The 56,199-nt window shown below is 70.3% G+C and carries 54 protein-coding genes and 1 pseudogene (2 of these 55 cut by a window edge); 37 read left to right on the forward strand and 18 right to left on the reverse strand.

Annotation, left to right across the window (positions count from 1 at the left end):
- The 8 genes in view from C8E96_RS26850 to C8E96_RS26885 are tightly spaced (at most 42 nt apart) and all read left to right on the forward strand, a layout consistent with a single transcriptional unit that may run on beyond the window.
- Nucleotides 1-793 carry the 3' portion of an MCE family protein gene (locus tag C8E96_RS26850; protein WP_228769663.1) on the forward strand. The gene continues 203 nt to the left of window position 1, outside the view, so only the last 793 of its 996 coding nucleotides appear in the window; its start codon lies off the left edge, out of view; its stop codon occupies nt 791-793.
- Complete coding sequence (locus C8E96_RS26855) at nt 790-1,773, forward strand: MCE family protein (protein ID WP_228769642.1); 984 nt, start codon at nt 790-792, stop codon at nt 1,771-1,773. Before C8E96_RS26850 ends, C8E96_RS26855 begins: the two co-directional genes overlap by 4 nt.
- Nucleotides 1,770-2,837 carry an MCE family protein gene (locus tag C8E96_RS26860; protein WP_133794811.1) on the forward strand — a complete coding sequence of 356 codons (1,068 nt, stop codon included), beginning with the start codon at nt 1,770-1,772 and terminating at the stop codon, nt 2,835-2,837. The genes C8E96_RS26855 and C8E96_RS26860 overlap by 4 nt, the downstream gene beginning before the upstream one ends.
- Nucleotides 2,837-3,850, forward strand: coding sequence for an MCE family protein (locus tag C8E96_RS26865; RefSeq protein ID WP_091369823.1), 1,014 nt, complete (start codon nt 2,837-2,839; stop codon nt 3,848-3,850). Before C8E96_RS26860 ends, C8E96_RS26865 begins: the two co-directional genes overlap by 1 nt.
- A complete protein-coding gene (locus C8E96_RS26870; protein ID WP_091369825.1) occupies nt 3,847-5,046 on the forward strand; it encodes an MlaD family protein in 1,200 nt (399 codons plus the stop codon). The genes C8E96_RS26865 and C8E96_RS26870 overlap by 4 nt, the downstream gene beginning before the upstream one ends.
- Nucleotides 5,046-5,597, forward strand: a complete 552-nt coding sequence (locus C8E96_RS26875) for a VirB8/TrbF family protein (RefSeq protein ID WP_091369827.1) — start codon at nt 5,046-5,048, stop codon at nt 5,595-5,597. Before C8E96_RS26870 ends, C8E96_RS26875 begins: the two co-directional genes overlap by 1 nt.
- A gap of 42 nt (nt 5,598-5,639) precedes the next feature.
- A complete protein-coding gene (locus C8E96_RS26880; RefSeq protein WP_091369829.1) occupies nt 5,640-6,614 on the forward strand; it encodes a TIGR03885 family FMN-dependent LLM class oxidoreductase in 975 nt (324 codons plus the stop codon).
- Complete coding sequence (locus tag C8E96_RS26885; protein ID WP_091369830.1) at nt 6,605-8,263, forward strand: alpha-amylase family protein; 1,659 nt, start codon at nt 6,605-6,607, stop codon at nt 8,261-8,263. The genes C8E96_RS26880 and C8E96_RS26885 overlap by 10 nt, the downstream gene beginning before the upstream one ends.
- 3 nt (nt 8,264-8,266) lie before the next feature.
- On the opposite strand, the gene C8E96_RS26890 is transcribed toward C8E96_RS26885, so the two are convergent.
- Nucleotides 8,267-8,785: a MarR family winged helix-turn-helix transcriptional regulator gene (locus C8E96_RS26890; protein WP_176926711.1), complete on the reverse strand. Its 519-nt coding sequence runs from the start codon at nt 8,783-8,785 to the stop codon at nt 8,267-8,269.
- Between the two features lie 84 nt (nt 8,786-8,869).
- Here C8E96_RS26890 and C8E96_RS26895 point away from each other — a divergent pair, with 84 nt between their 5' ends.
- Nucleotides 8,870-11,005, forward strand: coding sequence for an MMPL family transporter (locus tag C8E96_RS26895; protein WP_091370200.1), 2,136 nt, complete (start codon nt 8,870-8,872; stop codon nt 11,003-11,005).
- On the opposite strand, the gene C8E96_RS26900 is transcribed toward C8E96_RS26895, so the two are convergent.
- On the reverse strand, nt 10,953-11,435 hold the full coding sequence (locus tag C8E96_RS26900) for a hypothetical protein (RefSeq protein ID WP_091369833.1): 483 nt from the start codon (nt 11,433-11,435) through the stop codon (nt 10,953-10,955). The two genes, C8E96_RS26895 and C8E96_RS26900, sit on opposite strands and share 53 nt — an antisense overlap.
- Nucleotides 11,436-11,561: 126 nt before the next feature.
- Between C8E96_RS26900 and C8E96_RS26905 the strand changes: the two genes are divergently transcribed.
- The 8 genes and pseudogenes from C8E96_RS26905 to C8E96_RS34240 all read left to right on the forward strand — a co-directional run bounded on the left by C8E96_RS26905 (nt 11,562) and on the right by C8E96_RS34240 (nt 18,133).
- A complete protein-coding gene (locus C8E96_RS26905; protein WP_133794813.1) occupies nt 11,562-11,792 on the forward strand; it encodes a hypothetical protein in 231 nt (76 codons plus the stop codon).
- A gap of 58 nt (nt 11,793-11,850) precedes the next feature.
- Nucleotides 11,851-12,312 carry a hypothetical protein gene (locus C8E96_RS26910; RefSeq protein ID WP_091369837.1) on the forward strand — a complete coding sequence of 154 codons (462 nt, stop codon included), beginning with the start codon at nt 11,851-11,853 and terminating at the stop codon, nt 12,310-12,312.
- 13 nt (nt 12,313-12,325) lie between these two features.
- Nucleotides 12,326-12,781, forward strand: a complete 456-nt coding sequence (locus C8E96_RS26915; RefSeq protein WP_091369839.1) for a DUF4383 domain-containing protein — start codon at nt 12,326-12,328, stop codon at nt 12,779-12,781.
- A 100-nt stretch (nt 12,782-12,881) separates the two neighbouring features.
- Nucleotides 12,882-14,276 (forward strand): S8 family serine peptidase, encoded by a 1,395-nt coding sequence (locus tag C8E96_RS26920; RefSeq protein ID WP_091369841.1) that lies wholly within the window; start codon nt 12,882-12,884, stop codon nt 14,274-14,276.
- A gap of 125 nt (nt 14,277-14,401) precedes the next feature.
- The gene (locus C8E96_RS26925) at nt 14,402-15,334 is read left to right on the forward strand and encodes a DUF2157 domain-containing protein (RefSeq protein ID WP_091369843.1); all 933 of its coding nucleotides are present in this window, start codon (nt 14,402-14,404) and stop codon (nt 15,332-15,334) included.
- Nucleotides 15,335-15,469: 135 nt separating this feature from the next.
- Nucleotides 15,470-16,252 carry a S1 family peptidase gene (locus tag C8E96_RS26930; protein ID WP_091369845.1) on the forward strand — a complete coding sequence of 261 codons (783 nt, stop codon included), beginning with the start codon at nt 15,470-15,472 and terminating at the stop codon, nt 16,250-16,252.
- 283 nt (nt 16,253-16,535) lie between these two features.
- Nucleotides 16,536-17,521 (forward strand): annotated as a pseudogene (locus C8E96_RS34235) (SulP family inorganic anion transporter); the annotation flags it as partial.
- 264 nt (nt 17,522-17,785) lie between these two features.
- A complete protein-coding gene (locus C8E96_RS34240) occupies nt 17,786-18,133 on the forward strand; it encodes a sodium-independent anion transporter (RefSeq protein ID WP_228769664.1) in 348 nt (115 codons plus the stop codon).
- On the opposite strand, the gene C8E96_RS26940 is transcribed toward C8E96_RS34240, so the two are convergent.
- Complete coding sequence (locus C8E96_RS26940) at nt 18,130-19,620, reverse strand: flavin-containing monooxygenase (protein WP_091369846.1); 1,491 nt, start codon at nt 19,618-19,620, stop codon at nt 18,130-18,132. The genes C8E96_RS34240 and C8E96_RS26940 overlap by 4 nt on opposite strands.
- Before the next feature lie 101 nt (nt 19,621-19,721).
- Here C8E96_RS26940 and C8E96_RS26945 point away from each other — a divergent pair, with 101 nt between their 5' ends.
- On the forward strand, nt 19,722-20,942 hold the full coding sequence (locus C8E96_RS26945; RefSeq protein ID WP_091370202.1) for a PucR family transcriptional regulator: 1,221 nt from the start codon (nt 19,722-19,724) through the stop codon (nt 20,940-20,942).
- Here the strand turns inward: C8E96_RS26945 and C8E96_RS34430 are convergent.
- A complete protein-coding gene (locus tag C8E96_RS34430) occupies nt 20,939-21,070 on the reverse strand; it encodes a hypothetical protein (protein ID WP_267463817.1) in 132 nt (43 codons plus the stop codon). The two genes, C8E96_RS26945 and C8E96_RS34430, sit on opposite strands and share 4 nt — an antisense overlap.
- A 140-nt stretch (nt 21,071-21,210) precedes the next feature.
- Nucleotides 21,211-21,951 carry a DUF2382 domain-containing protein gene (locus C8E96_RS26950; protein WP_091369848.1) on the reverse strand — a complete coding sequence of 247 codons (741 nt, stop codon included), beginning with the start codon at nt 21,949-21,951 and terminating at the stop codon, nt 21,211-21,213.
- A gap of 313 nt (nt 21,952-22,264) precedes the next feature.
- Between C8E96_RS26950 and C8E96_RS26955 the strand changes: the two genes are divergently transcribed.
- From C8E96_RS26955 to C8E96_RS26965, 3 genes are all read left to right on the forward strand, one after another.
- Nucleotides 22,265-23,152, forward strand: coding sequence for a pentapeptide repeat-containing protein (locus C8E96_RS26955; RefSeq protein ID WP_091369850.1), 888 nt, complete (start codon nt 22,265-22,267; stop codon nt 23,150-23,152).
- A gap of 112 nt (nt 23,153-23,264) precedes the next feature.
- Nucleotides 23,265-24,398, forward strand: coding sequence for an oxygenase MpaB family protein (locus C8E96_RS26960; RefSeq protein ID WP_091369852.1), 1,134 nt, complete (start codon nt 23,265-23,267; stop codon nt 24,396-24,398).
- A 40-nt stretch (nt 24,399-24,438) separates the two neighbouring features.
- Nucleotides 24,439-24,999: a GNAT family N-acetyltransferase gene (locus C8E96_RS26965; protein WP_091369854.1), complete on the forward strand. Its 561-nt coding sequence runs from the start codon at nt 24,439-24,441 to the stop codon at nt 24,997-24,999.
- Here C8E96_RS26965 and C8E96_RS26970 read toward each other — a convergent pair.
- Complete coding sequence (locus C8E96_RS26970) at nt 24,988-25,344, reverse strand: hypothetical protein (RefSeq protein ID WP_091370204.1); 357 nt, start codon at nt 25,342-25,344, stop codon at nt 24,988-24,990. The genes C8E96_RS26965 and C8E96_RS26970 overlap by 12 nt on opposite strands.
- A gap of 126 nt (nt 25,345-25,470) precedes the next feature.
- On the opposite strand from C8E96_RS26970, the gene C8E96_RS26975 reads away from it, so the two are divergent.
- From C8E96_RS26975 to C8E96_RS27000, 6 genes are all read left to right on the forward strand, one after another.
- Nucleotides 25,471-26,175, forward strand: a complete 705-nt coding sequence (locus C8E96_RS26975; protein ID WP_091369855.1) for a DUF1989 domain-containing protein — start codon at nt 25,471-25,473, stop codon at nt 26,173-26,175.
- Nucleotides 26,172-26,777, forward strand: a complete 606-nt coding sequence (locus tag C8E96_RS26980) for an urea amidolyase associated protein UAAP2 (RefSeq protein WP_091369857.1) — start codon at nt 26,172-26,174, stop codon at nt 26,775-26,777. The genes C8E96_RS26975 and C8E96_RS26980 overlap by 4 nt, the downstream gene beginning before the upstream one ends.
- Nucleotides 26,777-28,636 (forward strand): 5-oxoprolinase/urea amidolyase family protein, encoded by a 1,860-nt coding sequence (locus tag C8E96_RS26985; protein ID WP_091370206.1) that lies wholly within the window; start codon nt 26,777-26,779, stop codon nt 28,634-28,636. Before C8E96_RS26980 ends, C8E96_RS26985 begins: the two co-directional genes overlap by 1 nt.
- 66 nt (nt 28,637-28,702) lie before the next feature.
- Nucleotides 28,703-30,925: a GH92 family glycosyl hydrolase gene (locus tag C8E96_RS26990; RefSeq protein ID WP_228769643.1), complete on the forward strand. Its 2,223-nt coding sequence runs from the start codon at nt 28,703-28,705 to the stop codon at nt 30,923-30,925.
- A complete protein-coding gene (locus C8E96_RS34245; protein ID WP_091369860.1) occupies nt 30,922-31,212 on the forward strand; it encodes a hypothetical protein in 291 nt (96 codons plus the stop codon). The genes C8E96_RS26990 and C8E96_RS34245 overlap by 4 nt, the downstream gene beginning before the upstream one ends.
- Nucleotides 31,209-32,486 carry a glycosyltransferase gene (locus C8E96_RS27000; protein ID WP_091369862.1) on the forward strand — a complete coding sequence of 426 codons (1,278 nt, stop codon included), beginning with the start codon at nt 31,209-31,211 and terminating at the stop codon, nt 32,484-32,486. Before C8E96_RS34245 ends, C8E96_RS27000 begins: the two co-directional genes overlap by 4 nt.
- A gap of 78 nt (nt 32,487-32,564) precedes the next feature.
- Here the strand turns inward: C8E96_RS27000 and C8E96_RS27005 are convergent, their stop codons facing one another.
- Nucleotides 32,565-33,209 carry an NAD(P)-dependent oxidoreductase gene (locus C8E96_RS27005; protein WP_091370208.1) on the reverse strand — a complete coding sequence of 215 codons (645 nt, stop codon included), beginning with the start codon at nt 33,207-33,209 and terminating at the stop codon, nt 32,565-32,567.
- Between the two features lie 75 nt (nt 33,210-33,284).
- On the opposite strand from C8E96_RS27005, the gene C8E96_RS27010 reads away from it, so the two are divergent.
- Both C8E96_RS27010 and C8E96_RS34250 read left to right on the forward strand, forming a co-directional pair.
- The gene (locus C8E96_RS27010; protein ID WP_091369863.1) at nt 33,285-34,148 is read left to right on the forward strand and encodes a helix-turn-helix domain-containing protein; all 864 of its coding nucleotides are present in this window, start codon (nt 33,285-33,287) and stop codon (nt 34,146-34,148) included.
- Nucleotides 34,149-34,257: 109 nt separating this feature from the next.
- Nucleotides 34,258-36,438 (forward strand): proprotein convertase P-domain-containing protein, encoded by a 2,181-nt coding sequence (locus C8E96_RS34250; protein WP_228769644.1) that lies wholly within the window; start codon nt 34,258-34,260, stop codon nt 36,436-36,438.
- A 62-nt stretch (nt 36,439-36,500) separates the two neighbouring features.
- Here the strand turns inward: C8E96_RS34250 and C8E96_RS27020 are convergent, their stop codons facing one another.
- A complete protein-coding gene (locus tag C8E96_RS27020) occupies nt 36,501-39,344 on the reverse strand; it encodes a glycosyl hydrolase family 95 catalytic domain-containing protein (protein WP_176926712.1) in 2,844 nt (947 codons plus the stop codon).
- Nucleotides 39,345-39,444: 100 nt separating this feature from the next.
- A complete protein-coding gene (locus tag C8E96_RS27025) occupies nt 39,445-40,209 on the reverse strand; it encodes a putative protein N(5)-glutamine methyltransferase (protein ID WP_091369865.1) in 765 nt (254 codons plus the stop codon).
- 226 nt (nt 40,210-40,435) lie between these two features.
- Here C8E96_RS27025 and C8E96_RS27030 point away from each other — a divergent pair, with 226 nt between their 5' ends.
- Both C8E96_RS27030 and C8E96_RS27035 read left to right on the forward strand, forming a co-directional pair.
- Entirely contained in the window at nt 40,436-41,254 is an 819-nt protein-coding gene (locus tag C8E96_RS27030) for a class I SAM-dependent methyltransferase (protein ID WP_091369866.1), read from the forward strand.
- Nucleotides 41,254-41,865, forward strand: coding sequence for a TetR/AcrR family transcriptional regulator (locus C8E96_RS27035; RefSeq protein WP_091369868.1), 612 nt, complete (start codon nt 41,254-41,256; stop codon nt 41,863-41,865). The genes C8E96_RS27030 and C8E96_RS27035 overlap by 1 nt, the downstream gene beginning before the upstream one ends.
- Before the next feature lie 196 nt (nt 41,866-42,061).
- Here C8E96_RS27035 and C8E96_RS27040 read toward each other — a convergent pair whose 3' ends face one another.
- The 3 genes from C8E96_RS27040 to C8E96_RS27050 form a co-directional block, all read right to left on the reverse strand.
- Entirely contained in the window at nt 42,062-42,622 is a 561-nt protein-coding gene (locus C8E96_RS27040; protein WP_091369870.1) for an NIPSNAP family protein, read from the reverse strand.
- A gap of 9 nt (nt 42,623-42,631) precedes the next feature.
- On the reverse strand, nt 42,632-44,374 hold the full coding sequence (locus C8E96_RS27045) for a putative bifunctional diguanylate cyclase/phosphodiesterase (RefSeq protein WP_228769645.1): 1,743 nt from the start codon (nt 44,372-44,374) through the stop codon (nt 42,632-42,634).
- A gap of 61 nt (nt 44,375-44,435) precedes the next feature.
- Entirely contained in the window at nt 44,436-44,798 is a 363-nt protein-coding gene (locus C8E96_RS27050; RefSeq protein WP_091369874.1) for a hypothetical protein, read from the reverse strand.
- A 68-nt stretch (nt 44,799-44,866) separates the two neighbouring features.
- Here C8E96_RS27050 and C8E96_RS27055 point away from each other — a divergent pair, with 68 nt between their 5' ends.
- Nucleotides 44,867-45,649 (forward strand): glycerophosphodiester phosphodiesterase, encoded by a 783-nt coding sequence (locus C8E96_RS27055; RefSeq protein ID WP_091369876.1) that lies wholly within the window; start codon nt 44,867-44,869, stop codon nt 45,647-45,649.
- A gap of 63 nt (nt 45,650-45,712) precedes the next feature.
- Nucleotides 45,713-46,531, forward strand: coding sequence for an arylamine N-acetyltransferase family protein (locus C8E96_RS27060; protein WP_091369878.1), 819 nt, complete (start codon nt 45,713-45,715; stop codon nt 46,529-46,531).
- 57 nt (nt 46,532-46,588) lie between these two features.
- Here the strand turns inward: C8E96_RS27060 and C8E96_RS27065 are convergent, their stop codons facing one another.
- Genes C8E96_RS27065 through C8E96_RS27075 form a run of 3 tightly spaced genes read right to left on the reverse strand, consistent with a single transcriptional unit; the run spans nt 46,589 to nt 48,117 of the window.
- Complete coding sequence (locus C8E96_RS27065; RefSeq protein WP_091369880.1) at nt 46,589-47,104, reverse strand: SRPBCC domain-containing protein; 516 nt, start codon at nt 47,102-47,104, stop codon at nt 46,589-46,591.
- Nucleotides 47,101-47,421: an ArsR/SmtB family transcription factor gene (locus C8E96_RS27070; RefSeq protein ID WP_228769646.1), complete on the reverse strand. Its 321-nt coding sequence runs from the start codon at nt 47,419-47,421 to the stop codon at nt 47,101-47,103. The genes C8E96_RS27065 and C8E96_RS27070 overlap by 4 nt, the downstream gene beginning before the upstream one ends.
- 45 nt (nt 47,422-47,466) lie before the next feature.
- Complete coding sequence (locus tag C8E96_RS27075; RefSeq protein WP_091369884.1) at nt 47,467-48,117, reverse strand: transglycosylase family protein; 651 nt, start codon at nt 48,115-48,117, stop codon at nt 47,467-47,469.
- A 220-nt stretch (nt 48,118-48,337) separates the two neighbouring features.
- On the opposite strand from C8E96_RS27075, the gene C8E96_RS27080 reads away from it, so the two are divergent.
- The 3 genes from C8E96_RS27080 (at nt 48,338) to C8E96_RS27090 (ending at nt 51,111) form a co-directional block, all read left to right on the forward strand.
- Entirely contained in the window at nt 48,338-49,756 is a 1,419-nt protein-coding gene (locus C8E96_RS27080) for an MFS transporter (RefSeq protein WP_091369886.1), read from the forward strand.
- A gap of 17 nt (nt 49,757-49,773) precedes the next feature.
- Nucleotides 49,774-50,526: a thymidine kinase gene (locus C8E96_RS27085; protein WP_091370213.1), complete on the forward strand. Its 753-nt coding sequence runs from the start codon at nt 49,774-49,776 to the stop codon at nt 50,524-50,526.
- 237 nt (nt 50,527-50,763) lie between these two features.
- Nucleotides 50,764-51,111 (forward strand): RNA polymerase-binding protein RbpA, encoded by a 348-nt coding sequence (locus C8E96_RS27090; RefSeq protein WP_091369889.1) that lies wholly within the window; start codon nt 50,764-50,766, stop codon nt 51,109-51,111.
- A gap of 290 nt (nt 51,112-51,401) precedes the next feature.
- Here C8E96_RS27090 and C8E96_RS27095 read toward each other — a convergent pair whose 3' ends face one another.
- On the reverse strand, nt 51,402-52,175 hold the full coding sequence (locus C8E96_RS27095; RefSeq protein WP_091369891.1) for a polyprenol monophosphomannose synthase: 774 nt from the start codon (nt 52,173-52,175) through the stop codon (nt 51,402-51,404).
- A 45-nt stretch (nt 52,176-52,220) separates the two neighbouring features.
- The gene (lnt, locus tag C8E96_RS27100; protein ID WP_091369893.1) at nt 52,221-53,819 is read right to left on the reverse strand and encodes an apolipoprotein N-acyltransferase; all 1,599 of its coding nucleotides are present in this window, start codon (nt 53,817-53,819) and stop codon (nt 52,221-52,223) included.
- Nucleotides 53,820-54,004: 185 nt separating this feature from the next.
- Between lnt and C8E96_RS27105 the strand changes: the two genes are divergently transcribed.
- Nucleotides 54,005-54,910, forward strand: coding sequence for a cyclase family protein (locus C8E96_RS27105; protein ID WP_176926713.1), 906 nt, complete (start codon nt 54,005-54,007; stop codon nt 54,908-54,910).
- Here the strand turns inward: C8E96_RS27105 and C8E96_RS27110 are convergent.
- Nucleotides 54,907-56,199, reverse strand: the 3' portion of a protein-coding gene (locus C8E96_RS27110) for an AMP-binding protein (protein ID WP_091369897.1). It continues 804 nt past the right edge of the window; only the last 1,293 of its 2,097 coding nucleotides appear in the window; its start codon lies off the right edge, out of view; it ends in the stop codon at nt 54,907-54,909. The genes C8E96_RS27105 and C8E96_RS27110 overlap by 4 nt on opposite strands.

Consider the following 56,199-nt stretch of genomic DNA (forward strand, 5'->3'; position numbering starts at 1 on the left):
GGAGAACGGACTGGCCACAGTGGACTTCGACCTGCGTGAGGACCAGCGGATCCCCGCCGACGCGCGCGCCGTGATCCGCTACGCCGACCTGCTCGGCGCCCGAGCCGTCGCGATCGTCCCAGGTCCGGGCGGCGCGGGCGACCTGCCGCCGGGCTCGACCATCCCGGTCGAACGGACCGCGCCCGCGCTGGACATGACCTCGCTGTTCAACGGGTTCAAGCCGCTGTTCAACGCGATCGACCCGAAGGAGGTCAACCAGCTCGCGGGCGAACTCGTCGCCGTGTTCCAAGGCGAGTCGGGCACCATCGCGAGCCTGCTGCGGCACGTGGTGTCGGTGACCGCCACGATCAACAGCAAGGACCAGGTGATCGGCCAGGTGCTCGACAACCTCACCGCGGTGCTCAGCACGATCAACAGCCACCGCGACGACCTCAAAGCCCTCCTCGACGGGCTGGCCACGCTCACCGACAACGTCGCCGCGAGCCGGGAGCAGATCGCCGCGGCACTCGACTCGGGCGCCCAGCTGGCGGGCACCCTCTCGGATCTCCTCGGTGACCTCACGCCGACCCTGACCCGCGACGTGCGCTCGGTCGACGCCCTCGCGCAGACGCTGCTGCGCAACTCCGACGGCATCGACGCGGTCCTCGCGGCCACGCCCGGGTTCTTCGCCGACCTGAACCGGGCGGGCGATTACGGCTCCTGGATCAACATCTACATCTGCAACCTCAGCGTCACCCTCGCGAGCACCCCGACCGATCTCGGCGTCGGCCCGCACTCGGCGGTGTGCCGATGAGACACCGCAACCCGATGGTCACCGGCGCGCTCGCGGGCGCGGTCCTGTTCGCGTTCGTCGCCGCGGCGGTGATCGCGCCGAAGCTGGTGTTCCTGGCCCGCACCAACGACTACACCGCCGAGTTCGCCAACGCGGCCGGACTCACCGCGCACGACCAGGTCTACGTCGCCGGAGTGCCGTCCGGCCGGGTGACCGAGGTGAGCCTGGCGGGCGACCGGGTCCACGTGAAGTTCCGGCTCGACAACGACCAGCCGCTCGGCGAGAGCTCGAGCGCATCGATCAAGCTGCTCACGATCCTGGGCACCCGGTACCTCAGCGTGCAGCCCGCGGGCAGCGGCGAGCTCGACGAGGACACGGTCATCCCGCTGGCGCGCACGTCGGTGCCCTACAGCCTCGACGAACTCGCCGGAGCCGCCACCGGCACGGTCGAGCAACTCGACCTGGCCGCGCTGCAGAAGATGGTCCACACGATGCGCGAGGTCATCCCGCAGGATCCGGCGCTGGTGAACAACGCGCTGACCGGGGTCGCCGCCGCCTCGGACCTGATCGCCCGCCGCGACAAGCAGTTCGACCAGTTGCTGGAGGCGACCAAAACCGTCACCAGCGACCTCCTCGGCCAGCGCGACACCCTGATCTCCCTCGTCGGCGACGCCACGGCGGTGGCGCAGATGCTGGACTCGCGGCGGGCGGTGATCCGGCAGCTGATCGCCGACGTCGGGTCGCTGTCCGAGCAGCTGCGGAAGTTCCTCGCCGACAACGCCGAAGTCCTCGGCCCGCTGCTGAACCGCCTGCACGAGCTGGTGACCGCGATGTCGGCCAACGAGAAAGCCCTGTCGGACACGCTGACCCAGCTCGCCCCGACCAGCCGCTACCTGGCCAACGCCACCGGCAACGGGCCGTGGGCCGACGTCGTTGGACCGGCCGGACCACTGCCGGACAACCTGCTCTGCCTGTCCGGACTCATCCAGGGGTGCCGATGAAGAGCCGACTGGCCGCCGCGCTGACCGGGGTGTGCGTGTTCACGCTGCTGGCCGCGGGCGCGTGGTACACGTTCAAACCCGGTGCGGTGCTTCGGGTCTCGGCCGACTTCACCGCCGCCGACCAGGTGTACCCCGGCAACCGGGTGGCGATCCTGGGCGTGCCGGTGGGCACGGTCGAGTCGGTCACGCCAGTGGGGTCGGTGGTGCGGGTGACGATGACCCTGCCCGGTGACACGCGGATCCCCGACAGCGCACAGGCCTACATCATGAGCCCGCAGATAGTCAGCGACCGGTTCGTCGAGCTGAGCCCGCCGTACCGGACCGGCGGCGAACTGCGCGACGGCGCGGTGATCCCGGTGGAGCGCACCCACGCGCCGATCAAGTGGGACCAGCTGGTGGGGGCGATGGACACCCTCGCCACGGCCCTGGGGCCCAACGGCGCCAACAAGAACGGCGACCTGACCGCGCTGCTGCACTCCGCGGCGGTCACCGCGAAAGACAACGGACCCGCCCTGCGCGACGCGGTCGTGAAGATCAGCCAGGCGACCAGCCTGCTCGCGGGCGACACCGGCGACCTGGGCGCTGTGTTGGGCAACGTCGACAAGCTCGTGCAGGTAGTGGCCGACCACCGGACAGAGATCGCCACCCTGACCCAGGTCGTCGGCAGGCTCGGGACGGATCTCACGACCGAGCGGGACGGGATCTCGAAGACGATCGGCGACCTGTCGGCCGTCCTGTCCGAAGTGGACAAACTGGTCCGCGCGCACGGCGGCGCGTTGAGCGAGGACCTGACGAACCTGGCCAACCTCACCGGAACGCTCGCCGCGCACCAGCAGAACCTGGCCGAGACCCTCGACGTGCTGCCGCTGGCGATGGGCAACACCGCGCGGGCGGTGTCACCGGACGAACGGCTGCGCCTGCGGATGGACATGTCCACCAACCTCAGCCAGTTCCCCGCCTCGGCCGCGCTGTGCCAACGGCTGCCGGTGCCGCTGTGCTCCGGCCCGGGACTGGTCAACCCGATCCCGCTGCCGCCTTCGGGCCTACCCCTCGGCGGTGGCTGATGCGACGCCTGTTGCTCGCTGTGCTGACCGTGTCGCTGCTGAGCGGCTGCGGCCTGAGCATGCAGAACCTGCCGATCGGCCGCTCCCCCGACGGCCCGACGTACCACGTGACCGCGGTGTTCGCCGACGCCTCGAACGTGCCGATCGGCGGCATGGTCAAGATCGGCCAGGCCACAGTGGGCCGGGTGTCGAGCATCGACACCCGCGACTTCCAGGCGGTGGTCGGCTTGGAGATCACCGCCGACACCGTCCTCTCCCCCGGCACGACCGCGCAGCTGCAACTCACCTCCGCGCTCGGCGAGGAATTCGTCGACCTGCGGCCACCCGCGACGCCCGCGCCGGGCGAGCCGCTGCGCGACGGCTCCGTCATCCCGCTGTCGGCGACCTCGCGCGGCCCGGACGTGGAGAACATGCTGGCCGCGGTCGGCGGGCTGCTCAACGGCAGCGGCCTCGACCACGTCCGCACGATCGTGACCGAGCTGAACACCATGCTCGGCGGGCGTGAGGACGAGGTCCGCGACCTGCTGCACCAGCTCGACGGTGTGCTGGCCTCCCTCGACAGCCACGGCACCCAGATCGCGGGCCTGATCGACTCGATGAACACCCTGGCCGCCGACACCGCCGCCCAGCGGCCGCTGCTGGAGGCCGCGCTCACCGATATCACGCCCGCCCTGCAGGTGTTGATCTCCCAGCGCGACCAGTTCACCGGCCTGCTCACCAAGGTGACCGCGCTGAGCACGTCGGCGAACGGCATCCTCGGGGAGACCGGTCAGGCGTTCACCACCCAGCTCAAGCAGCTGCGGCCGGTGCTCGACTCGCTCAGCGCGTTCGACAAACGACTGGAGCCCACCCTCGCCCAGCTCACCAAGTTCGGCGGCCTGCTCGACCGGGCGGTCCCCGGCGACTACCTCAAGGTCGACATGACGCTCGACGTGCCGAACTCGATCCTGCAGCTGATCCAGTCGACCGGCGGGCTGCCGCTGCCCGTCCCGCTGGGAGGTGGGGTCCGGTGAACCGCACGGTCGTCGTCCAGCTCGTCCTGTTCGCCGTCATGGGGCTCGCCGCCGGGCTCTACGTCGTGGACAACGTGCTCGGGCCGCAGGCGTTCGGCACCCCGATGAAGGTGACCGTCCGCCTGCCCGACGCGGCGGGCCTGGCCCGCGAGTCCCAGGTGACCTACCGCGGTGTCGACGCGGGCACGGTCAGCTCGGTCGACATCGACCCCGACGGCAAAGGCGTCACCCTCGAACTGACGCTCGACCCTGGCCTGCGGATTCCCGTCGACACCCAGGCCGTGATCAGCATGGACACGCCGGTCGCCATCCAGCACGTCGACTTGCGGCCCACCCATGACCGACCGCCGTACCTGACCGAGGGCAGCGTGATCGAGGCCAAGGACACGGCGGTGCCGCTGCCGCTGAACACGCTGCTCGTGCACTTCATGGAACTCGCCGACAGCGTCGACCCGGAGGACCTGCGGGTGCTCACCGACGCCCTGGCCACCGGCCTCAACGGGACGGGCCCGCAGCTGCGGCAGATCATGACCAACACGCAGACCCTGATGGACGCGCTGCGCGCCAACGAGCCGGTCCTGGTCAACCTGCTCACCAACGCCGACTCGGTGCTCGGCGCCGCCGACGGGCTGCCGAAGCTGGCCGCGGACATGCGCAGGCTCACCGACCAGGTGCGGGCGCAGGACCCGGCGATCCGCTCGATCCTCGACACCGCCCCCGGCTTCACCGCGACCCTGGCGCCGCTGATGGCGAACAACCAGCAGGGCGCGGCGGCATTACTGGGGAACCTGCTGACGACCAGCCAGATCGTCAGCGTGCGGATTCCCGCGCTGAAGGAGACGATGGTCGCCCTGCCCAGGGCGCTCGACGCGCTGGCCAGCACCGCGCACGGCGACACCGTCGACATGTACCTCGTCGGCGCGCAGGGGCCGGTGTGCTTCAACGACACCGACCGCCGGACACCGACCGACACCTCGCCACGCGACCCGCAGCTGGGCTGGCACTGCCAACCTGGTCCCGGGCTGTCGCAGCGCGGGGCGATGAACGCGCCGCGGCCGGTGGCGACGTACGACCCCGCGACCGGGCAGGGCCGCACGCCGTCCGGTGAGCGGTTCTCCGTGGGCGCGGGCGGTGGCCAGGCTGAAGTGCTCGGACCCCGTTCGTGGCAATCACTCTTCTTGCAGGGAGTCAGCTGATGACGACACCGACCGACGAGGACGTCGACACCACAGAGTCCACTGTGGAACCAGAGGAGTCCATTGAGGACACCCGACGACCGCGCGCGCTGACGATCGTGCTCGCGCTGGTAATCGTCGTGCTCCTGGCGCTGTCAGGGTTCCTGGGGTGGAAGTTCCTTGAGCGGCGCCAGGCGGACTCAGCCCGGGCCGCCGCCGTCGACGCGGGCACCCGCTACGCCACCGACTTGGCCAGCTACGACTTCACCAACCTGGCGGGCAACTTCACCACCGTCACCGCCAACTCGACGGAGAAGTTCGCCCAGCAGTACAAGCAGGTCAGCGACAACCTCACGCAGCTGATCGTGCAGATGAAGGCGACGTCGAAGGGGTCGGTGACCCAGCTCGGCGTGGTCGAGTCGGACGCGGACAGCGCCGTGCTGATCCTGTTCCTGGACCAGGCCATCACGAACACAAACTCGCCGCAGCCCCGCGTCGACCGCAACCGGATGCGGCTGAGCCTGGTCCAGAGCGGCGACCGCTGGCTGATCGACGACGTGCAGTTGCTCTGAACGCCGGGCTTTAAAACCGCCCGCCTGGGTATTGCTGAGGGCATGACTGTCTTCGGCTTCCATGCTTCGCATGAACAGGTCCACCCACGGGCGCTGCTCGACGCCGCGGTGAAGGCCGAGCGGGCCGGGTTCCACGCGGCGATGTGCTCGGACCACTTCTCGCCGTGGAGCGCGCGGCAGGGCCATTCCGGTTTCGCCTGGTCGTGGCTGGGCGCGGCGCTGCAGGCCACGACCCTGCCGTTCGGCGTGGTGAACGCGCCCGGGCAGCGGTATCACCCGGCGATCGTGGCGCAGGCGGTCGGGACGCTGGGGGCGATGTTCCCCGACCGGTTCTGGGTGGCCTTGGGTTCCGGGGAGGCCAGCAACGAGCACATCACCGGCGAGAAGTGGCCGCGCAAGGACGCCCGCAACGCGCGGCTGCGCGAGTGCGTCGACGTCATCCGGGCGCTGCTGGCGGGCGACGAGGTCAGCCACGACGGGCTGGTGACGGTGGACCGGGCCCGCCTGTGGACGCTGCCGGAGACGCCGCCACCGCTGATCGGGGCCGCGGTGAGCGTGGAGACCGCCCGGTGGTGCGCGGAGTGGGCGGACGGGCTGATCACCGTCGGCGGCCCGGTGGAGCACCTGCGGCGCATGGTCGGCACCTACCGCGACGCGGGCGGGCGCGGCAAGCTGGCGCTGCAGGTCCACCTGTCCTGGGCGCGCGACGAGGAGACCGCACGGCACCTCGCGCACGACCAGTGGCGCAGCAATGTGTTCGGGCCGCCGATGGCGTGGGACCTGGAGCTGGCCGAACACTTCGACGCGGCGGCGAAGCACGTCAGCGCGGACGACGTGGCCAAGGTCGTCCACGTCTCCGCCGACCTGGGCAGGCATGCCGAGTGGCTGCGGTCCTACGTGGACCTGGGGTTCGACGAGATCTATCTGCACCACGTCGGACAGCACCAGGACGACTTCATCGCCGCGTTCGGCGAGTCGGTGCTGCCGGAGCTGGCGGAGGTGGGGTCGTGGAGCTGACCCGGACCGCCGACCTGTGGTGGAAGACCGCGATCGTGTACTGCCTGGATGTGGAGACGTTCTTCGACAGCAATGGCGACGGGCATGGCGACTTCCGCGGCCTGGCGCAGAAGATCGACTACCTGGACCGGCTGGGCGTCACGTGCGTGTGGCTGATGCCGTTCTACCCCTCCCCCGACCGCGACGACGGCTACGACATCACCGACTTCTACAACGTCGACCCGCGGCTGGGCACGCTCGGCGACTTCGTCGAGTTCCTGCGCACCGCGCGTGACCGGGGAATCCGGGTGATCGCCGACCTGGTCGTCAACCACACCTCCGACCAGCACCCGTGGTTCCAGAGCGCCCGAGAAGGCCCCGATTCGCCGTACCACGACTGGTATGTGTGGCAGGACAAGCCGCCCGCGGGCGCGGAGAAGGGCATCGTCTTCCCCGACAAGGAGACGAGCCTGTGGACCTACGACCGCAAGGCGAAGCAGTACTACCTGCACCGGTTCTACAAGCACCAGCCCGACCTCGACGTGGCCAACCCGGCGGTGCGCGACGAGATCGCCCGGGTGATGGGCTTCTGGCTGGAGCTGGGCCTGTCGGGGTTCCGGGTCGACGGGGTGCCGTTCCTGCTCGACACCGCGGGCAGCGACGCCGCGAAAGACCTGCCCGACCCGCACGAGTACCTGGCCGACCTGCGCGCGTTCCTGGGCCGCAGGCGCGGCGACGCGGTGATGCTCGGCGAGGTGAACCTGCCGTACAAGGAGACGATGAAGTTCTTCGGCGACGGTGGCGGGGTGGCCGACGAGCTGACGATGTGCTTCGACTTCATCGGCATGCAGAAGATGTACCTGTCGCTGGCCCGCGGCGACGCCGGGCCGCTGGCGTCGGCCCTGCGCAAACGCCCACTCCCCCCGCGCGACGGGCACTGGGCGACGTTCGTGCGCAACCACGACGAGCTGACGTTGGACAAGCTGACCGAGTCCGAACGACAGGAGGTGTTCGACGCGTTCGGCCCGGACAAGGACATGCAGCTCTACGGCCGCGGCCTGCGCAGGCGGCTGCCGTCGATGGTCGACGGGGACGAGCGGCGGGTGCGGATGGTCTACAGCCTGCTGTACTCGCTTCCCGGGTGCCCGGTTCTGTTCTACGGCGAGGAAATCGGCATGGCCGAGGACCTGCGCGCCGAGGGGCGGCTCGCGGTCCGCACGCCGATGCAGTGGAGTCCCGGTCGCAACGGCGGCTTCTCCACGGCGGATCCGTCGGAGTTGCCGGGCCCGATTCCCGAGGGCCGGTTCGGCCCGGAGCACGTCAGCGTCAGCGCGCAGGAGGGTGACCAGGACTCGCTGCACTCGTGGATCAGGCTCCTCATCGACCGGTACCGGGAGTCCCCGGAACTGGCGTGGGGCCGCTACGAGGTGCTCGACACCGGCGAGCCGTCCGTCCTGGCCCACCGCTGCGACATCGACGGGACCGTGGTCGTGCTGCACAACCTGGCCGACCGCGCGGTGTCCCCGGAGATCACCCTGGACGACGTGGACGACTCACACCTGCTGGTCGACCTGCTCCACAGCGGGGAGCTCCCGGTGTCGGAGAAGGGGGTGGCGACGGTCAACCTGGAACCGTACGGGTGCCGCTGGCTGCGGGTCACCGATCGGTGAGTGTCAGTCCTGCTCGGGCGTGGTCAACCGCTCCCGGACCCGAACGGTGGCCTCGATGCTCAACGCGAGGAACCGCTCGATGACCTGGCGCTCCGGCTGCCCGAACTCGGCCCACGCCCGACCCATCTCCGCTCCGAGCGGGGCGAAGAAGGCCCGGCCCACATCCAAGGCACGGTCGTTGACCCGCAGTTCGACCCGGCGGCGGTCGGCGGTGCCGCGTTCGCGGCGGATGTGGCCCGCGGCCTCGAGGCGGTCGAGCAGCGCGGTCACCGCGGACGCGCTCAGGTGCAGCGATCCGGCGAGGTCACCCGGGCTCAGGGAACGGCCCGCGTGGTCGGCGTGCATGATCACGGCAAGCGCGTTGAGGTCGGTTCGGTGGATGCCCCGGGTCTCGCCGAACATCTCCGCGAACCGGTCGGACTCCACCACGAGCTGTCGCAGCCCCGTGACCAGCGCCTGGTCGGTGACCTCGGCGTCCACCCCCGGTCCGATGTCCACTGATCCACCTTCCGGCTTGCCCATCGAGCGAACCCACCTTACTCTTTCGACCATCGAAACATTCGACGGTCGAATCATTTGTTCCGGCGACACCCGAGGGTAGTGAGTGTGAGCACCACGTCCGGCACCGCGCGACCCAAGACGGCGCGGTGGCTGCTTCCCGCCTTGCTCATCGTCGGCTGGTTGGTGGTCGGCGCCGTTGGCGGGCCCTTCGCGGGCAAGCTGAGCCAGGTCGCCGAGCAGGACAGCACCACGTTTCTGCCGCGCTCGGCCGAGGCCACCCGGGTGGACGAGCTGCAGCGCGCGTTCGCGGGCAGTCGAGCGGTGCCCGCGATCCTTGTCGCCGAGCGGCCGTCCGGGATCACCGCCGAGGACGACCGTTACCTCGCCGACCGGCTCGCGGCGGTCGGCGACGTCGACGGCGTCGACCAGGCGACCCCGAGGTGGCTGCCCGCGCCCGACTCCCCCGCCGCCCGACAGGCGGTCATCTCCGTCGACGCGGGCGTCGACCCCGGCGAGGCCATCGGCGAAGTCCGGGACCGCCTCGAGGCGAACCGGCCGGCGGGACTCACGCTGCTGGTGACCGGGCCCGCCGCGCAGGCCGCCGACCTGGGCGAGGCGTTCGCCGGGATCGACGGCCTGCTCCTGCTGGTCGCGGGTGCCGTCGTCGTCCTCATTCTCATCGTCGTCTACCGCAGCCCGATCCTGCCGCTGGTGGTGCTCATGTCGGCGGTGTTCGCCCTGGGCCTCGCCAGTCTCGCGGTGTACCTGCTCGCGAAGAACGACGTGCTCGATCTCAACGGGCAGAGCCAAGGCATCCTGTTCATCCTCGTGTTCGGCGCCGCGACCGACTACGCCCTGCTGCTGGTGTCGCGGTTCCGCGAGGAACTCCGCGACACCGACGACCGCCATCGCGCGATCCGGACGTCCCTGCGCTCCACGATCGAGCCGATCGCGGCTTCCGCGGGCACGGTGATCCTGGGCGTGCTGTGTCTGCTGTTCAGCGACCTCAACTCCAACCGCGGCCTCGGCCCGGTCGCCGCGATCGGCATCGGCGCAGCCTTCCTCACCACCACGACGTTTCTGCCCGCGGTTCTGGTGGTGTTCGGCCGGACCGCGTTCTGGCCGCGGCGGCCCACGCTCGGATCACCCCACCCGGAGACCTCGGGCTTGTGGGGCCGCGTGTCCGGTTGGGTCGGCCGGGCCCCGCGCGCCATCTGGGTCGTCACCACCTTGGTGCTCCTGGTCGGCGCCGCGTTCCTGCCGCAACTGCGGGCGAGCGGGACAGCGCAGTCGGACGTCTTCCTCACCGACGTCGACTCGGCCGCGGGGCAGCAGGTGGTCTCACGCTACTTCCCGGGCGGCACCGGCGCGCCGACCGTCGTGATCGCCAGGGCGGACCGAGCCGACGAGGTGCTGGCCGAGTCTCGGGTCGACGGTGTCTCGACCGCGACGGTGACCATGGCGGACGGCAGGCCCAAGGTCGTCGACGGCCGGGTCAAGATCGATGTCGTGCTCGCGGACCCCGCGGACTCCGACGCGGCGATCGACACCGTCACCCGCGTTCGTGCGGCCGTGCACGCGGTCCCCGGCGCCGACGCGCTCGTGGGCGGGCCGACCGCGAGCCAACTCGACACCAGGGCGACCTCCGAACGGGACCGGGCGGTGATCATCCCGATCGTCCTGATCGTGATCTTCGCGGTCCTCGCGCTGCTGCTGCGGTCGCTGCTGGCGCCCGCGCTGCTGATCGCCACCGTGGTGCTGTCCTTCGCCGCGACGATGGGCGTGTCGGCATTGGTGTTCAACGGAATCCTGGGCTTTCCCGGCGCGGACCCCGTGGTGCCGCTGTTCGGGTTCGTGTTCCTGGTCGCCCTGGGGATCGACTACAACATCTTCCTCATGACCCGGGTCCGCGAGGAGACACGCGCGCTCGGCACCCGGGAAGGCACGCTGCGCGGTCTGTCCCTGACCGGCGGGGTGATCACGTCGGCGGGTGTCGTCCTCGCCGCCACCTTCGCCGCGCTCGCGGTGATCCCGATCCTGTTCCTCGCCCAGCTCGCCTTCATCGTCGCGTTCGGGGTACTGGTGGACACCCTGATCGTGCGGTCGCTGCTCGTCCCCGCCCTGGTGGTCGACCTCGGCCGGATCGTGTGGTGGCCCTCGCGGCTCGACAAGTCCCGATCGGACTGGATCAAGCCAGGAGAAACGCCTCACGGCCCGCGCGTTCGCGGAACGGCTCGATGACGGCGACCTGCTGCCCCGCCCGGTCGATCAACGCGTCGAAGTCCACGTCCGGCAGGCGTTCGGCCAGGCCCGCGAGGTCGCGCAGGGTCGCCCAGAGCTGCTTCTTGCCCTCGATCCCCATCACCAGGAACTCGAGTTCCTCGAACCGGCTCAGCGGCGAGTACCGCCAGAGCCGCCCGTTCGGCTTTAGTCTGCCCAGTCGCTCCGCGCCGAAGACCAGAGCGGACTTGACCAGGTTGCGGCGGACGCCGAGGCGGCGCATCAGCACCTCGAAGGTCGCGACGTCCTCGGTGATCCCGGTGGCCACCGTCTCCAGCGCGGCACCCAGCGGCGTGTCGCGATTGGCGGCGCGCGACCGCTTCGCCAACTCGCGCCAGCCGACACCCAAGGCGAGCTGGTCGTTGAGGTAGATACTCAGGAAGGTCTCCATGGGCCGCCGGGTACCCACGATCGGGGCAGGCCAAGCGGGCAACGATTACTTCGCGCCACCAGGGGGAACCTCACAGGCAAGGACGGCTGTGCGCCGCCGTGACCGGTGAGCCGAAGAGGAAATACCGTGCGCCCAAAGGGAAGCGAGACCTCACGCACCCGCATGCGGGACACCGTGCGCGCGGGTCTCGTCGCCGCCTACGTGGTGCTCGGGCTGCACGGCCTGATCTTGTTGACCGGCCCCGACTTCCTGGTCGCCGGTCCGCAGCTGACCTCCGAGCAGTGCCTGACCGTGGCCGGTCTCTACCTCCTCCAGCGGCTCTTCACCCGCAAGGAGCCCGAGGACGACGAGTCATGATTCGGCCGCCCCGATCTGGGTAATCCCCGGTAAACGCCCAGACCCGGAGGTAGGAGCGATGGCCGCCACGCTGGTCGTGCTGGACCCGGCCGACACCGCCGCCCACGGCGATCTCCCGGCGACGTGGCGCCCGTTCGCCGAAACCCATCACGTCCTGTGGTGCGCGACCGCCCGCGACGGCCTCCGCAACGCCGTGACCAGGGCGTTGGCCGAGGTCGACGGCCCAGTCGACCTGCTGGCCGCGGGCATCGCCGCCGACCCGGCGCTCGAAGTGGCCGCCGAGTCACCGGAGCGTGTCGGCCGCGTCCTGCTGGTCGACCCGGGCGCCGACGCGGACGTGGCGCCCGGGTCACCCGCCGAGGAGGCGAGCGACGAGTGGATGCGGTCCCGCTCGGGCAGGCGCCAGGCGCCGGCCGCGGCCGGGGTGGACGACTACGCCGACCCCGACGACTTCGCCGAAGCGGTGGGCGTCGACCCCACCGCGGACGAGGTGGACGACTACCGGAGTCGGATCGAATGAAGGGAGCGGGTCGATGAGCACCACCGCGCGGCGCTGGGGCCGAAGTCCTCGGGTATGGGGCGCGCGAACGTTCTGCGCCCTGCTCGGGTTGGTCTACCTCGTCATCGGGATTCTCGGTCTCATCGAGACCGGCGGCGAGGCCTTCGAGGGGACGGAGTCGGTCGCCGGACTGGGCGGGACGACCCTGCTGAACATCATCCACACCGCCGCGGGCGCGCTGGCCCTGGCCGCGGCGCTCCATTCGAGGACGACCCGGCTCTTCGGGTTCATCGGCTTGGTCTTCTTCCTCGGCCTGAGCGTGTACTCGGTCGTCGCGCTGATCGGGGACGCCGAGGACGATCCCCTGGGGATCTCCGTGCCGTCGACCGTCTTGCACTTCGTGGCGGTCCTGGTGTGCGTCGCGCTGATGGTGTTCACCGTCGGTGCGCGCGAGTCGGTCGCCGAGCGGGAAAGCGCTACCAGTACATAACGACCCTTCCGAATGTGTCCGCCGTCACATACCGTGCGCGACAGGTGGGCGTGAAGGCACTAGACCGGGCTCACCCCGGTCGACCGGGAGGTCATTTCCGATGAGGAAACGCTACGTGGCGGCAGTGGCCGCGCTGGGTCTGACCGTCGGTGGGCTGGTCGCCGTCCCCGCGGTGGCTGGTGGCGCGCCGAACGGCAAGCAGCCCGCGGCCGCGGCGAACAAGCAGGTGGCGGACCAGTTCATCGTCACGTTCGCCGACACGGTGAGTGAGCGCAAGGTCAGCCACAAGGACGTCACGCACCAGCGCGAGCTGGCGACCGGCGGCGTCGTGGTCCGGGCCAACCGCGCACTCGACGCGGCGGGGTCGCAGCGGCTGATGGGCGAGCTGCGCAGGCAGGCGGGCGTGGTCGAGGTGGAAGCAGACCTTTTGGTCACCGCCCAAGCCGCGCCGAACGACGCCCTCTACGGCCAGCAGTGGGACCTGTTCGAGCCGGTCGGCGGCATGAACGTCGAAGCGGCGTGGAACACCGCCGACGGCGCGGGCGTGACCGTCGCGGTGATCGACACCGGCATCGTGTCGCACTCCGACCTCAACGGGAACGTCCTGCCCGGGTACGACTTCATCAGCTACCCCTCGGTCTCCCGCGACGGCGACGGCCGCGACGCCAACCCGAACGACGAGGGCGACTGGTACGACGCCGGTGAGTGCGGCGGCGCCCCGTCGCCCGCGGCCTCCAGCTGGCACGGCACGCACGTGGCCGGGACGATCGCGGCGCTGACCAACAACTCCGCGGGCATCGCGGGCATCGCGGGCGCGGCCAAGATCGTCCCGCTGCGCGTGCTCGGCAAGTGCGGCGGCTACACCTCCGACATCGCCGACGCCATCGCGTGGGCCGCGGGCGGCCGCGTCCCGCGGATCCCGAGCAACCCGAACCCGGCCAAGGTCATCAACATGAGCCTCGGCGGTGCCAGCCCGCGGTGCAGCGGCACGTACCAGAAGGCGATCAACACCGCGGTCAAGGCGGGCACCACCGTCGTGGTCGCGGCAGGCAACGCCAACTCCGACGTCGCCGGGTTCACCCCGGCCAACTGCAACAACGTGGTCGCCGTCGCCGCGAGCGACCGCGGCGCCGAACGCTCCTTCTACTCCAACTTCGGCGCCAAGATCGACGTCACCGCCCCCGGCGGCGAGGTCCGACTGGCGACGGACCCGCCGGGCACCCGCACCACGCCGGAGAACGGCATCCTGTCGACCCTGAACACGGGAACCACAGTCCAGGGCGCCGAGTCGTACAAGACCTACATGGGCACCAGCATGGCCGCCCCGCACGTCGCGGGCCTGGTGGCGCTGATGCTCGGGGAGGTCTCGATGACCCCGGCCCAGGTGGAGGCGGCGCTCATCGCCAACACCCGCCCACTCGTGGCCTGCCCGGGCGGCTGCGGTGCCGGGTTGGTGGACGCGGGCGCAACGATCGCGGCGATCACCGCGCCTTAGGCGGTATCGGGCCCGCGTTGGCGCACCCTCGGGCCAGTCCCGGGGGTGCGTCTTCGCGTCGATGCCCGGTTCCGCGGCTGAATGGGCGCTCATGCCCCACTCTGGTGACAACCGAGGAGGCAGCCATGGCCACATCGCTTACCCCCGAACAGGACTCCGCCTTGGCCAAGCTCGTCGCCGACGGGGTGCTCACCGCGCCGCAGGGGGACGCCGTGCGGGCCGCGTTGGCCGTGGACGCGGGAGTGCCGCGGCGGGTGGCGGAGGTGCTCGGGTATCTCGGCGGCGGGCTCGTGCTGGCCGGGGCCGCGTTGTTGATCGGGACGTCCTGGGAGGAGTTGAGTCGGGGCGCTCGGATCGCGGTGCTATTGGTGTCGGCGGCGGTCTTACTGGCCGCAGGGATCCTGATCGCGGGTGGAACGAGGGCGTTGCCGCCGCGCGTGGGGTCGGCGCGGACGCGGGTCGCCGGGGTGTTGTTCGCGTTGGCCGCCGTGGTGGGTGGGATCACCGCCGCGACGATCGCCACCAGCCATGAGGGGCTGTGGGCGACCTCGACCATGCTGGTGCTCGCCGGCTGCGGCTACCTGGCCCTGCCGTCGCTCGCGTGTCTCGCCGTCGCGGCCGCGGGCAGTGTCGCGGTCGTGTGGCAGGTCGTGGTGGAGGTGCTCGACGCCGACGCTCCCTGGCTCGCGGGGGCGCTGATCGTGGTCGGGGTCCTCTGGGGCGCGCTGACGGCGGCAAACGCGGTGCGGCCGGGTTGGGCCGGGTTCACCGTCGCCGCGGTGATCGCCCTGATCGGCGCGCAGGTGCCGCTCGCGTCCTCCGAGTGGACTGTGTGGGGATACCTGCTGACCGCCGGGGTCGCGGTCGCCGGGTTCGTGGCCTACCGGCTGACCCGGTCGCCGGTGCTGCTCGCGGCCGGGGTCGTCGGGTTCACCCTCGCGGTGCCCGAGGCGATCTGGGACTGGACCGGCGGCTCCGTGGGCGGCGCCGCGATCGTGCTCATCGCCGGGGCCGTCCTGCTGGCGCTGGGCGGGCTGAGCCTGCGACTACGCCACTAACTGACTACTTTGCGTGCCTTCCGTGCAACAAATGGCAACTGGTGACAGATCCGCGCAGGTATGCAAGACCGTTCGCAGTGCTTAGGTTTCCCTACGTCACCGAATCGAGGGCTTCGGTGACGGAAGGAGCACCAAATGAGGGCACGCACCCTGCTCGTGGGCCTGGTCGCCGCCGCGGCGACCGCGCTCGCCGCGCCGATCGCGAGCGCCGCGCCGGAAGACGGTCCGGTCTCGCCGATGATCGTCGGCGGCGGAAACGCCACCCAGACCTACAGCTTCATGGCGTCCATGCAGAGCACCACCGGCTCGCACGTCTGCGGCGCCTCCCTGATCAAGGCCGACTGGGCTGTCACCGCCGCGCACTGCGTGGTGGGCCGCACCCCGGGCAACACGCAGCTGCGCGTGGGCACCACGGACCGCACCAGCGGCGGCACCGTGGTCGGCGTCAGCCGCATCATCATCCACCCGAACTACCGCACCACCGGGGACATCGCGCTGCTGCAGCTGAGCAGCGCGGTCTCGCAGACCCCGATCCGCATCGCGGCCACCTCCGGCGCGGTGGGCACCAGCACCCGCATCATCGGCTGGGGCCAGACCTGCCCGATCCGCGGCGGCTGCGGCGCGCCGGTGATCCTGCAGGAGCTCAACACCTCCATCGTCGCGGACAACCAGTGCAAGGGCGGGCGCATCGACGGCCCGACCGAGATCTGCACCGACAACCCGAACGACAACGCGGGCGCCTGCTACGGCGACTCCGGCGGCCCGCAGATCAAGGCCGTCAACGGCACGTGGGAGCTCATCGGGGCGACCAGCCGCGCCGGTGGCCGCACCAGCACGTGCGCCGTCGACCCGTCGATCTACTCCGACGTGCCCGCCTACCGGACCTGGATCACGGGGTACACGGGCGCGCTCTCCTAGGTGACACCTGGAAACAGGCCCTTCCGGCAGCGGAAGGGCCTGTTTTCGTTGCTGGGCAAGCATGGGCAGGTCCGGGGCATCCTGACTACGCTGAACAGAACCGACGGCGGCTCCGGTGTGGACACCCGCATCGCGGCGATCGGAGGACACCGTGGGCACCTCGCGATCCTCCTTCAATCCGCTCACCCCCGGTATCAGCGCGCTGCGCGGGTACCGCCGGGGCTGGCTGCGCGGTGACATGGTCGCCGGGATCACGGTCGCGGCGTACTTGATCCCCCAGGTCATGGCCTACGCCGAGGTCGCCGGGCTGGCGCCGGTGACGGGCCTGTGGGCGATCATGGCCTCCCTGCTCGTCTACACCGTGTTCGGCACGTCACGGCAGCTCTCGGTCGGCCCGGAATCGTCGACCGCGCTGATGACCGCCGTCGCGATCGCACCGCTGGCCGCGGGCGACCCCGGCCGCTACGCCGTGCTGGCCACCGCGCTCGCCCTGCTGGTCGGCACCCTGTGCGTGCTCGGCTGGCTGGGCAGGCTGGGCTTCCTCGCCGACCTGCTCTCCCGCCCGGTGCTGGTCGGCTACATGGCGGGCATCGCGGTCCTCATGATCGTCGGCCAGCTCGGCAAACTCGGCCGGGTCTCGGTGTCAGGCGAGTCGATCCTGGCCCAGCTGTGGTCCTTCGCCGACCAGCTCGACCGGATCCACCCGCCGACGCTGCTGCTGGCCGCCGGTGTGCTGGTGTTCCTCCTGGTGGTCGGGCGAACCCTGCCACGGCTGCCGGTGCCGCTGATCGGCGTGTTGCTGGCCACCGCCGTGACCGCCGTGTTCTCCCTGCGCGACCGCGGAGTCAAGGTGATCGGCGAGGTCCCGGCGGGGTTCCCGACCCCAGGTTTCCCGACGTGTCCGGGGCCGACCTGACCGCCCTGCTGCTGCCCGCGATCGGGGTGGCGATCGTCGGCTACTCCGACAACGTGCTCACCGCGCGCTCGTTCGCCACCCGCAACGGCTACCGGGTCGACGCCAACGCCGAGCTGCTCGCGCTGGGCACGTCGAACCTCGCCGCCGGGATGGTCAGCGGGTTCCCGGTCAGCAGCAGCGCCAGCCGCACCTCCATCGGCGACGCGCTCGGCAGCCGCACCCAGCTGCACTCGCTGGTCGCGGTGGTCGCGGTGGTGCTCACCCTGGTGGCGGGCAGGCCGGTGCTCGCCATGTTCCCCGCCGCCGCGCTGGGCGCCCTCGTGGTCTACGCCGCCGTGCGGCTCGTCGAGCTCGCCGAGTTCCGCCGGATCGCCCGCTTCCGCCGCAGTGAACTGGTCCTGGCGGTTGCCACCACCGCCGCCGTATTGCTACTTGGTGTCCTCTATGGGGTGCTGGCCGCGATCGCACTGTCCATTTTGGATCTGTTGCGCCGGGTGGCCCGGCCGCACGACGGCATCCTCGGCTACGTCCCCGGTGTCGCCGGGATGCACGACATCGACGACTACCCGGACGCCACGCGGGTGCTCGGCCTGGTCGTCTACCGCTACGACGCGCCGATGTTCTTCGCCAACGCCGACGACTTCCGACACCGTGCGCTCGCCGCCGTCGACGACTCCCCCACCCCCGTGGAGTGGTTCCTGCTCAACGCCGAGGCCAACGTCGACGTCGACCTGACCGCCGTCGACGCCATCGAGGACCTGCGTGCCGAGCTGGCGCGGCGCGGCATCGTGTTCGCCATGGCCCGGGTCAAGCAGGAGCTGCGCGAGGACCTCGACCGGGCCGGGCTGATCGCCCGGATCGGGACGGATCGCGTCCCCACCCTGCCGACCGCCGTGAACGCCTACCGCGTCGCCTACACCGAGCGACACGGGACTCCCCCACCCGGCACCGGACCGGCCGGCTAGCCGACCGCGGAAACCGGCGCGCGGACGGTGGCGCTGGAGAAGTGCAGGTGCTCGTCGGCGACGGCGCCGTGGCGCACCTGCTTGCGGTCCTCGTGGTAGTCCATCGCCATCAGCCACGGGGCCGCGGGACCTTGCTTGGGCAGCCCGGCCAGGGCGCGCTGGACGTAGCCCGCGCCGAAGTCGAGGAGCGGGCGGGTCGGCAGATCGGGGTCGGCGATCGCCCACACCGCGTCGTGGCCGTTGTCGTCGAGGTGGCGCAGCAGGCGGCAGAAGTACTCGCAGAGCAGGCCGATCTTGAGCGTCCACGACGAGTTCGTGTAGCCGATGGCGATGGCGAAGTTCGGCACCCCGCTGAGCATCATGCCGCGGTAGACGACCGTGTCCGGATAGGACACCGGCCTGCCGTCGACGGTGAGGTCGATGCCGCCGAAGAGCTGGACGTTCAGCCCGGTCGCGGTGACGATGATGTCCGCCTCGACCTCCTGGCCGCTCTCCAGCCGGATCCCGGTCTCGGTGAAGGTCTCGATGCGACCGGTGACCACCGACGCCGCCCCCGTGCGGATCGCACGGAACAGGTCGCCGTTGGGGACCGCGCACAGGCGCTGGTCCCACGGGTCGTACGGCGGGTTGAAGTGCTCGTCGACCGGGAAGCCCTCGGGCAGGAGTTTGACGTTGAGGTACCGGATGGCCTTGCGGGCCACACCCGGGAAGCGTTGGCAGAAACGCCAGATGGCCCGCGACTGGGCGATGTTCTTGCGCCGGGTCAGCGCGTACCCGCGTTCGGCGCCGAACACCCTGGTGAGCAGGGAGGCGACCTTGTCCTCCTTGGGCACCGGCACGATGTAGCTCGGTGTCCGCTGCAGCATGGTCACGTGGCCCGCGGTGTCCGCCATCGCGGGCACCAGGGTCACCGCGGTGGCGCCGCTGCCGATGACCACGACCCGCTTGCCGGTGTAGTCGAGGTCCTCGGGCCAGTGCTGGGGGTGCACGATCCGCCCGGCGAAGCGATCCCGTCCGTCGAAGTGCGGCGTGAAGCCCTCGTCGTAGTTGTAGTAGCCGCCCGCGGAGAAGATCCAGCCCGCTGAGAGCCGGAGACGCTCCCCCGTGTCGGTGCGTTCGACGTCGACGAGCCAGCGAGCGTCCTCAGTGGACCAGGCGGCGGCGAGAACTTTGTGGTGGTAACGGATGCGGCCGTCGAGGTCGTTCTCGGTCGCGGTCTCCCGCAGGTAGGCCAGGATGCGGTCCGCCGAGGCGATCGATTCCTTGTCCCGCCACGGCTTGAACTCGTAACCGAAGGTGTGCAGGTCGGAGTCCGAGCGGATGCCCGGGTACCGGAACAGGTCCCAGGTGCCGCCCGAGGCGGCCCGGGCCTCCAGGATGACCACGCTCTTCGACGGGTGCTCGGTGCGCAGGTAGCGACCCGCGCCGATGCCGGAGATACCCGCGCCGACGATCAGGACGTCGACGTGCTCAAGTGCGGTGGTCATGAACGGCTCCCTTGTGCGGCTGCCTCAAGAATCCCGGCTCGTCACCCGTTCGGGCCAGAACGATCTGCCTCACGTTCGGCCGATCGTGGTGCAATATGTTCATGAGCCAGCCGTGGCCGACGCCGTCACCCCGTGTGCGTGACCTGCTCCGACAGGGCGCGGAGATCGCGCTGAACCCGCGCGCGGAGTGGATCGAAGACCTGCACGCCGCCGCGCTGAGCGGCTCGCGAATGCGGGCAGTCGCGGAGGACCCGGTCCTGCGCGAGGGTGTCCGGCGGACGAATCTCGCCAACCTCCTGCACTGGGCGTCGGCCAACGCCCAGCACCCCGGCCGCCGGGTGGCGCCGTACATCGGTCCGGAGGCACTGGAGAACTCGCGCGACCTGGTGCGGCGCGGCCTGGACGCGGGCGCGCTCGACTCCTACCGGACCGGTCAGAACGCCGCGTGGCGGCGGTGGATGGAGATCTGCTTCGACCTCACCACCGACCCGGCGGAGCTCCACGAGCTGCTCGACGTGTCATCCCGATCGATCTCCGCTTTCCTCGACGACACGGTCGCCGCCATCTCCGAGCAAATGGACGCCGAACGCCACGAACTCGTCCGGGGCACCCACGCCGAGCGCCGCGCCGCCGTGGCGCTGCTGCTCGAAGGCGCCCCCATCACCCGCGCCCGAGCCGAGGCGCAGCTGGGCTACCCGCTCACGGGGAGCCACACGGCCGCGGTCGTGTGGACCAGCGAACACGCGAGCATGGACCAGCTCGAAAGCGCGGCGGAGCAGTTCGCGCGGACGAGCGAGGCGCCACGCAGGCTCACGGTCGTGGCCGGCGCGGGCACACTCTGGGTGTGGCTGCCCATAGCCCGCGCACCGCGGTCGGCCACGTATCTGGCGGCCTACCCCGAGATCAGGGTCGCCGCCGGCAGGCCCGGTCGCGACCTCGACGGGTTCCGCCGCAGCCACCTCGACGCGCTCACCACCCAGCGCATGCTCGCCCGCCTGACCTCACCACAGCAGTACGCGCGATACGAGGACGTCCAACTGGTCGCCCTGCTGACCGCCGACCCCGCCCAGGCCGACGAGTTTGTCACCGACACCCTCGGCGACCTCGAACACGCCGACCCGGAGATCCTCGACGTCGTCCGCGCCTACGTGCGGGAGCAGTGCAACACCTCCCGCACCGCCGAACGCCTTTACAGCCACCGCAACACCGTCATCCGCAGACTGGCCCGGGCCGACGAACTGCTGCCCCGGCCGCTGGCGGAGAACCTCGTGGCCGTCGCCGCCGCGTTGGATCTCCTCAAGTGGCGACAGGCCAAGGGCTAACCCGGCACCCGCCCGGCCAGAAACAGAACGCACGCGACCTCGAGCATGATCAAGCTTGGCGCGGGCTCACTGTCGATCTCCACGCGCCAGCGGTCTAACAACGCGAGAACGTCATCATCGCTGATCACGGGCGCCTCCTTGTGGAAGCTACGTCGACATTGATCAGTGCCTTGTTACCGGTTTCGCCTCACCGAAGGTCTGAAGTGGACAGCTGACGCACGCTTCGGCCCACCGGCGGTGCCGGTAGGCCGAAGCGACTGGGCTGGGGTCAGTTCTTCGGGCGTCCCCGACCGTCGGTGTCGGTCTCGATGCGCTCCTTGCGGACCTCGCCGCTCACGCGCTCGGTGCCGGTGACCTTCTCCTTCGACAGCCGGACACGTTCCACCGGCGTCGTCTCGGTGTCGACCACGGGCCGCTCGGCGCGCAGCGTCACCTCGTGCTCGTCTTCGGAGATCTCCGGGCCGGACAGCGCCGCCTCGCGGTTGGCGTCGGTGATGGGCTCACGCTCCACCCGGACTTCCTCGCGGGTCACGGGGACGTCGACCTGCTCGGTCTCGGTCACCACGTACTTGCGCAGGCGCGCGTGGCCGGTCTCCTGCGTCTCGGTGCCCACCCGCAGGTGTTCCTCCGACCGCGTCATGGCGTCAGCGGTCTTGGGACCGAACGTGTCACCCTTCGGCTGCCCGTCGGCCAGCCCGTAGTACCGGTGCAGCCGGTCCTCCTCGCCCGGATCGATACGCCCCTCATCGGGGTCGATCTGCGGTGCGTCCTTGACCTTCGCCTTCTCGAACGGCGTCTGCACCTTGTCACCGGCGGCCCGCAGACCACGCATCGGCAGGAAAGTCTCGTGTGTGCCGAACAGGCCGGTGTTCACGGTGACCCAGCTGGGGGTGCCGTCGCGCTCGTCGGTCCACAGCTGGCCGACCTTGCCGATCTTCTCCCCCTGCTGGTCGTACACGGTCTTGCCGGTCAGCTGATTCGCCAGTTCCCGCACGTTCGCGGTAGTCATCACTTCTCCTTTCCTTTGTGGGTGCGTAAGTGGCCTACCCGCTTCCCCGCGAACCCCAAACACCCGCAAGGCCACGCGCGTACTCCGGCCCGGTTCGACACCGGAGACGGTCTCATTCCGCGGAATAACGCTAAGGCCGCTTTGGGCGACAAGGGTTACATGGACGACGATCAAAAACCGGCCAGGTCATCCCGCCGCTGGGTGGCCGCTGTCATGGTGATCGCGGGTCTCGGCGCACTGGGCTGGGCACTGGCCCGCGACGGCCTGCTGCCGTCCCTGGCCTGGCTCACCCACTGGTGGCCCGCGGTGGTGAGTGTCCTGCTGCTCGTGGGCGCGGCCACGGTGTGGCACCGGGGACGCGCCGGGGAACCCGTCGGCCGGTCGCCGCGACTGGACGCAGACGATCACCGCCGTCACCGCGCTGGGCGCGTTGCTGTTCACCGCGCTGTCGCTGCAGGCGACCCGTGAGCAGATCGAGGTCTCCGAACAGGGCCAGATCACCGATCGCTACGCCAAAGCCGTCGAGTTGCTCGGCACGTCCGGCGCGGAGAACTTCCAGACCCGCCTGGGTGGGATCTACGCGCTGGAGCGGCTGGCGGCGGACTCGCCGCGCGATCAGCAGACCGTGGTCGAGGTGCTCAGTGCCTTCATCCGCGCCACCAGCCCGCGAACCGACCCGGCCAAACCCTGTCCGGACACACCTGCCGATGTCGAGGCCGCGTTCGTCGTGATCACCCGCCGTACCGTGGCGAACGATCCGAGACGGCCCGTGGCCGGTCTCAACGTTGCGAGCTCGGTCAACCTGCGGCACACCTGTCTCGCCGAGATGCGCGCCTTCAACGCCGACCTGAGTTCGATGTCGCTGGTCGGCGCGGATCTCAGCGGCTCCGAGCTGAACCGGGCGCACGGTGGGCTCATCTCCTTGACCGACGCGAAACTCACCGGCACGAACCTGAGCTCCGCCGACCTTTCGAACTTCGTATTCCTGACGAGGACGGACTTGTCCGGCGCACGGCTCGACCACGCGAAAATCGGCCCCACCATGCTGACCGACGTCAACCTGACCAACGCCGACCTGCGTGGTGCGGACCTCCGCTACTCGACGTTCACCAACGTGATCCTGACTGGCGCCCAACATGACAAGGGCACCAACACCGAAGGCGCCACGCACGACCCTCGCACCGTCGGCGCGTGGTGGTGATACCCGAACGGGCGTTCTCGCCACTGGACACTTGCCCCAGTGCCCCCGCGTGACCAAGATCGTGCCCGAGACCAGGTGATCATGGGCCTGCTCCGACCATCGAGGGAGTGCTGTGCCCTACACCGCCGAGCAACTCGACGCATTGCGCCTCGAAGGGGATCCTCTTGCCGACGCGGTGATCGCCGACCTGGTCGCGACCGGGCAGGTCGATGAGGTCAACGCGGTGCTGGCCGAGTTCCGCGGCAACGACACCCCGATCCCGGAGAACCTTCCCGAGTCGGTGCGTTCCTATCTCACCGCCACCGACGACCCGCCGGCGTGGGCCGACCTCGACCGGGTCGCCCGGGCGTACGAGTTCTTCGCCGACGACGGGGTGCACGTCGCGTCGGTGCTGTCGTTCGGGGCGATGGTCAACTGCTACGCGCAGCCGCGGCCGTCGCGGGTGCTCGACCTCACCCACCGGCTCAACCAGCCGCACCGCAGGCTGTCGGAGACCTCGCAGTTCGTGGTGAACCTGATGGCGCCCAACCCTTTCGGCTCGGGTGGGGCGTTCGTGCCGACCATCCAGAAGACCAGGCTCATCCACGCCGCGGTCCGCCATTTCGTCTCGCAGTCACCGGAATGGGACGCCGAGCGGGACGGCGTCCCGGTCTGCCAGCAGGACCTCCTGGGCGCCCTGCTGATCTTCTCGGTCCAGGTGCTCGAAGGCATGCGCCGCATCGGGATCTCCGTGACCGAACAGGAAGCCGCCGACTACTACTACGTCTGGCGGGTGACCGGCGCCCTGCTCGGCATCAAGACCGACGCGATGCCGGAGACCCTGGCCGAGGCCGAGCACCTCAACGCGACGCTCGTGCGGGCGAGCTACGGTCCCTCCCCCGAGGGCATCAAGCTGACCAAGGGCCTGCTCGACCTCTACCGGGACCTGTTCCCCGGCAAGGCTTTCGACGCCGCCGTCCCGGCCATGGTGCGCCAGGTGGTCGACCCGGACGTCGCCGACTGGCTGCAGGTGCCGAAATCCCGCGGCTGGACGCGCGCTGTCGGGGCGGCGAGTCGGGTCATGCGCTGGCTGGAGCGCCGCGAGGACGACAACCGGGTGGCCCGCGCGGTGCTGGACAAGGCGGGCACCCTCCTGCTCACCGGCAGCGTTCGCACCCTGACTAACGGCCAGTCCACGACCTTGTCGATCCCGGAAGACCTTCGCGGGCACTGGAACGTGCCGACCTGCCCGGTCAAGCACCCGTAATCCGCTTGGTGCAAAGCCAGCCACGACCGAGTATCAACGGATGAACGAGGTTCAGTGGCCGACGACGGCTCCACGGTGCGGTCCGGTGGTGCTGCGCGCGTTCGCTGAGCGCGACGTGCAGCTCGCGTTCGAGTTCGGGGATGACCCGTACGTGCCGCTGATCGGGAGCCTCCCGGCGAAACCGTCCGACCAAGAGGCGATGGACTGGATCCACCGCCAGCAGAGCAGGCTCGCCGAGGGCGTCGGCCTGTCCTTCGCCATCGCCGACGCGCGAACCGACGAGGCGGTCGGCGCCATCGGCCTGTGGTTGCAGAACCTGGCCGCGGGCCGGGCGACGGCCGGGTACTCCGTGGCCGCCACGCACCGGGGTCGCGGTTTCGCGAGCAGCGCCTTGACGGCGTTGACCGCGTTCGCGTGGACGATCCCCGCGCTGCACCGGGTCGAACTCCACATCGAGCCGTGGAACCTGGGCTCGATCCGGGTGGCGGAGAACGCCGGCTACCGGCGGGAGGGGTTGCTGCGCAGCCACCAGGAGATCGGCGGTGTCCGGCGGGACATGCTGCTCCACGCGACGATCCGCGCGGAGCCGTCAACCGGGTAGCGCCGCCACGGCCGCCGCCCGGGACGCCAGCGCGTCGAGCACGTCGACCCGCGCGTCCGGGACCCGGACATCCAGCGTCAGCGCACCCTCGGCCGCGACCAGCGCGAAGATGAAGAACGAGCAGCACCCCGTCTCACGCATCACGAGGGCGGCCGCCCGCGCGGCGGTCTCCGGGGTGGGGTCGAGGTCCATCCACAACCCGGTCGGCGAGTACCGGCCGAGCCCCCGCAGCGACGTCGCGAACAGGTCGTCGAACTCCGCCACCCGCGGCGGCCGGTCTTGCGCGGGCAGGGTGCAGGTCCCCGGCACCCAGGCGGCCTCCGGATCGAGCGCTTCGATACTCATGGCCTCACGGTAAACCCGCACCCGCATAACGGATGCAAGACGGAAGTAGGAAATTTTCCAAGGCCGTATGCCCTAACATCACCCGCGACCTGTCAACGGCGACGGGGTGCCACCTAGGGTTCGGACATGCCATCTAGCTACCACCATGAAGTCCCCGGCGGCGCCGCGTGGTCCGCGCCGGTGCGCGCGGGCAGGCTGGTCACGCTGAGCGCCCTGGGCGCCGACGCGAACGCCGCGCTGCTGCTGTTCGGCCCGGATCGGCTGGACCGGTTGAACATCCCCGACACCGTGAAGTCGCAGATGTCGGCGTGTGTGAAGCCGCCGATGGTCCTGATGTCCGACCGCGGGCTCGCACTCGCCTCCGTCGTCGCCTCGACCCTCGACTGGCACGACTGCCTGACCGGCTTCGGCCACGACCGCCACCTGGCGCGGTTCGGCCCCAGCTCGTACGCCGAGCACCGCAACGAGTGGCGCCGGTCCGCGCGGACCGGGCTGGTCTCCGAGCTGACCAAGCACGGGCTGGGGCCTGCCGATCTGCACGGCTGCGTGAACTTCTTCAGCAAGGTGGCGATCGCCGACGACAAACGGGCCTCGCTGACGCTGGTCACCGGGCACGCCGAAGCGGGCGACACCGTCACGCTGCGCACCGAGCAGGACGTGCTGATCGTCCTGTCGACAGCGCCGCATCCGTTGTCCACGGCCGATTACGCGCCCGCCGGGGTGCGGGTCGAGGTCTCCCCCGCACCCGCGGTCGACGCCGACGACGCGAGCACCGTGTTCCGCGCGGAATCCGCCCGCGCGCTCGAGATGGCCAGGAGGGCACAGGCATGACCGTGGCACTGGATCTGGTCGTCCCGCCCGGCGATGGCGCGTTGATCACCGTTCCCGAGGGCGGCAGGCTGCGGATCGTGGACCTGCACGGCAATCAGGCCGTCGACACCCTGCTCTACGACGCGGCCGACATCGACAACCGGTATTCGGCGTTCGACACCGTGCGCGAGCAGGGCGCGGTGTACCTCACGACCGGCTCGCGGCTGCTGTCGACCGCGCTGGACGAGCTGGCCGTGATCACCGACGACACCTGCGGCAGGCACGACACCGTCGGCGGCGCGTGCTCGCAGGAGTCCAACGTGATCCGGTACGGCGAGCACACCCGCCACCAGCACGCCTGCAGGCAGACCTTCCTGCGCTACGGCGCGGAGAAGGGCATCGGGCAGCGCCAACTGGGGCACAACATCAACTTCTTCATGAACGTGCCGGTCGACGGCGCGGGCAATCTCCGGTTCGACGACGGCCTGTCCGCGCCGGGCAAGTACGTGGAGCTCACCGCGAGCCGCGAGATCCTGGTGCTGATCAGCAACTGCCCGCAGCTCAACAACCCGTGCAACGGCTGGAATCCGACGGCTGTCCAGCTGATCGGCTGGTGGGCGTGATGGCGGTGCTCGACGTCCTCGACCCGGGGACGCAGACCACCGTGCAGGACCTGGCGGGCCGCACCGGGCTGTGGGACGTGGGGGTGCCACCGTCCGGGGCGTTCGACGACCTGACGTTCGCGCTGGTCAACGCCGCGGTGGGCAACCCGAGTCACCTGGCGGGCCTGGAGTGCGTCGTGCGCGGGCCGGTGCTGCGGGTCGACGAGCCGCGCCTGGTGTGCGTCGGCGGCGCGGCGGCCCGGGCCACGGTCGACGGGCGCCCCCTGCGGCCGGGCACGGTGGTTCGGCTGCCCGCGGGGGCGACGCTGGACGTGGGACCGCTGGAGGGGCCGGGCATGCGCGGGTATGTCGCCGTCGAGGGCGGGCTGGACGTGCCGCGGGTGCTGGGCAGCCGGGCGACGTTCATCCTCGGCGAGTTCGGCGGAGTCGACGGACGGGCGCTGCGGGCTGGGGACGCGGTGCCGCTCGGCCGCCGCGAGAACCTCATCGCCCCGGTCCCGATCACGTTGCCGGAACTGACGCACGCGTGGACGCTGCGGGTGATCGCCGGTCCGCACGGCGCCCCGGAGTACCTGACCGCCGAGGGGGTCGACGAGTTCTTCGCCGCCACCTGGACCGTCGACCACCGCGCCGACCGCACCGGCATCCGACTCACCGGACCGACCCCGGGCTGGGCGCGCGCGGACGGCGGCGAGGCCGGGCTGCACCCGTCGAACCTGCATGACTCGGCGTACCCGGTCGGCGGGATCATGCTCGCGGGCGACACCCCGGTGATCGTCGGCGTGGACGGCCCGTCGCTCGGCGGGTTCGTCGTCGCGGCGGTGGTGATCGAGGCGGACCGGTGGAAACTCGGCCAGCTGCGGCCCGGCGACACGGTCCGGCTCGCACCGGTCGGCCCCGACTCCGCGAGGCCGGAACCGCTGCACGGCGGCGACGCCACGCAGACCGGGCCCGCGTTCACCATCAGGCGCTCGGGTGACCGGCACCTGCTGGTGGAAGCCGGTCACACCGAACTCGACCTGACCGTGCGGATGTGGGTGCACCTGCTCGCCGAGGCGCTGCGGTCCGACCGGCCCGACGGGGTCACCGAGATCGTCGAAGGGGTCCGGTCGCTGCTGGTGGCGGTCGACTCGGCCGCCCGCGACCTCGCTCCCCTGGCCAAACACCTGGGCGCGCTCGCCGACGACCTGGCCGACCCGTCGACGGCCGTCGTCCCCGCGCGGGAGGTCGTCCTGCCGATCGCGTTCGACCACCCCGAGGCGCACGAGGCGATGCGCCGCTACGCCGCGTCCGTGCGGCCCGACGCGCCTTGGTGCCCCGACAATGTGGAGTTCATCCGCCGGGTCAACGCTTTGCCCCACCGCGACGACGTCTTCGACATCGTGGCCGCGGCGACCTACCTCGTGGTCGGCCTCGGCGACGTCTATCTCGGTGCCCCGGTCGCGGTGCCGATGGACCCCCGACACCGGCTGGTCACCACAAAGTACAATCCGGCCCGCACCTGGACCCCGCAGAACGCCGTCGGGATCGGCGGCATCTACCTGTGCGTCTACGGCATGGAGGGCCCCGGCGGCTACCAGCTCGTCGGGCGCACGGTGCCGGTGTGGCGGCTGGGCGACGAACGGCCGTGGCTGCTGCGGCACTTCGACCGGCTCCGCTTCCGGCCGGTGACCACCGACGAACTGGCCGAGCACCGCGCCGACATCGCCGCGGGCCGCGCCGACCTCGACGTCCGCCCCACCACGTTCTCCGTCGCCGAAGTCCACCGGATCGAACACGAGGCGGCCGACGAGATCCGGGACGTCCGGGCGCGCAGGCGGGCCGCCTTCGACGAGGAGCGCACGCGCTGGAATTCCTGATTCCAGCAAGGAGTTCACGTCAGCGAAACCATCGGGGCGGCCACGCGGTCCTACAGTTTTCCCATCGTGGACGACATCGATCCCTTCATCGGAACGGCCCCGACCGCGCTGCCCCCGGCGCAGGGTCTGGCGGCCACCTGGTGGTGGCCGAAAGCGCAGATCGGCAACACCCACCCGGGGGCCGTCTCCCCGCTGGGCATGGTGTCGGCCTGCGCCTACTCGGGCGCCTACCCCACGGGTTACGGCCTCTACACGAAGAACACCGAGGGCCTGCCGGACCAGATGTTCGACCACCCGCAGGCCTCCGGGTTCACCCACTTCCAGCAGTCCGGCACCGGCGCCATCCGCAAGTACTACAACTATGTGCGGGTCACCCCGATGGTGCAGCCGCTCGACACCCTCGGCCAGTCTTGGCCGCTGCACGACGAGACCGCCGAGGCCGGGTACTACGCGGCCACCCTCGACCCCGGCATCCGGTGCGAGATCACGGTCGGCGCCAAGGTCGCCGTCCACCGGTACACCTTCCCCGAGCACCGCGGCGCCCGGGTGGTCGTCGACCTGTCCTGTGGCGGGCTGGCGATCGACCACGGCCGCACGGTGCCGCTGCGCGCGCACGTGGAGAGCCTCGGCCACGGCCGCGCGCAGGGCACGGTGGTCGTCGAGGGTGTGCCGCTGTCGGTGTACATCGAGGTCGACAGCCCGGACTGGCGGCAGATGGTCTGGCACGACCGCAGGCTGATCGAGGGCGGCACCCGGCTCGACTTCGACCGCATCCGCCAGACCACGCTGCGCCCCTTCGGTTTGCTCTTCATCGGACAGGCCGCGGCCGGGCAGAGCGTCGAGGTGCGGATCGGCTTCTCGCTGCGCGGCTGCGAGCAGGCACGGGAGAACCTGCGCCGTGAGTGCGGGGAGGCGCCGCAGGCCTTCGACACCATCAAGGCGCACACCCAGGCCAAGTGGCGTGACCACGTCGGCCGGATCGAGGTCGAGGGCGGGTCGCCCGCGCGGCGCCAGGTGTTCGCCACCGCGCTGTACCACTCGCTGGTCAAGCCGTGTTTCGGCGACGACGAGAGCCCGTTCTGGCCGACGTCGGGCCCGTTCGCGTTCGACGTCTGCACGATGTGGGACATCTACAAGACCCAGCTGCCGCTGCTGATGGCGATCTGCCCGGACCGGGCGGTCGACCTGCTGGAGTCGCTGATCCGGGTCTGCGAGGAGGAGGGCAACTTCCCCATCGGCTACAGGATGGCCCGCGGCGCGGACCGGTTCTTCCGGCAGGCCAGCGCCCTGACCCACACCGCGCTGGCCGACGCGCACGCCATCGGACTCGGTGACCTGGACTGGAACTGGGCGCTGGTGCACATGGTCGACGACCTGCGCCGGATGTACGGCGAGGACTTCTATGAGCACGGCGTCGTGCACCCGATCTCGCACACCCTCGACCTCGCCTACGCCTACCACTGCACGTCCGGCGTCGCCCGCGCGATGAACGACGTGCCGCTCGCCAAGCAGCTCGACGAACGGGCTCTCCTGTGGCCCAACGCTTTCGACCCGGCCACCGGCCTGCTGCACGACTCGTCGTTCTACGAGGGAGGCAAGTGGAACTACTCGTTCCGGCTCATGCACGACATGGCCGGGAGGATCGCGTTGGCGGGCGGTGACGAGAAGTTCGTCGCCATGCTGGACGCGTTCTTCGGCTACGGCGCGGCCCGGGTGGTGCAGCCCGGCCACCGGCCCGACGCGGCGCAGATGGCCGTCGGATACGCGCTGAACCGGTTCGAGGGGCTGAACAACGAGCCCGACATGGAGGCCCCGTGGTCCTACCACTACGCGGGTCGACCGGACCGCACCGCCGAGGTCGTGCACGCGGCGCTCACCTGGCAGTTCGGCACCGGCCCGGGCGGGCTGCCGGGCAACGACGACTCGGGCGGGCTCAGCAGCTGGTACGTGTGGGCCTCACTTGGCCTGTTCCCGGTCGCCGGGCAGAGCCTGTTCCTCGTCAACGCCCCGGCGTTCGCCCGATCCACGATCCATGTGGGAGACAAGGACTTCGTCATCGAGACCAGCGGACACCGCGAGACACCGATCAGCTCCGACGGGCTCGACCGGGTGCCACCGCCGCAGTACGTCCAATCCGCGCGGCTCAACGGGAAGCCGCTCGAGGTGACTCACCTGAGCGCGTCCGACGTCCACGCGGGCGGGACACTGCACCTGGAGCTGGGCCCGGAGCCGTCGCGCTGGGGGCGGGCGACCCGGCCGCCGTCGCTGTCCACCGGAGTGGGCCCGTGAACCGGCGCCTGGTGATCGCGGTCCGGGCAGACCCGGTGATCTGCGGGCACTCGGGCGAGGCTCGCAACCTGGCCGAAGTCGCGCTCACCCGCGGCTTCACCGACGTGCGCCTGCTGACCTGGCCGATCCCGGCGCTGCGGGCGGCGGGGTTGCCGCTCGAGGTGACGCACCTGAGCGCGTCCGAGGTCCAGGCGGGCGGGACCCTGCGGCTGGAGGTCGGCCCGGAGCCGTCACGGTGGGGGCAGACGAACCGGCCGCCGTCGCTGTCCACCGGAGTGGGCCCGTGAACCGGCGCCTGGTAATCGCGGTCCGGGCAGACCCGGTGATCTGCGGGCACTCGGGCGAGGCACGCAACCTGGCCGAGGTCGCGCTGACCCGCGGCTTCACCGACGTGCGCCTGCTGACCTGGCCGATCCCGGCGCTGCAGGCAGCGGGGCTGCCGCTCAAGCCACTCGACCGGATCATGCCCTACAGCGGGGGAATCACCGTGGAGCGGCCGGAGCCGGTCGGCGACTACCGGGTGCCCGACGGGCGGTTCATGGCGGGCCTCACCGGCAGGCTGGTCGAGTTGCTGGCCGAGCCGGTCCCGACCACCTGCCTGTCGATGTACCTCGCGCCGCACACCGCGGTCGTCCAAGACGCGGTCGCGGCGGCGCGCGCCGCCGGTTTCGCGCCCAATGTGCACACGATGGCGAAGGCGGTGGGCTCGGACGTCACCAACGTGATCCGGTCCTGCCTGCGGGAGGGGCGGTTCGGGGCGGCCGTCGTCCTGTTCACCACGTTCCTCGCCAACGACGAGGTGCTCGCCGTGTCGGAGTACACCCGGCAGGAGATCGTCGCCTCCGCCGAGGAGGTCGACTCCTACTGCGGCACCCGACTCGCCGACGAGTGCCGCGACCGGGTCTCGGTCAGCTACCCGCCGATCGACACGTCGGCGTACCTCGACCTCGACTTGATGCTGGTGGACACCGCACTCAAACGCCGAGGGCTGGAACGCGACGGCTACGTGTTGTTCCTGTCGCGGGTGACGCAGGCCAAGGGCATCTTCGACCTGGTGAACGCATTCTCCAGGTCGAAGGCGCGGTCGCGGGTGCGGCTCGTCGTGGCCGGGACCGGACCGGCGCTCCCCGAGGTCCGGGCGCTCGCCCGCGACGACGACCGGATCGTCTTCCTCGACGACGTGGACGACGAGGAGAAACCGCTGCTGATGCGCGGCTGCGCGGCGTACGCGCTGCCGACCCGGCCGGAGCCGGACTTCGTCGAGACCTTCGGCATCGCGCTGACCGAGAAGATGCTGGCGGGCGGCGGACCGGTGATCACCACCGTCACCGGCGGGACCGGCGAGGCCGTCGGTGACACGGCGGTCATCGTCGAGGCGGGCGACGTCGCGGGCATCGCCGCCGCGCTCGACCGGGTGGTGCTGGAAATGGGACCGGAGGAACGTCGGATCATGGAAGCCCGGGCCCGTGCGCACGCCATGGCCTTCGACCGGACCCGGGTCTTCGACGAGTTGTTCTGTTCCGCCTCCCCGAAATTTTGGGATCAGTCGCCTACCACGTGATTGTGCGGATTCGCGGCGACCGTGGTCGGCTGCCGTCACGGTCCCCTAAGGTTCCGGTCGATCATCGCCGCCGATTGGTCAATAGCCGACGGTGAAGCGCTTTCCGACGTGGCGCGGGTTCTCAATCTCGTCGATGACGGCCACCGCGTAGTCCTCCGTGGAGATCCGGCTGGCGCCGTCGCCGTCGACGATCAGGTCGTCGAGTTCGGTGCGGTACCGGCCGGTGCGGGTGCCGGGTTCGATGGTGGCCGCCGGGCTGAGGTTGGTCCAGCGGACGTCGTCGACTCCGCGGTAGTAGTCCAAAGCGTCGGCGTGCGCGTTCATGATCTGCAGGAGGAACTCCGGCAGGCCTTCCTTCTCGCGTACCTCTCCCCCGTCCGGGGTGCGCAGCGAACCGGCGCCGCCGACGGCGACCAGGCGCGGCGCGTCCGGGCCGAGGGCGCGCAGGCCCGCCACGAGCGATTCGGCGGCGGGCTTGATCGTCGCCAGGTGCCCAGTGCCGTCACCGCCGCCGACGGCGCTGATCACCACGTCGTGGCCCTTGGCGATCGCCGCGACGGACTGGGGGTCGAGGACGTCGCCCACGGTCGGCTCGGCCCGCGGGTCGGTGGGCTTGGCACTGTCGCGCCGGACGGCGGTCACCTGGTGGCCGCGGTCGAGGGCCTCGCGGGTGATGGTGCTGCCGATCGTGCCGGTGGCACCGAACACGGCGATCTTCGCCATGGTGGTCACTCCCTTGTCGTTTGCTGCCTTCTGGGAAGGTCGTCGCTGGTCAGCGAGGTATGATCGGGACTCATCATGGTGAAAAACGGACAGCCCGCGATACCTGAGATCGCCTATTCGCCCCCGTCGGCCGCCGCGGCGGGAGTCGAGGTGCTGACGCTGGCCGACCTGCGGGAGCGGGCGCGCGGGCAGGAGCTGGGCAGTCCGCAGCGCCCTGAGTTCCACCTGCTGTTCGCGGTCGACGCGGGCACGCTGTGGCACGCGGTGGACTTCACCCCGTACACGGTGACCGCCGGTTCCTGGCTGTGGGTGCGGCCGGGGCAGGTCCAGCGTTTCGGCGACTTGGCGAGCGCGGAGGGCACCGTGGTGTTCTTCCAGCCGAGCTTCCTCTCCCCCGCGACCGCGCGCGTCGACGACCGGTTCGGCCCCGTGCACTGGCACGCCACCGGCTCGGCGGCCACCGCCGCCCGCGGCGCCCTCGACCACCTGGCCCGGGAGTACGCCGACCAGGCACTCCCGGACGCGGTGCGCACCGAGTTGCTCGGGCACCTCCTCGCCGCGCTGCTGTTGCGGATCGCCCACCTGAGCCCGGGCACGCCCGCGGCCGAGCCGGGGGAGACCTTCCGCCGCTTCCGCGACGCTGTGGAGCGCGACTTCGCCGCGGCCCGCCAGGTCGGGCACTACGCGCGGATGCTCGGCTATTCGCCGCGGACACTGTCCCGGGCGACACTCGCCGCCGCCGGGGTCGGTGCGAAGGAGTTCATCGACCTGCGGGTCGTCTTGGAGGCCAAGCGACTGCTGGCGCATGGCGACCGCCCCGTCGCGGTGATCGCCCACCAGCTGGGTTTCCCTGATGCCACGAATTTCTCGAAGTTCTTCCACCACCGCGTCGGCCGCACCCCAGGGGCCTTTCGGACCTCGGCCCGGGCGCCGCTGTGAACTCGAACTGAATAGTTAAAAACTCGATCTCGTTCTCTTCTTCCCTTGCGCGGCTTACCTTCGGCCTCCCTGCACTTTGTCTTGTTAGGAGGCCGCATCCGTTATGCGTATGCGCGTAAGAGTTCTGAGTTCGGTCAGCGCGGCAGCCGTCGTGGCAGGCGCCGTCGTGCTCAGCCAAGGCGCGGCCAATGCCGCTGATCCCCCGTCCCCGCAGGACTTCCCGCCCGCCATGGTCAACGGTGTCGCCCATGACCTGGGCATCAGCCAGGAACAGGCCCGCAAGACGCTTGGCGAGCAGGCGGCCGCGCGGGTGGTGCTCGACCGGCTGCCCGAGACAGTCGTGCGGCAGGCGCCCGGCAAGTGGTTCGACGACCAGACCGGTGCGTTGACCGTCGCGGTGACCGACCAGGCCACGGCCGATGCCGTGCGGGCCGCGGGTGCCCGACCCGCTTTCGTCGGTCGGAGCAAGTCGCGGCTCGACTCGCTGGTGTCCAAGGTGGCGGACCTGGCGGCGAAAGATGTCCCCGGCCTCAACGGCTACGGGGTGGACGAGGTTCGCAACGACGTCCTCGTGCGGATCAACGCGACGAAGAAGACCACGGCGACCGAGGAGTTCCTGCGCTCACTGCGTGACGTCGACGGTGTGCGGATCGAGGAGACCGACACGTCGCCGGTGCAGCAGGCGGGCGAGGTCAACCCGGGCGACGGCTGGTGGCCGGGCTCGGAGACGGCGTGCTCGGTCGGTGTCGCCGCCACCGATGCCAACGGCGGCAAGCACTTCCTCACAGCCGGCCACTGCACCAACGACGCCAACCAGGCCGCGTATGGCCAGAGTGGACAGCAGAACCGGATCGGCACCGGCAACGTCGGCGGGTCCCGCAGCATCAACGGCCGCGAGGGCGACATGGGGGTTGTCGCGGTCACGGAGTCGGGCTGGACGCTGTCGGCGGCGGTCAACACCTGGGGCCAGCCCGCGATCAACGTGACCGGCTCGAAGGACGCCATCGTCGGCGAGACCGTGTGCCACTCGGGCAACACCGCCCCCAACTGGGAGTGCGGCCGGGTCACGAAACTCAACCACACCATGGACTACGGCAGCGTGGTCGTCGAAGGCCTGACGGTCACCACCGCCTGCTCCCAGGGCGGCGACTCCGGCGGCGTCTGGCTGGCCGGGGACAAGGCGGTCGGCCTGCATGAGGGCGCCATCAACGGCAACAACTGCCCGACCGGCGACAACGCCGTGTTCCAGCCCCTCAACGAAGCCCTCACGAAGTGGAACCTGACGCTGTTCACCGGCGGCGGCACCACCGACGTCACGGTCGCGAACCCGGGCAACCAGACCGGCACCGTGGGCACCGCGGTCAACAAGACCAACAGCGTCTCCGGTGGCACCTCCCCCTACACCTGGTCGGCCACCGGCCTGCCCGCCGGACTGTCGATCGCCTCCTCCACCGGCACCATCACCGGCACCCCCACGGCGGCGGGCACCTCCAACGTGACCATCACCGCCACCGACAGCTCCAGCCCCGCCAAGTCCGGCTCGGCTTCGTTCACCTGGACGATCAACCCCACCGGCGGCGGCACCTGCTCGGCGGTCACCAACGCCACCGACTACGCCATCACCGACAACACCACCGTCGAAAGCCCGGTCACCGTCTCCGGCTGCACCGGCAACGCCTCAGCCACCGCCAAGGTCGACGTCAACATCGTCCACACCTACATCGGCGACCTGACCGTCTCGCTCATCGCACCCGACGGCTCGGCCTACGTCCTGCACAACAAGGAAGGCGGGTCGGCGGACAACATCGTCAAGTCCTACACCGTCAACCTGTCGTCCGAGACCGCCAACGGCGCCTGGAAGCTGCGAGTCAACGACTCCGGGCCCGGCGACAGCGGCAAGATCGACACCTGGACGCTGAACCCCGGCTCCTCCGGAGACGGCGGCGGCTGCGCCCCGGCCAGCAATGGCACGAACGTGAACATCGCCGACAACAGCACGGTGGAAAGCACGATCTCGCTGTCCTGCACCGGAACCGCCTCGGCCAGCAGCAAGGTCGACGTCGCGATCGTGCACACCTGGCGCGGTGACCTCGTCATCGACCTGGTGGCCCCGGACGGCACGGCGTACCGGCTGAAGAACTCCTCGAGCAGCGACTCGGCCGACAACGTCAACGCCAGCTACACGGTGAACCTGTCCTCGGAATCCCGCAACGGCGCATGGAAGCTCCGGGTGCAGGACGTCGAGACCAACGACACCGGCTACATCGACAGCTGGACCCTCACCACCTGATCCAGGGGGAGCGAAACAGTGGCCCCGCAGGCGAAAGCCCGCGGGGCCACTGTCCGTGCCGGTCACCGCAGGGTCAGCCCGAACAGGTGCATCCTGCCGTGGCTGGGCAGGCGGATCGAGGTCAGCGGCGCCGTGCCGGTGACCGGGATCGTCTGGTGCAGCAGCCGGACTCGCAGCGGGTGGTCGCCGGAGGGGCTGTGCCGGTGGGTCGTCTGCACGGCGACGAGTTCGCCGTTCGTGGTGGTGCGGCCCCAGTCGGAGAGGTTCAGGGGCGCGGTCGAGGTGGAGCCGTCGCCGTAGGTGAAGGTGACCGAGCCGGTGGCGTTGCCCTGGGTCGCGACACCCAGAACGTGCAGTTCCGTGTACGTCCCCGTCGGGACCGAGATCGTCTGTCCAGTTGGAACGACGTTGTTCTTCTGCCCGTCGGCGTAACCCGGCATCGTCCAGTTGACACCGCCGGAGACGAACAGGCCAGGCGTGGGCATCTCCTCGGCGGGAAAGGTGTATCCCGCGGAGTCGAGATCGCCGTCCGCGGTGGCCGACTGCCAGGAGATGCCGTCGTTGTTCAGCAGAGACGCGATGGGCAGCGGTGTGCCGCCCGCGGCAGGCGGCAGCCCCCAGGACGCCTTGGTCGGGGTGGCCACCGGCGCGACCAGCAGGGCGGGTGCCGTTCCGGCCTTCGTGATCAGTGCCTCCTGCCCCGCCGCCAGGGTGATCTCGAGGACACCGTCGGCCTGCAGAGTCCAGTCGATCGGGCCTGGCGTGGCCCCCGCGGGCTGCACGCTGTACGGGCCCGCCATCCCGCCCGGCCGCACCCGGCACGGCTCGCCCGCGAGGCTGCGGACCCTGATGAACTCGGTGACACCGGCCCGCCGCCGGGCGCTGATCCGGAACGCGCCCTCGGTCGTGAGGTTGTGGAGGGTCACGTCGGCCCACGCGGTCGGCACGGCCGGGAAGACCCGGATGACCTCGCCCCAGCTCTGCACGAGCATGTCGTGCATGGTCTGCGCGCCCGCCAGCGGTGTCTCGATCACCGGGCCGGTCTCGGCGTACATGGTGTTCTGCCTGACGTAGGACGTGACCAGCTTGTTCAGCTGCGTCAGTGCGGAGTTCCCGTTGCCCAGCAACGCGTACATCGAGCCCGAGCCGGTGAAGCTGTAGCCCTGCAGCGCGCCGGTCAGGCTCTGCCAGTGCGCCAGCGACTTGACCAGCAGATCCCGGTTGGCGGGCACGGTCACGTCCAGCTCGTAGAGCGGGTAGAACCAGAGCAGGTGCGAGAAGTGCCGGTGCGACGAGGTGAGTTGCTTGTCCTTGCCGATCCACAGTCCCTGGGTGGCGTCCTGCGGAGGCGGGGTCAGGTGCGCGAGCACGTCGCGCCACTTTGGCGCCAACGGGTCGGTGATGCCGAGCCGGTCGACGGCGGCGAGCAGGGTGCGGCAGCCCCAGTGGATCAGTGCCAGGTCGTAGTTGCAGTCACTGGTGTTGGCGTACTCCGGCGAGTAGGTGGTAGGCAGGTGGTAGACGCCCGCGCTGTCCTTGGCGAGGAAGTGCAGGTAGAAGTTGATCGCCTTGCGCAGCCGGGGAAACAGCGTGTTCCGGAGCAGGGTGTCGTCCATGGTGTGCCGGTATGCCAGCCACACGTTGTGCAGCGCCCAGGTCAGGTTGCCCGCCTCGCATACCGGCGAGGTCGTGCCGGGCACGCTCGACACCTCGGACTTCAGATCCTCCTGCGAGGTTCGGGCGAGCACGAGCGAGTCCCCGCGGTAGGCCTGCGGGGTGCTCGCGATCAGCCCTGCCTCGTTGCCCGCCATCGACTTGCTCAGCGAGTCCAGCTCGGTGTGCCCAGTGGCGTAGAGCAGCCAGTACTCCAGCTGCACGTTGAGGTTCCACCAGACCGCGGGCCACGGAGTCGGCTCCAGCCACGGGCCGGTCGTGGCCATCACGGGCCGGTCGGCGCGGGTGGCGCTGGCGGCCTTGTAGAGCTGGGTCCAGTAGAAGCTCATCAGCTTGGTGTCGGGCACGGACACGAAACTGCTGGGATAGAAGGCGTTCCACCATGAGCGGTGGTCGGCGGCGAGCTGGTCGAGGGTGCCCAGCGCGCTCATGGTGGCCGCCGCGGTCGTGCTCGCGGAGCGGTCGGTCCCGCTGTGCGCCACGGTGCACAACAGGGTGGCGGTCACCCCGTCGGCTTCGGTGCGCCGCGTCCAGCGGGTTTCGGTGCGACCGCCGCAAGCCAGGTCCTGCACGCAGGTGCCGCCTGCCGCGGTCGTGGTCGTCACCGCCGCGGGGTTGCTCAGCAGGTCGGCGGGCCGCTGCGCCGGATAGAACTGCTGGCGGGGGCTGACCGCGGCCTGCGAGGTGAAGGTCCACGCGGCGGTCTCGGTCCCGCTGGCCGGAACGGCGGCGACCACCAGGACATCCTTGCGGGCGTGGACGAACGCCCGGACCGAGAGCACACCGTTCGTGGTGGTCACGAAGCCGCTCAGCTCAGCGTTCCATAAGGACAGTCGCAGGTCGACACCGGTCACCGCCCCGGTGGTCTGCAGCGTCAGGTAGCCGACCGGCAGCCGGGCCCCGCCCCACAGCGGACCGCCGGGGGCCTGGTGGTCGCGCACCCGGCTGTCGCCGAGGACGAACGCGAGCCGGTTCGCCCCCGACCGCTGGTAGACGCTCACGCCCAAGCCGCCGTTGCCCAGGAACGGGCCTTGGTAGAAGGAAGTGGGCACCGACTGCCACACCAGGTCCAGCGACCCGAGGAAGTCTCGCCACCCGGTGCCCGCGGCGAGCCGGTCGTCGAGCACGGCCCCGGCGGCGAGCGCGGGCGACGCCCCGGTCATCACCATCGGCAGCGCGGCCGCGGCGACCGACCAGGACAGGAACGAGCGGCGGGGAATGCGGTGCGGCATGGTCACTCCATCGGAAGCAGGCCGATTCATCCAATGTTCACAGTCATGAACGCTGAATGTGCGTGATTTTCGCCGCACGAGTGTGAGATAGATCTGACCTTTACGCAATACCCGCTTTAGTGCCGATGACGACGGTCGCGCCCAGCTCGTCGCAGCCGACCACGCGCGGGGTCAGTCCATCCCGCTCGAACGCCTCGGCCGTGCGCGGCGCCTGGCGTTCACTGGTCTCGATGAGGAGGTGCCCGCCAGGCGCCAGCCACGCCGCGGCGGCGGCGCTGACGCGGCGCTGGATCTCAAGACCGTCGGCGCCGCCGTCGAGAGCGTGGCGCGGCTCGTGGATGCGGGCTTCCGGGGGCATGAGCACGATCGCGTCGGTCGGGACGTAGGGGGCGTTCGCGACCAGGATGTCGACACGGCCGCGCAGGGAGTCGGGCAGCGGGTCATAGAGGTCGCCCGCGAAGACGGCGCCTCGGACATTGCGGCGGGCGCACGCCACGGCTGCTGGGTCTATGTCCACGGAATACAGCTCGACACCGTGGACGGCGGCGGCCACCGCGGCGCCGACTGCGCCGGATCCACAGCACAGGTCGACCACGACAGCGCCCGGCGCGGCGAGCGCGGCGGCTTGCCGGGCGAGGAACTCGGTGCGCCGCCGGGGGACGAAGACGCCCGGGTCGACGGCGACGCGCAGGCCGCCGAACTCCGCCCAGCCCAGCACGTGTTCCAGCGGCTCCCCCGCGACCCGGCGGGCGAGCATCGCGGCGAGGTCGGCCGGGGTCGCGGCGGTGGTGATGAGGAGGTGGGCCTCGTCCTCGGCGAAGACACAGCCCGCGGAACGAAGAGTGGTGACGATCGGGGACGACATGGAACGCCTTTCGGGGATGCCGACGGGCGCTCTCGTGGTCACCGAACCCGGTGGACCCTGTGGCCGTGAGAGGAGAGCACCCGACCTGACCTGACGGTCATGGGTTCCCACCTCCTTCGATTCCTCCGATACCGGCGTCGCCACCCTACTAGACGTTGCGCTCGGGCCGGGTCACAGTCCATGATGAACGCACGTTCATGAACGGACGTTCACGAGGGGATTTCTCATGGAGACGATCAACACCGGTCAGGCCGAAGCGTGGAACGGCTACGAGGGGAAGCACTGGGCCGACCACCACGACCGCTACAACGCGATCAACCTCGAGTTCAACCCGGCAGTCCTCGACTTGATCCGCCCTGACGACCGGGTTCTCGACGTCGGCTGCGGCGCGGGCCAGCTCACCCGCCTCGCCGCGGGTCGGGGCGCCGGGGCGATGGGGCTCGACCTGTCCGAGCCGATGCTCGCCCGGGCCAGGCAGGTCGCGGCCGAGGAGGGAATCGACAACGTCACGTTCGTCCAAGGCGACGCCCAGGTGTTCGCGTTCGCCCGCGAGTTCGACGTGGCGGTCAGCCGGTTCGGGATCATGTTCTTCGCCAACCCGGTCGCCGCGTTCGCCAACCTCGGCACCGCGCTGCGCCCCGGCGGCAGGCTCGCGATGTTGAGCATGCGCTCGATCGCCGAACATGATCTGGCCGAGGTCATCGGCGCGGCCAAGCAGCTGCCGTGGATCAACGACGAGCCCGGCGACGCGGGCCCGCTGTCGATGAGCGATCCTGTTGTCGTGCGCGGAATCCTGGAGCAGGCGGGCTACACCGACATCGCGATCGACCCTGTCGACGCCGACCAGGTGTGGGGCCGCGACGCGGCCGACGCGGGCGCCTTCCTCGCCGACTGGGGACCGGTCCGGTTCAACCTGGCCAACGCGGGCCCTGAAGTCGCCGACTTGGTCCGCGCCGAGTTCACCGAGTCGATGCGCCGCTTCGAGACCCCCGACGGCGTGCGACTGCGCGGCGCGGCCTGGCGGATCCAGGCGGTGCGCGCCTGATGGCCCCGCGCAAGGTGGCGGCCGCGGGCGACCAAACCCTGCGCGAACACCTGATCACCACCGCCGAACGACTCCTCGCCCGCCGCGGCGCCACCCCGACCGTGCGCGAGATCGCACAGGAGGCCGGGGTGGCGACCGGAGTGCTCTACAACCACTTCGCCGACAAGGAAGACTTGCTGGCGCTGGCGTTGCACGCCCACGTCCGCTCGGTCGAGGCAACACTGGGCGACCCACCCCGGCCAGGCATCGACCCGGTGGAGACCACGCTGACCAGGTTCGTCGAACGCGGCCTGGCACTGCACGAGGCGATCCTGCCCGCGTTTACCGCGTTGCTGGCCCAACCCGAGGTCCTGGTCCGATTCCGGGCGCTGACCAACCCGACCGCCGGTGGCCGGGGCCTACGCCAAGAACTCGCCGACTTCCTTGCCGCGGAACAGGAACAGGGTCGCGTCGCTGCCGACGCCGACCTCGAGGCAGCCGCCACAATGATCATCGGCGCCTGCCACGAAGTGGTTCTCCCCCATCTCTATGGGGGCACGGAAGTCGTGGTGCCGAAGGGTTTCGCCGCAATGGTGAGCTGGACTGTCCTGCATGGCATCGCCCACCGATGATCCGAACGCCGAAAGCGATCACGAAACGCGAGGGGCCAAGCCCAGCAGCCTGTTTGGGTGGTTCGCCTTGATTTGGGGTGAAATGGGCCTACACTTTCGGCGCGGGTGGGTTTCACCTCCCCACCCTCTTTGCCCGCGCAGGCCCATTTCGAGGGGCCCCAAATCAAGGCGAACCACCCAAACAGGCACCACGTGCCTATCGCAGGGCGGACCGATCCGTCGGCTCAAGGGTGAGCGTTTCCACCCGGGCGGATAAGGCAGGCCCCTCACCGAACGTCACCAACACGTGTTCCCCCAACCGAACCGGCAACGCCGGAAAGGTGTTCTCGCTGTAGTCCCCCCGAAACACCGCAAGAAACGGTTCAGCAGCAGCCTTCTCCACCAGATCCTCGGCAACCGGCGCATCAAAGTAATGGATCATCGCAGTGAGCGGCGAACCGACAGAAACATCCGCGAAGTCCCGCACAGCGCTTAACAGCAGCACATTGTCCGAGTCGATCATCGTCGCGTTCGCCGCGTCCCGATGCGCCTTCCACACCGGCCCGCCGTAGAACGCCGCTAACGCCGCCTTCCGCGCAGGCATGTCCTCGAACCCGCGCATCCACACGAAACGGTCCGGGTCGCCCGCGTCGCGGAACAGGCCGGGCAGGGTCATGCCCAAGGCCAGCTGCGGCTCGACGAACTCCCGCTCGAACAGCGAGATCAGCTCGTCGCGACGGCCTGGGTGCAGGGTGTACTGCCGCAGTTCGAAGATCATGCCCCGAACCTAGCCGCGCCCACCGACAATTCCGCGCGAGGTGGACTCGGCCCGGGCGGCGGACTCGGCTCGCGCGTTCGCGGAGTCCATCGTGTCCAGGTCCTGCATCAACGTGGGCCGGCGCATCCACACCCCGTGCGGGCGGGCGAGCAGTGTCTCCAGTGGTTCCGGCTTGCCCAGATGGAACCCTTGTGCGACGCGCACACCGAGCCGGGACAGGGCTTCGACCTGGGTGGCGCGTTCCACCCATTCGGCCACGACCGACAGGCCCAGGCCGCGGGCGATGTCGACGATCCCCTGCACCAGCACGGTGTCGCGGCTGCCGTAGTCGATGCCGTGGATGAACTCGCCGTCGATCTTGAGGCCGGTGATGGGCAGTTCCTTCAGGTGCACGAACGACCCGAACCCCGAACCGAAGTCGTCGAGAGTGATGCGGCAGCCGCTGGCGCGCAGCTGCTGCGACAGGCTGCGGGCGGCGTCGAGGTTGGTGACCGCTGCTGTCTCGGTGATCTCGAAGCCGAGACGCCCCGGAGCCACGCCCGCGGCGGTGAGCCGGTCGAGGACGAAGTCGCCGAAGTCCTCGTCCTCCAGGGTGCGGCCGGAGACGTTGACGTTGAATCTCAGCCCCGGATACGGGTGCTCGACGAGGGTCTGGATCGCCTTGTCCGCGACCCAGCGGTCGATCTCGAAGACAAGATCACTGCGTTCGGCGGCGAGCAGGAACTCGCCGGGGCCCAGGTGCGGGTCCTTCCCGTCCTCCAGCCGCAGCAGCAGTTCGTGGCCGATGACCCGGCCGCTGCCGAGCTTGACCATCGGCATCGCGTGCAGCACGAACCCGCCGTGCTTGAGCGCCGCGCGGACCCGTTCGATCACCGTGACGCGCAGGGCGGTGTCCTGGTAGTGCCCCGGTTCGTAGACCGTGACCCGGTTGCGGCCCGCCGCCTTGGACGCGTAGAGCGCCATGTCGGCGTTGGCCAGGACCTCCTGCCACGACACGCCCGAGTCGAAGGTGGCCACGCCGATGGACACGGTGATGCGGCTGGCGCCCGCGACGCCGGTCATCGGGATCGCGGCGATGGCGTTGCGCAGCCGGTCGGCCGCCGCCACGGCGTCGCGCTCGTCGGAGTCGGCCAGCACGGCGGCGAACTCGTCGCCCGAGAGCCTGCCGAGGACCTGGCCGCTGCCGATGCGGTCGCGCAGCAGCGACGCCAGGGTGCACATGACCCGGTCGCCCGTGGGGTGGCCGTGCAGGTCGTTGACGTCCTTGAAGTGGTCGAGGTCGAGCAGCAGGAACGCGCCGCGCACCCCGAGGGCGAGCTGGCGCTCCAGCTCCCGGGTCAGCGCGCGCCGGTTCGGCAGGCCCGTGAGGGGGTCCTCGTCGACCAGGCGCAGCAACTCGTCCTGGTGGTTCGCCAGGCCCACGGAGTCGAGTTCGCGGTTGCGCCACCGGGTGACGTCGGTCGCCCGGTAGAGCAGGCCGTCCTCGGTGGCGGTGCACCGGATCTCGAGCCAGCGATAGCTGGCGCCGTCGATCGCGGGCTGGGGCAGCATGACGTCTTCGTCGCGCGGGCCGTCCGGCGCGCCCGCCAGCAGCGCGGTCAGCGATCGGCCGATGCTCTGCTCGACACTGAGGCCGAGCAGCACCGCCATGGCGGGGTTCACCCAGCGCACGGTCGATGCTCGATCGGTGAGCGCGAAGGCCGTATCGGTAGCGGACAGGATCTCCGCGGGGGCGGTCTCGTGGTCCGTCACCCGGTCTCCCTCACCCATTCTCGTGGGGACATGCGCACGAAGCGTAGTGGACCGAACGTGTTCAGCGCAGGCGCTCAAGTCCCTTGGCGCTGATCTCGATGGCTTCGGCGAGGCCGATCAGCTCCGCCGCGCTCGCGCCGTCGCGGGCCGCGGTCACCACGTCCTCGGCCGCGCAGCGCAGCTGAAACAGGCGATCCTGCAGGTCAGCGAGTTCCGCGGCGGACAACACGACCGCGTCCTCGGGGAGCCCGCCGCGCTGCACCGCGGTCCGCCGCTCATACGCACGCTGCCTGCAAGATTGGGCGCAATAGCGGCGTGGCCTGCCCGCGCGCGGGTCGCCCGGGAGCTGTCGGCCGCACCAGCCGCAGTGTCGGGGTTCGTCACGGCGACGCACGACGTCCACCGGTTGGGTCACCACTACCATGGCGCTGGACGCTATCTGGACACCCTGAGTACACCGCGAGCGCCACGCCGTTGAGGCACACTCAGCAGGTGCGATCCGATCACGGCTTCTTCGCCGGCCCCTACCCGCGGGCCTTCGTCCACCGAGGCTGGCACTACGACGACCTCGACGGCCTCGAGAACTCCCTGGCCGCGTTCAAGCGCGCGGTCGACGAGGGATACCGGTACCTGGAGACCGACGTGCACGCCACGAGCGACGGCGTGGTCGTCGTGCACCACGACGCGCTCCTCGACCGCACGACCGACGCGTCCGGCGCGGTCGCGCTGCTGCCGTGGGCGACCGTGCGGGAAGCCAAGATCGGCGGCCGGGAACCGGTCAGCAGGCTGGAAGACCTGCTCGAAGAGCTGCCGGACGCGCTGATCAACATCGACCTCAAGAGCGACGCCGCGGTGGCGCCGACGCTGGAGGTGCTGCGGCGGATGGACGCGTTCGACCGGGTGTGTCTGGCTTCGTTCTCCGAGAGCCGCATGGCGCGGGTGCGCAAGCTGGCCGGACCGGTGGCGCTGACGTCGATGGGCATGGGCGCCATGGCGCGGTTCTGGGCGACGGGCAAGCTGCCGCAGTTCTTCGCGCGACGCTCGGACCGGCCGCTGGTGTGCCAAGTGCCGGTGCGCCAGGGCCGGATCACCGTGGTCAACCCGCGGCTGGTCGCGGTGGCCCGCCGCCGCGACGCGGAGGTGCACGTGTGGACGATCGACGAGCCGGAGCAGATGCGCGAGCTGCTCGACCTCGGCGTCGACGGCCTGATGACAGACAAGCCCAAGGTGCTCAAGGACGTGCTGATCGAGCGGGGGCTGTGGGCGCACGCGTGAGTCTTCGTTCTTGACCTACAGCGTTCTTGACCTCCAGTGCGCTGGAGGTGGTCCCATGAACGCATGACGACGCTCTCCCCCACCCCGGACTGGGGCAGCGAGGACCTCGACCTCGACAGCTACCTCGCCCGCATCGACCACCCGCGGGTGGAGCCCTCGCTCGACGCGCTGCGCTCCCTGCACATCGCGCACGTGCGGGCGATCCCGTTCGAGAACATCGGCGTGCTGCTGGGCGGACCGCCCGACCTGAGCGTCAAGGCGGTGGCGGCGAAGCTGGTCGACCGGGCGCGCGGCGGGTACTGCTTCGAGCACGCCCCGCTGTTCGCCGCGGCCGCCGAGCAGCTCGGATTCACCGTGCGGCGCAGGCTCGGCCGGGTCGGTCCGCAGCGGTCGGGTCCGCGCACGCACGCCCTGCTCATCGTCACCGTCGACGGCGCTGACCACCTGGTCGACGTCGGGTTCGGCGCGTCGATCTGGCAGCCGATGCCGCTGGTCGACGGCGCCGAGATCGACCAGGCGGGCTGGCCGCACCAGCTGCGGAAGACCGACCTGGGCTGGTCGCTGTGGCGGCTGACGAAGGACGGCTGGGAGCCCGAGCACGAGTTCGAGGACATCCCGCAGCTCGCGGTGGACTTCGAGGTGGGCAACCACTACGCCGCGACGGGACCGCGTTCGCCGTTCCCCGGCAAGCTGATCGTGAAGCGGCTCAGCGAGGGCGTCAGCCGCAGGCTGGTCGGCAACGAGCTCAGCGTGGAGTACCCCGACGGGCGGACCGAGACCACCACGATCGGGTACGACCAGCTCGGCGAGGTGCTGCCCGGCCTCGACATCGACCTGACCCCTGATGAGCTCGACGCCCTACGCGGGAGACTCGAGGCCTGACACAGCAAAGACACCGCCGCCCGGGGAAGCGGGGCGGCGGTGTCTTCGGCGTGGTGATTAACCGGCGAGGATCTTGCCGGTCTCCAGGAGCGACTTGAGGTCGCTGAGGATCCACGGGTGCCCGCCGCCACCCTGTCCGGGGTCGCCGTTGTCGCCGTTGACCATCGCGGCGACGGTGGGCGCGTTGGTGACGTCGTGGGACACGGTGAGCGCGCAGTAGCCGCCCTCGACCTCGCTGATCTCCTGCGTCAGGGTGGTGAAGCCCTCGGCGGCGCAAGTCGGGTCCATCAGCATCCGCCACGTCATGACGAGCTTGTGCGGCGCGTCGGCTTCGAGGATCTCGCCATCGATGAGGAGGTCGGGGATGTCGTAGCCCTGCTCCTTGCCCGCCTCGCGCATCGCGTCGCTCGGGTAGGTCTTCGCCGCGCCGCCGGGCTTGAGGTCGTAGTCGACCACGCCGGTGTAGCCGTACTTGGCGGTCCACTCCGGCTTGGTGATCGCGTCCCAGATCGCCTCCGGGGTGGCCTTGATGTAGATCTTGTAGACCTGCACGGTCTGCTGCGTCGTGGTCATGTCTCGTCCTCCAGTTGCGCCTTGAGCTCGATCAGCGCGCTCACGTGACGCTCGTCGGTGTACTTGTCGATCCATCGGTCATGAATCAGTCGGATGGGCACCGGGTTGAGGAAGTGCAACTTCTCCCGCCCGGAGCGGCGCGTGACGACCAGCCCGGCCTCTTCGAGGACCTTCAGGTGCTTCATGACGCCGAAGCGCGTCATCTCCTGGTCGGCCTCAAGCTCCCCGAGCGTCTGTCCGTCGCGAGCGAACAGCCGGTCGAGCAACAGGCGCCGGGTGGGGTCTGCCAATGCCTTGAACACCCGGTCGTCGTTCACGTGACCAGAATAGGTGACCAAATGGTCACATGTCCAGTCCTGATTTCACGGCTTCGGCGCGACGCCCTGCCAGGCCGCCCGCCAGGTCTTCGGGCCGAGCTTCCCCGAGGCGGTGATCCCGTTGGCCCGCTGCAGGGCGAGCACCGCGCGCTCGGTCTCGGCGAAGTAGCAGCCGCTCCCCTGGAACTGGTAGCCGTGCACGTTCATCCGCAGCTGCCACCGCCGCAGCGCGGGCGCGCAGTCGCCGAAGACGTAGACCACCCCGGGCCAGGGCGGCATGGCGTTCGGCGGCGCGGTGGACCCGCCGCCGATGTAGGCCGATTCGGCGTAGGTCGGCACCCGCTTGCTGCGCGCGTCGGGATCGGGCTGCAGACCACGCATGCCCGCGCACTCCCACGGCTGCCAGCCGCGCATCCGGTAGAGATACAGCGCGCGGTAGTCCTGCTCGGCGGGCGCGGCCTCGTGCGGGTAGCCCTTGCCGCCGACACTACTCCACGTGGGCAGGTCGAACTGGTAGGCGCCGTAGTACCCGGAGCCGGTGTTCACCGTGTACCGGTTGCTGGACTCGCACATCCGCAGCTCCGCCCAGTCGGCGGCGGGCGGGTCCGCGGCGGCCCCGGAACCGGCGACGACGGCGGTCGAGGCGACCGCCGTGACCAGCAGGAGCATCCGCGCGAAAACCCGTCTACCAGCCATAACCCAGGACGGTAAGCCGGAGTCCCACCAGCCACAACCGCAACATCCGCCTCACGTATCACCCGCACGGGTAGCGAGGACCTACTCGCGGCGATGATGAAGGTGACCGTTTGGACTCGGCCGGGCGATGCCCACCGCATCCGGTGGCGGGGCCAGTACTCTCCGCCGTGCCGGGCGTGCGCACGCCCGGTGCCGGTCATTTCGCGGAGGCAGCGTGAGCATGGTGGACGACAACACCCCGGTCGCCGATGAGGCGGCGCGCAAGCGCGAGCAGCGCGGCTGGGTCTGGTACGACTGGGCGAACTCGGTGTTCCCCACCTCGGTCACCACGGTCTTCGGGTCGCTCTACCTCACCGCCGTCGCCGCGACCGCCGCGCAGGCCGACACCGAGCGCAACGGGCCCAACCCGTGCCCGGCCGACGCCGCCGGGAACACCGACAAGCTCAAGGACTGCGACATCAGCCTGTTCGGGCTGGACTTCGCCGCGGGCTCGCTGTGGGGCTACCTGCTGTCCTTCGCCACCGTCATCCAGGTGCTGATCGTGCCGCTGATGGGCGCGATCGCCGACCGCACGTCGAAAAAGAAGCCGATGCTGGCCTTCTTCGCCTTCGGCGGCTCGGTCGCGACCGTGGCGATGGCACTGGTCAGCGGGTCGAACTGGGAGCTCGGGGTGATCTTGTTCATCCTCGGCAACATCGGCTACGGCACCTCGGTGGTCATCTACTACTCGTTCATCCCCGACATCGCCACGGCCGACGAGCGCGACGGCCTGTCCACCCGCGGCTGGGCGTTCGGCTACCTCGGCGGCGGCGTGGCGCTGGCCATGCAGCTGGTGATCTACCTGTTCCGCGACAGCTTCGGCATCTCCGAGGGCAACGCCGCGCAGATCGCGTTCCTGCTCTCGGGCATCTGGTGGTCGGTGTTCACGATCATCCCGCTGCGCAGGCTGCGCGGCCACGACCCGGCCAAGGCGCTGCCCACCGACGGGTCGGTGGTCACCGCGGGCTTCCGGGAGCTGCGCACCACCCTTCGCGACGCCCGCGCCTACCCGCTGACCCTCGCGTTCCTGGGCACGTACCTCATCTACACCGACGGCATCGCCACCGTCGCGAACGTGTCGGCCCAGTACGGCCGCGAGGAACTCAAGTTCTCCGCCGACGTGCTGATCACCACGATCCTCATCGTGCAGTTCGTCGCGTTCCTCGGCGGCATGCTGCACGGCCTGGTCGCCCGGCACATCGGCGCCAAGAAGACGATCATGATCAGCCTGTTCGTCTGGGTGCTGGTCATCGGCGCCGCCTACTTCGTGCAGGCAGGCCAGGCGCTGCAGTTCTACCTGGTCGCGGGCGGCATCGGCCTGGTCCTCGGCGGCACCAACGCGCTGTCGCGGTCGGTGTTCAGCCAGATGATCCCGGTGGGCAAGGAAGCCCAGTACTTCTCCGTCTACGAGATCGGCGAGCGCGCCACCTCGTGGCTGGGCCCGCTGCTGTTCGCCTTCATGGCGGGCGCCACCGGCTCCTACCGGTACGCGATCATCTCCCTGGTCATCTTCTTCTTCATCGGCCTGGTCCTGATGTACTTCGTGCCGATCCGCCGCGCCATCCGCGCGGTCGGAAACCCGGAACCCGCGATCCTCTAGGGTTGCCGCCCGTGACCATGGAGCCCACAGCCGATCCCGACCCGACCGACGCACTCTCCGCCGTACCCGCCGCCGGCTCGCGCCGGGCCGTGCCCGTCACCGGGCACCTGCGCTTCTACTACGGCCCGATGGACTGCGGGAAGTCGACGCTCGCGCTGCAGGTCGACCACAACCACGCCCGGCAGGGCCGCAAGGGCCTGCTCCTGGTGCTGCGGGACCGTTCGGGCAAGCCGCAGATCTCGAGCCGCATCGGGATCTCCCGGGCGGCGATCGAGATCAACGCCGACGTCGACCTGTGTGAGTTGGTCCGGTCGACCTGGGCGGCCGGGTCGCGGGTGGACTACCTGATCGTCGACGAGGCCCAGTTCCTCGCCCCGGCACAGGTCGACCAGCTCGCCGAGCTCGCCGACGACTCGCAGGTCGACGTGTACTGCTTCGGCATCGCCACGGACTTCCGCAGCACCCTGTTCCCGGGGTCGCGGCGGCTGTTCGAACTGGCCGACGACTTGCAGCCGGTCCAGGTCGATGTCCTCTGCTGGTGCGGGCTCCCGGCCCGGTTCAACGCCCGCGTCCAGGACGGCCAGGTGACACGCGCCGGGGATACCGTTCTCGTCGCGGACACGGGGCACTCTCGTGTCGGTACGGACAGTGAACCCCTACCGGAGCAGTGGTCCACTACCGTCCGTTACCAGGTTCTGTGCCGCAGACACTTCCGTCTGGGTGATCTGGGGCTCAGCCAAGGGGTCCAAGGTCAACTCTCGTTCGCCTGACTAGGCCTCTTACGGCTACCATCACCCGGAGGGGTGATATGTCCAAGCCGAATGTGCGATAGCGCGTCACAAAACCGGCGCGCGGGCATCCCTTAGGAGGATGCTGTTGTTGACGGGTGAAGCTTGTCACCGTAAGCGACCGCAGCGGGTGAACCGGGAATCAGATGCCCGATTCACACGTTGCTCTGGGTAAGCAACACCCCTGGCCCGCACTGGGCCGAGCGAAAGGACACCGCCATGGCCGACCGTGTGCTTCGTGGTAGCAGGCTGGGAGCGGTCAGCTACGAGACTGACCGCAATCACGACTTGGCCCCGCGCCGGACGGTTCGCTACGCGTGCCCGAAGGACCACGACTTCGAGGTGCCGTTCTCGGACGACGCCGAAATTCCCTCGGTCTGGGAGTGCCGCCTGCACGGCACGGAGTCGAAGATGATCGACGGCTCCGCTCCCGAACCGAAGAAGACCAAGCCGCCGCGCACGCACTGGGACATGCTGCTGGAACGCCGCACGATCCCGGAGCTGGAGGACTTGCTGACCGAACGTCTGCAGGAACTCCGCGGCCGCCGAGGCGCTCGCAGCGCCTGACCCCGCACCACAGACCAGACAGCCGCCCGGGACCCCCAGCCGGGCGGCTGTCGCCTGTCCGGGGCCTTGGCGCCTCCGGGGCTGGTGCGATGCACGAACGACCACCTGACCTGCGCATTCCCAGGAAAGCGCCGGTCGGGTGGTTGGGCTTTATCTGGGGGGAGAAGGACCTAAACTCGCGTGGCGCGGGGCAGTTTCTTCACCCTGCCCGCTTTACCCGCGCAGGTCCTTCTCCGGGGTCCCCAGATCAAGCCCAACCACCCGACCGGCACCCGAACGCAAATCCCGAGTCAGGCCTTCTTGCCGCGGACCAGGCCCTTGAGCTGGTTGCCGCGCCGCCGCAGCCCCCACTTGGTGACCCGCAGCAGCGCCTCCCGGACGATGTTGCCGCTCATCTTCGACTCGCCGCGGACGCGGTCGACGAAGGTGATCGGGACCTCGACCACCGTGAACCCGGCCTCCACCGTCCGCCACGCCAGGTCGATCTGGAAGCAGTACCCGGCCGACGCCACGTTGTGCAGCTTCAGCTTCTCCAACACGACCCGCCGGTAGGCGCGGAAGCCACCCGTGATGTCGTGGATCTTCGCGCCGAGGGCCAGCCGGGAGTACAGGTTCGCGCCGCGGGAGAGGATTTCGCGGCGGACGGGCCAGTTGACGACCTTCCCACCGGTCACCCAGCGGGAGCCGAGCACCAGGTCGGCGTCCTTGAGCGCGTCGAGCAGGCGCGGGAGGTCCTCCGGGGCGTGCGACCCGTCGGCGTCCATCTCCACGATGACGGCGTAGTCGCGTTCCAGCGCCCACCCGAAGCCCGCGACGTAGGCGGCGCCGAGGCCCGCCTTCTCCGTGCGGTGCAGCACGTTGACCCGCTCGTCCGCGGCCGCCATGGCGTCGGCGAGGTCGCCGGTGCCGTCGGGGCTGCCGTCGTCGACGACCAGGACGTGCGTCGTGGGCAAAACGGCGTGCAGCCGCTCGATGATCGGCCCGAGGTTGTCCCGCTCGTTGTACGTCGGGATCACCACCAGGACCGGCTCGAGCTGCGAAGGGCCGTTCGGCTGGTCCGTCATCCGTGTTCCTCCTCGCCGGCGCGTGCGCGCACCGGGCAAATATGACTATCCGTGGGTGTCCGCCGTGGCCGGCATGTCCCCGGCGGACCGTGAGCGCCTGCCGCGCACCAGTGCGATCACCAGCGCGGCGAGGCCCGCGAACACCATGGTCCACTCGGGCCACACACCCAGTCGGTCCGCCATCGTAGTCGCTGATCGTAACGGCACGCGCTCGACCAGCGCCGCAGGCGTGAACAGGCCCGTGCGCTGCGTCACGGTGCCGTCCGGCAGGATGATCGCGCTGACCCCGCTGGTGGCCGCGACGACGACCGTGCGGCCGTGTTCCACCGCGCGGATCCGGTCCATCGCCAGCTGCTGGTAGGTCATCTCGGTGTGGCCGAAGGTGGCGTTGTTGGTGGGCACGGCCAGCAGGTTCGACCCGTTGAGGACCGACTCGCGGACCACGCCGTCGAAGGCGACCTCATAACAGGTGACCAGGGCGACCCGGGCCTTGCCCATCTCGAACACCGTCGCCTCGTCGCCGGGGACGAAGGTGCCCGCGCGGTCGACGGTCGCGCTGAACAACCGGAAGAAGTCGCGCATCGGCATCGTCTCGCCGAAGGGCTGCAGCTGGCGCTTGACGTACTCGTCGACCGGGCCGACGCCGGGCTCCCAGAGGATCACCGAGTTGCGCGGCCCGTCCGGGCGCACGACGACCGCGCCGAACGCGACGGGCGCGTCGATGGCCTTGACCGCGCGGGCGATGGCCTCGGCGGCGTCGCGGTTGCGGAAGGGGTCGATGTCGGAGGCGTTCTCCGGCCAGATGACCAAGTCGAGTTTCGTGTCGCCGAGTTCGGCGGCGAGCTGCTCGGTGCGCTTGACGTGGTTGTCGAGCACGGCGCGGCGCTGGGCGTTGAAGTCGAGCCCGGCACGCGGCACGTTGCCCTGGATGGCGGCCACGGTGACCTCGCCCGCGTCGGCGTCGGTGCCCACGGCGGGGATGGCGGCCACGCCCGCGGCCAGCGGCAGCACCGCCGCGAGCACGGGGATCACCAGTGCCCTGGGTGCGCGCGTGATGAGGACGCGGCGGACGAGTTCGCCGAGTCCGAACCCGGTGAGGGTGACGGCGAAGGCGATCAGCGGCGTGCCGCCCAGCGCGGCCAGCGGCAGGTAGAGACCCTCGGGCTGGCCGAAGGCGAGCTTGCCCCACGGGAACCCGCCGAACGGCACGTAGGCGCGCAGCGTCTCCCCCGCGACCCACAGCAGCGCGGCCCACAGGTACCAGCCGCGCAGCCTGGTCACCACGGCGATCGCGGCGCACGGCGCCCCGACGAGGGCGGCTTCGAGCGCGCTCAGCGGCAGCCAGGCGATGGGGCCGACGAACACCCCGGTCCACGCGAGCAGCGGAACCATGAAGCCGAGTCCGAACAGCGTGCCGTAGCCGAACCCGGCGCGGGCGCGGCGGTCGTGCAGCAGCAGCGCGAGCACGGCGAACCCGACCGGCGCGAGCCACCAGGTCGGCCGCGGCGGCACGCTGAGGAACACGAGCGCGCCCGCGGCCAGTGCGGCCAGGGAGCGCAGGGCGACGGTCAGGCGACCCCGGCGGGCTGGGGCTTCGGTGCGGGAGGCCACATCTGGCTCCTGGGGCACGGCGGGGGCGACCACGCGCTCAGCGTACGGGGGTGGGCCGCTCACTCTCCGGCACTCCCCCGCGGGTGTTGCCTCAAGGTCGGGTTGACGGTGTGGATCACGAACCCTAACCCTCAAGTCGACAGTGAGAGTTTGCATCATTTTCGCAGGTCAGCGTATTTGCGTTGGGGTTGTCAGCGCCGGGAATTAGGGTTCGCCCCGTGACCGATGAGACTGAGCAGTGGCGCGTCGAGTTCGACGCCGAGGTGGCGTTCCGCAACGGCGGCTCGCTGAGCGTCGAGGGTTTCCGCCTCGACTCCCCCACACCGGACCTGGACGACGCGGCGACCGGTGAGCTGCTCGTGCGGCACCTGGGTCTGCTGATGGTGGGCGAGGTCCGGGTGTCGAACCGCCGGATGATCGCCGAGGCGCACAAGGGCTCCCGCGGCGTGGAGACCGCCCGCACCGCGACCTCGCGGCTGGTCGAGCTGAGCCACCCGGTGGAGCACGGCATGGAGACCCTGCCCGGCGTCCCCGGACCGGTACTGGGCGACTACCTGACCCGTGAGCAGTCGCGCTCGGTCTACGGCCCGGAGACGGAGTTCCACATCGGCACCATCTCGATGGTCGCCAACACCGGCACCTACGTCGACTCCCCCGCCCACCGCTTCGACGGCGAGCCCGACCTCGCCCGGCTGCCCCTGGAGCGGGTCGCCGACCTCGACGGCATCGTCGTGCGGGTCGCGGGCGACGGGCAGCGCGCGGTGGACAAGGCCGCGCTGCTCCCGTTCGACGTGGCGGGGCGGGCCGTGCTCATCCACACCGGCTGGGACCGCAACTGGCGCACCCCGGCGTACTTCGACGGTCACCCGTACCTGACCGCCGACGCCGCCGACTGGCTGGTCGAGCAGGGCGCGGCGCTGGTCGGCATCGACAGCCTCAACATCGACAGCACCGACGACCCGCTGCGTCCCGCGCACACCCGCCTGCTCCGAGCGGGCATCCCGATCGCCGAACACCTGCGTGGCCTGGAGCAGCTGCCGCCGTCGGGCTTCCGCTTCCACGCCGCTCCGGTCCCCGTGATCGGCCTAGGCACCTTCCCGGTGCGCGCGTACGCGGTGATCTAACCCAACGAGTCCTGGTCCACCAGCAGGCGTTTGACGACCTTGCCGGTGGCGTTTCGCGGGACACGGCGGACGAAGAAGACGTCCCTGGGGACCGAGAACCGCTCCAGGTGGTCGCGGACGTAGTGCCGCAGGTCGACGGCCTCAAGGTGCGCACCTGGACGGAGCACCACGTAGGCGGCGAAGCGGTGCCCGTAGTCCTGGTCGGGGACGACGACCACGGCGGCGTCCTCGACCTCGGGCAGCCGGGTCAGCAGCTCCTCCACCGGCTGGGGGAACACGTTCTCGCCACCGGAGACGATCATGTCGTCCTCGCGCCCGCAGACGAACAGCCTGCCGTCGGCGTCGAGGTAGCCGCGGTCGCCGGTGACCATCAGGTCGTCGTGCATCCGGTTGCGGGTGCCGTTGGTGTACCCCTCGAACAGCAGCTCGTTGCCGACGCAGATGCTGCCGATGCTGCCCGGTGGCAGCGGCACGCCGTCGGCGTCGAGGATGCCGACCCTGGTCCCGGCCGGACAGCGGCCCGCGGTGGTGGGTGCGGCTCGCAGGTCGGCCGGGTCGGCGATGCTGGCCCAGGAGACCTCGGTGGAGCCGTAGAGGTTGTAGAGGATGTCGCCGAAGGCGTCCATGAACGCGCCGGGGAACGATTCGGGCAGCGGTGAGCCGCTGCTCGCCACCACGCGCAGCGACGACGTGTCGTAGCGGTCGCGGACGTGGGCGGGCAGGTCCATGATCCGCTGCAGCATGATCGGCACGGCGAACATCGACGTGCACCGGTGCCGGGCGATGGCCGCGAGCGCGGCCTCCGGGTCGAAGCGGCGGTGCAGCACCAGGCTCGCCTGGATGGCGGTCCCGACCTGGACCGCCGCCAGCCCCCAGGTGTGGAAGATCGGTGCCGCGACCAGCATCCGCTCGCGGTGCCGCAGCGGGATGCGCGACAGGATCGACGCCGCCGAGGACAGCCCCGGCGGGTTGGGTCTGCGGGCACCCCTGGGCGCCCCGGTCGTCCCCGAGGTGAGCACGATCAGCTTGCCCGCCTGCGAAGGGCGGTGGAACCGGGTGTCCGGGGAGCGCTGGATGAGGCCGTCGACGTCGACCGCGTCCGCGGCGCCGTCGGTGAAGCCGTCGGTGGAACCCCAGGTGGAGATCCACGGCAGGGAGATCGGCAGGTTGTGGAACAGCGGGGCGAACTCGTCGTCGGCGAGCAGGGCGACGGGTCGGTGCGCGGCGATGGAGTAGGCGAGCTGGTCGGCGGACAGGCCGGTGTTGAGCAGCAGCACGTCGGCGCCGAG

It is taken from the genome of Actinokineospora alba (assembly GCF_004362515.1).
GTDB classification, from domain to species: domain Bacteria; phylum Actinomycetota; class Actinomycetes; order Mycobacteriales; family Pseudonocardiaceae; genus Actinokineospora; species Actinokineospora alba.

What these genes read in the sequence shown, in the direction of transcription:
- C8E96_RS26855 (WP_228769642.1), top strand. Translation starts at nt 790, where the DNA reads ATGAGACACCGCAACCCGATGGTCACCGGCGCGCTCGCGGGCGCGGTC.
- C8E96_RS26860 (WP_133794811.1), top strand. Translation starts at nt 1,770, where the DNA reads ATGAAGAGCCGACTGGCCGCCGCGCTGACCGGGGTGTGCGTGTTCACG.
- C8E96_RS26865 (WP_091369823.1), top strand. Translation starts at nt 2,837, where the DNA reads ATGCGACGCCTGTTGCTCGCTGTGCTGACCGTGTCGCTGCTGAGCGGC.
- C8E96_RS26875 (WP_091369827.1), top strand. Translation starts at nt 5,046, where the DNA reads ATGACGACACCGACCGACGAGGACGTCGACACCACAGAGTCCACTGTG.
- C8E96_RS26880 (WP_091369829.1), top strand. Translation starts at nt 5,640, where the DNA reads ATGACTGTCTTCGGCTTCCATGCTTCGCATGAACAGGTCCACCCACGG.
- C8E96_RS26890 (WP_176926711.1), bottom strand. Translation starts at nt 8,785, where the DNA reads ATGGGCAAGCCGGAAGGTGGATCAGTGGACATCGGACCGGGGGTGGAC.
- C8E96_RS26900 (WP_091369833.1), bottom strand. Translation starts at nt 11,435, where the DNA reads ATGGAGACCTTCCTGAGTATCTACCTCAACGACCAGCTCGCCTTGGGT.
- C8E96_RS26910 (WP_091369837.1), top strand. Translation starts at nt 11,851, where the DNA reads ATGGCCGCCACGCTGGTCGTGCTGGACCCGGCCGACACCGCCGCCCAC.
- C8E96_RS26915 (WP_091369839.1), top strand. Translation starts at nt 12,326, where the DNA reads ATGAGCACCACCGCGCGGCGCTGGGGCCGAAGTCCTCGGGTATGGGGC.
- C8E96_RS26920 (WP_091369841.1), top strand. Translation starts at nt 12,882, where the DNA reads ATGAGGAAACGCTACGTGGCGGCAGTGGCCGCGCTGGGTCTGACCGTC.
- C8E96_RS26925 (WP_091369843.1), top strand. Translation starts at nt 14,402, where the DNA reads ATGGCCACATCGCTTACCCCCGAACAGGACTCCGCCTTGGCCAAGCTC.
- C8E96_RS26930 (WP_091369845.1), top strand. Translation starts at nt 15,470, where the DNA reads ATGAGGGCACGCACCCTGCTCGTGGGCCTGGTCGCCGCCGCGGCGACC.
- C8E96_RS34240 (WP_228769664.1), top strand. Translation starts at nt 17,786, where the DNA reads ATGTTCTTCGCCAACGCCGACGACTTCCGACACCGTGCGCTCGCCGCC.
- C8E96_RS26940 (WP_091369846.1), bottom strand. Translation starts at nt 19,620, where the DNA reads ATGACCACCGCACTTGAGCACGTCGACGTCCTGATCGTCGGCGCGGGT.
- C8E96_RS26945 (WP_091370202.1), top strand. Translation starts at nt 19,722, where the DNA reads ATGAGCCAGCCGTGGCCGACGCCGTCACCCCGTGTGCGTGACCTGCTC.
- C8E96_RS26950 (WP_091369848.1), bottom strand. Translation starts at nt 21,951, where the DNA reads ATGACTACCGCGAACGTGCGGGAACTGGCGAATCAGCTGACCGGCAAG.
- C8E96_RS26965 (WP_091369854.1), top strand. Translation starts at nt 24,439, where the DNA reads ATGAACGAGGTTCAGTGGCCGACGACGGCTCCACGGTGCGGTCCGGTG.
- C8E96_RS26970 (WP_091370204.1), bottom strand. Translation starts at nt 25,344, where the DNA reads ATGAGTATCGAAGCGCTCGATCCGGAGGCCGCCTGGGTGCCGGGGACC.
- C8E96_RS26975 (WP_091369855.1), top strand. Translation starts at nt 25,471, where the DNA reads ATGCCATCTAGCTACCACCATGAAGTCCCCGGCGGCGCCGCGTGGTCC.
- C8E96_RS26980 (WP_091369857.1), top strand. Translation starts at nt 26,172, where the DNA reads ATGACCGTGGCACTGGATCTGGTCGTCCCGCCCGGCGATGGCGCGTTG.
- C8E96_RS26985 (WP_091370206.1), top strand. Translation starts at nt 26,777, where the DNA reads ATGGCGGTGCTCGACGTCCTCGACCCGGGGACGCAGACCACCGTGCAG.
- C8E96_RS27005 (WP_091370208.1), bottom strand. Translation starts at nt 33,209, where the DNA reads ATGGCGAAGATCGCCGTGTTCGGTGCCACCGGCACGATCGGCAGCACC.
- C8E96_RS27010 (WP_091369863.1), top strand. Translation starts at nt 33,285, where the DNA reads ATGGTGAAAAACGGACAGCCCGCGATACCTGAGATCGCCTATTCGCCC.
- C8E96_RS34250 (WP_228769644.1), top strand. Translation starts at nt 34,258, where the DNA reads ATGCGCGTAAGAGTTCTGAGTTCGGTCAGCGCGGCAGCCGTCGTGGCA.
- C8E96_RS27020 (WP_176926712.1), bottom strand. Translation starts at nt 39,344, where the DNA reads ATGCCGCACCGCATTCCCCGCCGCTCGTTCCTGTCCTGGTCGGTCGCC.
- C8E96_RS27025 (WP_091369865.1), bottom strand. Translation starts at nt 40,209, where the DNA reads ATGTCGTCCCCGATCGTCACCACTCTTCGTTCCGCGGGCTGTGTCTTC.
- C8E96_RS27030 (WP_091369866.1), top strand. Translation starts at nt 40,436, where the DNA reads ATGGAGACGATCAACACCGGTCAGGCCGAAGCGTGGAACGGCTACGAG.
- C8E96_RS27035 (WP_091369868.1), top strand. Translation starts at nt 41,254, where the DNA reads ATGGCCCCGCGCAAGGTGGCGGCCGCGGGCGACCAAACCCTGCGCGAA.
- C8E96_RS27040 (WP_091369870.1), bottom strand. Translation starts at nt 42,622, where the DNA reads ATGATCTTCGAACTGCGGCAGTACACCCTGCACCCAGGCCGTCGCGAC.
- C8E96_RS27050 (WP_091369874.1), bottom strand. Translation starts at nt 44,798, where the DNA reads ATGGTAGTGGTGACCCAACCGGTGGACGTCGTGCGTCGCCGTGACGAA.
- C8E96_RS27060 (WP_091369878.1), top strand. Translation starts at nt 45,713, where the DNA reads ATGACGACGCTCTCCCCCACCCCGGACTGGGGCAGCGAGGACCTCGAC.
- C8E96_RS27065 (WP_091369880.1), bottom strand. Translation starts at nt 47,104, where the DNA reads ATGACCACGACGCAGCAGACCGTGCAGGTCTACAAGATCTACATCAAG.
- C8E96_RS27075 (WP_091369884.1), bottom strand. Translation starts at nt 48,117, where the DNA reads ATGGCTGGTAGACGGGTTTTCGCGCGGATGCTCCTGCTGGTCACGGCG.
- C8E96_RS27080 (WP_091369886.1), top strand. Translation starts at nt 48,338, where the DNA reads ATGGTGGACGACAACACCCCGGTCGCCGATGAGGCGGCGCGCAAGCGC.
- C8E96_RS27085 (WP_091370213.1), top strand. Translation starts at nt 49,774, where the DNA reads ATGGAGCCCACAGCCGATCCCGACCCGACCGACGCACTCTCCGCCGTA.
- C8E96_RS27090 (WP_091369889.1), top strand. Translation starts at nt 50,764, where the DNA reads ATGGCCGACCGTGTGCTTCGTGGTAGCAGGCTGGGAGCGGTCAGCTAC.
- C8E96_RS27095 (WP_091369891.1), bottom strand. Translation starts at nt 52,175, where the DNA reads ATGACGGACCAGCCGAACGGCCCTTCGCAGCTCGAGCCGGTCCTGGTG.